The sequence below is a fragment of the Arthrobacter sp. P1_B11 genome (genome assembly GCF_056406715.1).
In genome coordinates this window covers 55,933-110,110 of record NZ_JBFTZQ010000012.1, presented here as the reverse complement: position 1 = coordinate 110,110, position 54,178 = coordinate 55,933, and the positions used below count along the sequence as shown (strand labels likewise).

At 65.9% G+C, this 54,178-nt stretch carries 46 protein-coding genes (1 of these 46 cut by a window edge); 29 read left to right on the top strand and 17 right to left on the bottom strand.

The window, feature by feature from the left end; genetic code table 11:
• Positions 1-205: 205 nt before the first annotated feature.
• Positions 206-3,016 (bottom strand): phosphoenolpyruvate carboxylase, encoded by a 2,811-nt coding sequence (gene ppc, locus AC1D14_RS12210; RefSeq protein ID WP_230118760.1) that lies wholly within the window; start codon positions 3,014-3,016, stop codon positions 206-208.
• 221 nt (positions 3,017-3,237) lie between these two features.
• Between ppc and AC1D14_RS12205 the strand changes: the two genes are divergently transcribed.
• Complete coding sequence (locus tag AC1D14_RS12205; protein ID WP_230120514.1) at positions 3,238-4,056, top strand: DUF1684 domain-containing protein; 819 nt, start codon at positions 3,238-3,240, stop codon at positions 4,054-4,056.
• 3 nt (positions 4,057-4,059) lie between these two features.
• Here AC1D14_RS12205 and AC1D14_RS12200 read toward each other — a convergent pair whose 3' ends face one another.
• Positions 4,060-5,259 (bottom strand): acyl-CoA dehydrogenase family protein, encoded by a 1,200-nt coding sequence (locus tag AC1D14_RS12200; protein ID WP_230120512.1) that lies wholly within the window; start codon positions 5,257-5,259, stop codon positions 4,060-4,062.
• The gene (locus tag AC1D14_RS12195; protein WP_230120510.1) at positions 5,256-6,065 is read right to left on the bottom strand and encodes an SDR family NAD(P)-dependent oxidoreductase; all 810 of its coding nucleotides are present in this window, start codon (positions 6,063-6,065) and stop codon (positions 5,256-5,258) included. The genes AC1D14_RS12200 and AC1D14_RS12195 overlap by 4 nt, the downstream gene beginning before the upstream one ends.
• A gap of 109 nt (positions 6,066-6,174) precedes the next feature.
• On the opposite strand from AC1D14_RS12195, the gene AC1D14_RS12190 reads away from it, so the two are divergent.
• The 4 genes from AC1D14_RS12190 (at position 6,175) to AC1D14_RS12175 (ending at position 11,452) form a co-directional block, all read left to right on the top strand.
• Positions 6,175-7,437 (top strand): glycoside hydrolase family 76 protein, encoded by a 1,263-nt coding sequence (locus tag AC1D14_RS12190; RefSeq protein ID WP_230120503.1) that lies wholly within the window; start codon positions 6,175-6,177, stop codon positions 7,435-7,437.
• Between the two features lie 205 nt (positions 7,438-7,642).
• Positions 7,643-8,689: an iron ABC transporter substrate-binding protein gene (locus AC1D14_RS12185; RefSeq protein ID WP_230120501.1), complete on the top strand. Its 1,047-nt coding sequence runs from the start codon at positions 7,643-7,645 to the stop codon at positions 8,687-8,689.
• Positions 8,690-8,693: 4 nt separating this feature from the next.
• Positions 8,694-10,286, top strand: a complete 1,593-nt coding sequence (locus tag AC1D14_RS12180) for an ABC transporter permease (protein ID WP_230120500.1) — start codon at positions 8,694-8,696, stop codon at positions 10,284-10,286.
• Positions 10,283-11,452 (top strand): ABC transporter ATP-binding protein, encoded by a 1,170-nt coding sequence (locus AC1D14_RS12175; protein ID WP_230120498.1) that lies wholly within the window; start codon positions 10,283-10,285, stop codon positions 11,450-11,452. Before AC1D14_RS12180 ends, AC1D14_RS12175 begins: the two co-directional genes overlap by 4 nt.
• 112 nt (positions 11,453-11,564) lie before the next feature.
• On the opposite strand, the gene AC1D14_RS12170 is transcribed toward AC1D14_RS12175, so the two are convergent.
• On the bottom strand, positions 11,565-13,193 hold the full coding sequence (locus AC1D14_RS12170; protein WP_230120496.1) for a glycoside hydrolase family 32 protein: 1,629 nt from the start codon (positions 13,191-13,193) through the stop codon (positions 11,565-11,567).
• 89 nt (positions 13,194-13,282) lie between these two features.
• The gene (locus tag AC1D14_RS12165; RefSeq protein WP_230120494.1) at positions 13,283-13,891 is read right to left on the bottom strand and encodes a YdeI/OmpD-associated family protein; all 609 of its coding nucleotides are present in this window, start codon (positions 13,889-13,891) and stop codon (positions 13,283-13,285) included.
• An 83-nt stretch (positions 13,892-13,974) separates the two neighbouring features.
• Between AC1D14_RS12165 and AC1D14_RS12160 the strand changes: the two genes are divergently transcribed.
• From AC1D14_RS12160 to tgt, 5 genes are all read left to right on the top strand, one after another.
• Positions 13,975-14,721, top strand: coding sequence for a VOC family protein (locus tag AC1D14_RS12160; RefSeq protein WP_230120492.1), 747 nt, complete (start codon positions 13,975-13,977; stop codon positions 14,719-14,721).
• Positions 14,722-14,849: 128 nt separating this feature from the next.
• Positions 14,850-15,389: an NUDIX hydrolase family protein gene (locus tag AC1D14_RS12155; protein ID WP_230120490.1), complete on the top strand. Its 540-nt coding sequence runs from the start codon at positions 14,850-14,852 to the stop codon at positions 15,387-15,389.
• A gap of 87 nt (positions 15,390-15,476) precedes the next feature.
• The gene (locus AC1D14_RS12150; RefSeq protein WP_230120488.1) at positions 15,477-16,595 is read left to right on the top strand and encodes a DUF6707 family protein; all 1,119 of its coding nucleotides are present in this window, start codon (positions 15,477-15,479) and stop codon (positions 16,593-16,595) included.
• Between the two features lie 82 nt (positions 16,596-16,677).
• Positions 16,678-17,403 (top strand): SRPBCC family protein, encoded by a 726-nt coding sequence (locus AC1D14_RS12145; RefSeq protein WP_230120487.1) that lies wholly within the window; start codon positions 16,678-16,680, stop codon positions 17,401-17,403.
• Between the two features lie 33 nt (positions 17,404-17,436).
• Positions 17,437-18,732, top strand: coding sequence for a tRNA guanosine(34) transglycosylase Tgt (gene tgt / locus AC1D14_RS12140; RefSeq protein WP_230120485.1), 1,296 nt, complete (start codon positions 17,437-17,439; stop codon positions 18,730-18,732).
• A 199-nt stretch (positions 18,733-18,931) separates the two neighbouring features.
• Here tgt and AC1D14_RS12135 read toward each other — a convergent pair whose 3' ends face one another.
• Together AC1D14_RS12135 and AC1D14_RS12130 are read right to left on the bottom strand one after the other, a co-directional pair.
• On the bottom strand, positions 18,932-19,642 hold the full coding sequence (locus AC1D14_RS12135; protein WP_230120483.1) for a queuosine precursor transporter: 711 nt from the start codon (positions 19,640-19,642) through the stop codon (positions 18,932-18,934).
• Positions 19,643-19,909: 267 nt separating this feature from the next.
• Positions 19,910-21,295 carry an MFS transporter gene (locus tag AC1D14_RS12130; RefSeq protein WP_230120481.1) on the bottom strand — a complete coding sequence of 462 codons (1,386 nt, stop codon included), beginning with the start codon at positions 21,293-21,295 and terminating at the stop codon, positions 19,910-19,912.
• 162 nt (positions 21,296-21,457) lie between these two features.
• Between AC1D14_RS12130 and AC1D14_RS12125 the strand changes: the two genes are divergently transcribed.
• Entirely contained in the window at positions 21,458-22,315 is an 858-nt protein-coding gene (locus AC1D14_RS12125) for a hydroxymethylpyrimidine/phosphomethylpyrimidine kinase (RefSeq protein ID WP_230120479.1), read from the top strand.
• 148 nt (positions 22,316-22,463) lie between these two features.
• Here AC1D14_RS12125 and AC1D14_RS12120 read toward each other — a convergent pair whose 3' ends face one another.
• Entirely contained in the window at positions 22,464-23,747 is a 1,284-nt protein-coding gene (locus AC1D14_RS12120; protein ID WP_476968562.1) for a serpin family protein, read from the bottom strand.
• Positions 23,748-24,015: 268 nt separating this feature from the next.
• Here AC1D14_RS12120 and AC1D14_RS12115 point away from each other — a divergent pair, with 268 nt between their 5' ends.
• Positions 24,016-24,372 carry an iron chaperone gene (locus AC1D14_RS12115; protein WP_476968561.1) on the top strand — a complete coding sequence of 119 codons (357 nt, stop codon included), beginning with the start codon at positions 24,016-24,018 and terminating at the stop codon, positions 24,370-24,372.
• Between the two features lie 70 nt (positions 24,373-24,442).
• On the opposite strand, the gene AC1D14_RS12110 is transcribed toward AC1D14_RS12115, so the two are convergent.
• Both AC1D14_RS12110 and AC1D14_RS12105 read right to left on the bottom strand, forming a co-directional pair.
• A complete protein-coding gene (locus AC1D14_RS12110; protein ID WP_230120467.1) occupies positions 24,443-26,191 on the bottom strand; it encodes a pyruvate dehydrogenase in 1,749 nt (582 codons plus the stop codon).
• A gap of 164 nt (positions 26,192-26,355) precedes the next feature.
• Complete coding sequence (locus AC1D14_RS12105) at positions 26,356-27,840, bottom strand: helix-turn-helix transcriptional regulator (RefSeq protein WP_230120465.1); 1,485 nt, start codon at positions 27,838-27,840, stop codon at positions 26,356-26,358.
• 172 nt (positions 27,841-28,012) lie between these two features.
• On the opposite strand from AC1D14_RS12105, the gene aceA reads away from it, so the two are divergent.
• Positions 28,013-29,344, top strand: a complete 1,332-nt coding sequence (aceA, locus tag AC1D14_RS12100; protein WP_476881484.1) for an isocitrate lyase — start codon at positions 28,013-28,015, stop codon at positions 29,342-29,344.
• A gap of 213 nt (positions 29,345-29,557) precedes the next feature.
• Positions 29,558-31,228, top strand: coding sequence for a malate synthase A (aceB, locus tag AC1D14_RS12095; RefSeq protein WP_230120461.1), 1,671 nt, complete (start codon positions 29,558-29,560; stop codon positions 31,226-31,228).
• A gap of 218 nt (positions 31,229-31,446) precedes the next feature.
• Here the strand turns inward: aceB and AC1D14_RS12090 are convergent, their stop codons facing one another.
• From AC1D14_RS12090 to AC1D14_RS12075, 4 genes are all read right to left on the bottom strand, one after another.
• Positions 31,447-32,565 (bottom strand): MFS transporter, encoded by a 1,119-nt coding sequence (locus tag AC1D14_RS12090; protein ID WP_476875082.1) that lies wholly within the window; start codon positions 32,563-32,565, stop codon positions 31,447-31,449.
• 224 nt (positions 32,566-32,789) lie between these two features.
• Positions 32,790-33,530: a ThuA domain-containing protein gene (locus AC1D14_RS12085; protein WP_476881485.1), complete on the bottom strand. Its 741-nt coding sequence runs from the start codon at positions 33,528-33,530 to the stop codon at positions 32,790-32,792.
• Between the two features lies 1 nt (position 33,531).
• A complete protein-coding gene (locus AC1D14_RS12080) occupies positions 33,532-34,626 on the bottom strand; it encodes a Gfo/Idh/MocA family protein (protein WP_230118752.1) in 1,095 nt (364 codons plus the stop codon).
• 51 nt (positions 34,627-34,677) lie between these two features.
• Positions 34,678-35,901, bottom strand: a complete 1,224-nt coding sequence (locus AC1D14_RS12075; RefSeq protein WP_230118751.1) for an ROK family transcriptional regulator — start codon at positions 35,899-35,901, stop codon at positions 34,678-34,680.
• A gap of 177 nt (positions 35,902-36,078) precedes the next feature.
• On the opposite strand from AC1D14_RS12075, the gene AC1D14_RS12070 reads away from it, so the two are divergent.
• The 13 genes from AC1D14_RS12070 (at position 36,079) to AC1D14_RS12010 (ending at position 49,005) form a co-directional block, all read left to right on the top strand.
• The gene (locus AC1D14_RS12070) at positions 36,079-37,188 is read left to right on the top strand and encodes a Gfo/Idh/MocA family protein (protein ID WP_230118750.1); all 1,110 of its coding nucleotides are present in this window, start codon (positions 36,079-36,081) and stop codon (positions 37,186-37,188) included.
• A complete protein-coding gene (locus tag AC1D14_RS12065) occupies positions 37,185-38,003 on the top strand; it encodes a hypothetical protein (RefSeq protein ID WP_476968560.1) in 819 nt (272 codons plus the stop codon). The genes AC1D14_RS12070 and AC1D14_RS12065 overlap by 4 nt, the downstream gene beginning before the upstream one ends.
• Before the next feature lie 96 nt (positions 38,004-38,099).
• On the top strand, positions 38,100-39,428 hold the full coding sequence (locus tag AC1D14_RS12060) for an ABC transporter substrate-binding protein (RefSeq protein ID WP_230118748.1): 1,329 nt from the start codon (positions 38,100-38,102) through the stop codon (positions 39,426-39,428).
• Positions 39,429-39,439: 11 nt separating this feature from the next.
• Complete coding sequence (locus AC1D14_RS12055) at positions 39,440-40,399, top strand: carbohydrate ABC transporter permease (RefSeq protein WP_230118747.1); 960 nt, start codon at positions 39,440-39,442, stop codon at positions 40,397-40,399.
• Positions 40,399-41,298, top strand: coding sequence for a carbohydrate ABC transporter permease (locus AC1D14_RS12050; protein ID WP_230118746.1), 900 nt, complete (start codon positions 40,399-40,401; stop codon positions 41,296-41,298). The genes AC1D14_RS12055 and AC1D14_RS12050 overlap by 1 nt, the downstream gene beginning before the upstream one ends.
• Positions 41,299-41,345: 47 nt before the next feature.
• Complete coding sequence (locus tag AC1D14_RS12045; RefSeq protein ID WP_230118745.1) at positions 41,346-42,095, top strand: sugar phosphate isomerase/epimerase family protein; 750 nt, start codon at positions 41,346-41,348, stop codon at positions 42,093-42,095.
• Positions 42,092-43,210 carry a Gfo/Idh/MocA family protein gene (locus AC1D14_RS12040; protein WP_230118744.1) on the top strand — a complete coding sequence of 373 codons (1,119 nt, stop codon included), beginning with the start codon at positions 42,092-42,094 and terminating at the stop codon, positions 43,208-43,210. Before AC1D14_RS12045 ends, AC1D14_RS12040 begins: the two co-directional genes overlap by 4 nt.
• Before the next feature lie 10 nt (positions 43,211-43,220).
• Positions 43,221-44,435, top strand: a complete 1,215-nt coding sequence (locus AC1D14_RS12035) for a Gfo/Idh/MocA family protein (protein ID WP_230118743.1) — start codon at positions 43,221-43,223, stop codon at positions 44,433-44,435.
• 1 nt (position 44,436) lies between these two features.
• Positions 44,437-45,438 (top strand): sugar phosphate isomerase/epimerase family protein, encoded by a 1,002-nt coding sequence (locus tag AC1D14_RS12030; protein ID WP_230118742.1) that lies wholly within the window; start codon positions 44,437-44,439, stop codon positions 45,436-45,438.
• A gap of 5 nt (positions 45,439-45,443) precedes the next feature.
• A complete protein-coding gene (locus AC1D14_RS12025) occupies positions 45,444-46,364 on the top strand; it encodes a 3-keto-disaccharide hydrolase (RefSeq protein ID WP_230118741.1) in 921 nt (306 codons plus the stop codon).
• The gene (locus AC1D14_RS12020) at positions 46,361-47,251 is read left to right on the top strand and encodes a TolB family protein (RefSeq protein ID WP_230118740.1); all 891 of its coding nucleotides are present in this window, start codon (positions 46,361-46,363) and stop codon (positions 47,249-47,251) included. Before AC1D14_RS12025 ends, AC1D14_RS12020 begins: the two co-directional genes overlap by 4 nt.
• A gap of 4 nt (positions 47,252-47,255) precedes the next feature.
• A complete protein-coding gene (locus AC1D14_RS12015) occupies positions 47,256-48,293 on the top strand; it encodes a Gfo/Idh/MocA family protein (RefSeq protein WP_230118739.1) in 1,038 nt (345 codons plus the stop codon).
• A 178-nt stretch (positions 48,294-48,471) separates the two neighbouring features.
• The gene (locus AC1D14_RS12010) at positions 48,472-49,005 is read left to right on the top strand and encodes a GNAT family N-acetyltransferase (RefSeq protein ID WP_230118759.1); all 534 of its coding nucleotides are present in this window, start codon (positions 48,472-48,474) and stop codon (positions 49,003-49,005) included.
• On the opposite strand, the gene AC1D14_RS12005 is transcribed toward AC1D14_RS12010, so the two are convergent.
• Both AC1D14_RS12005 and AC1D14_RS12000 read right to left on the bottom strand, forming a co-directional pair.
• On the bottom strand, positions 49,006-51,138 hold the full coding sequence (locus AC1D14_RS12005; RefSeq protein WP_230118738.1) for an amylo-alpha-1,6-glucosidase: 2,133 nt from the start codon (positions 51,136-51,138) through the stop codon (positions 49,006-49,008).
• A gap of 42 nt (positions 51,139-51,180) precedes the next feature.
• On the bottom strand, positions 51,181-52,293 hold the full coding sequence (locus tag AC1D14_RS12000) for a glycosyltransferase family 4 protein (protein ID WP_230118737.1): 1,113 nt from the start codon (positions 52,291-52,293) through the stop codon (positions 51,181-51,183).
• A 254-nt stretch (positions 52,294-52,547) separates the two neighbouring features.
• Here AC1D14_RS12000 and AC1D14_RS11995 point away from each other — a divergent pair, with 254 nt between their 5' ends.
• Both AC1D14_RS11995 and AC1D14_RS11990 read left to right on the top strand, forming a co-directional pair.
• Complete coding sequence (locus AC1D14_RS11995) at positions 52,548-53,273, top strand: DsbA family oxidoreductase (protein WP_230118736.1); 726 nt, start codon at positions 52,548-52,550, stop codon at positions 53,271-53,273.
• A gap of 62 nt (positions 53,274-53,335) precedes the next feature.
• A complete protein-coding gene (locus AC1D14_RS11990) occupies positions 53,336-53,986 on the top strand; it encodes a TetR/AcrR family transcriptional regulator (RefSeq protein ID WP_230118735.1) in 651 nt (216 codons plus the stop codon).
• Between the two features lie 11 nt (positions 53,987-53,997).
• Here the strand turns inward: AC1D14_RS11990 and AC1D14_RS11985 are convergent, their stop codons facing one another.
• Positions 53,998-54,178: the 3' end of a LytR C-terminal domain-containing protein gene (locus AC1D14_RS11985; RefSeq protein WP_230118734.1), read on the bottom strand. Its footprint extends 494 nt past the window's final position; 181 of the gene's 675 nt are visible here — the last part of the coding sequence; its start codon lies off the right edge, out of view — the gene reads right to left on this strand; its stop codon occupies positions 53,998-54,000.

Here is a 54,178-nt window from a genome sequence, read left to right as displayed (position 1 = left end):
CGCTCTCTCACCTACCGCACCAAAAACCCAAACGCTCTCTCACCTACCGCACCAAAAACCCAAACGCTCTCTCACCGGGTGAGAGAGCGTTTGGGAAAAGACGGCAGGAAGTGAGAGAGCGTTTGGGAAAAGACGGCAGGAAGTGAGAGAGCGTTGGGAAAAGACAGCAGGAAGTGAGAGAGCGTCGGTGGTTGAACGCCCGGCGCTACCCCGTGTTGCGCAGGCCGGCCGCGACTCCGTTGACGGTGATGAGCATGGCCCGCTGGAGGCGCTCGTCGATCTCGGCACCGGAAATGCTGGTCCCTTCGGCCCTCACACGGCGCAGTAGTTCCACCTGGAGGTAGCTAATGGGGTCGAGGTACTGGTCGCGGATTTCCAGTGACCGCTTGAGCGTGGGCTGGGCGTCCAGGAGCACGTTCTCGCCGGTGAGGTTCTGGATTTCCGTGACCGTGAGTTCGTACTCCTCGCGGATGGCGCGGAACAGGTGGTGCAGTTCCGGGGGAACCAGGGTGTCCACGTAGTAGCCGGCAATGTCCATGTCCGTCTTGGCAAGCGTCATCTCCACGTTGGAGAGCACCGAGCGGAAGAAGTGCCAGCCTTCCATCATCTCCACGAGCTGGCCTGAGTTGCCGGCCTCGCGGGCAGCCTTCAGGCCGGAGCCCACGCCGAACCAGCCGGGCACGATCTGCCGGGACTGGGTCCAGCCGAACACCCACGGGATGGCCCGCAGGCCGCCGAGGCCGGCGCCCGAGTCGGGGCGCTTGGACGGGCGGGAACCGATGTTGAGTGAGCCGAGCTGCTCCACGGGCGTGGAGGCCATGAAGTACGCCGGCAGGTCGGGGTGATCGATCAGGCTGCGGTAACGGGCAAAGGCGGCGTCGGAGATGGTCTCCATGACGTGCCCGAAGCGCTCACGCTGGTCATCGGACGTCCGCGGGGTGCGGTGCAGCGCGGAACCCTGCATGACGGCGGCCAGCGACAGCTCCAGGTTCTCGCGGGCCAGTTCCGGCAGCGAGTACTTGTCCGAGATGACTTCGCCCTGTTCGGTGAACTTGATTTCACCCTCGAGCACGCCGTTGGGCTGGGCCATGATTGCGTCGTACGTGGGCCCGCCGCCGCGGCCGACGGATCCGCCGCGGCCGTGGAAGAGGCGGACGCGGACGCCGTGCTTGGCAGCGATGTCGCGGAGCTTGCGCTGGGTCTTGTGGATCTCCCACTGGCTGGTCATCACACCGGACTCCTTGTTGGAGTCCGAGTAGCCCAGCATGACTTCCTGGACATCGCCGCGCAGGCGGACAAGTTCGCGGTAGGAGGGATCGGACAGCAGCTGGTCCACGATCTCCGCGGAGGCCCGCAGTTCCTCCACGGTTTCGAGCAGCGGGGCGAAGCCGATCTTTGCGTACGGGGCGTCGCCGAAGAGGCTGACCAGCCCGGCCTCACGTGCCAGGACGGCAGCGGCAAGGACGTCGTCCGCGCCGCGGGTCATGGAGATGATGTACGTCTCGATGACATCGGGGCCGTAGGTGCGCAGGGCGCGCCGGATCTCGCGGAAGACGTCGTACGTGCCGTCAGCAACGCCGTCGAGCTTAATCGGGTGGCCGGACAGCGGACGGCGGGACGCCAGTTCCGCGCTCAGCACCTCAAGACGCTCGCCGCGCGTCAGTTCGGCGTACCGGATGCCAGGGCCGCCCAGGCGGTCCATGAGCTGCCCGACGGCGTCATGGTGGTGGTCGGCGTGCTCGCGGATGTCCAGGGTGGCCAGGTGCAGGCCGAAGGAGGCGATGGCGCGCCGGACGCGGGCCAGGGCACCATCCGCGACGAGCGACGCCGAGTGGTTCCGCAGCGAGAGTTCCAGCAGCTCCAGCTCGGAGATGAGCTCCTCGGTGGAGGTGTAGTCGCGGCCGGACTGGTGCGCCGATCCTGCCGACACCCGCTTGCCCGTGTTAATGAGCTTGGCCTTAATGCAGGTCAGCTTGAGCCGGTAGGGCTCCTGGGCGTTGAGCTCGAGGATGCGCCGGTCCAGGCCGGGCAGCTTCGCGAGGTCCGCGTCGATCGAATCGAGCAGCGCCTGGTCCGCGCCGGCCAGGGCCGTGGAGTTGGACAGGATCGAGATGAGCTCGTCAAGCATGGCAATGCTGATCCGGACGGCGTTCTGGTTCTGCAGCTGGAGGATGTCGTGGGTCACGGCCGCGGTGACATTGGGGTTGCCGTCGCGGTCGCCGCCGATCCACGAACCGAACCTGATCGGGGCGTTCTGGGCAGGCAGGGTGACGCCGTGCTCGCCGAGGAGTGCGGACAGATCCGTGAGCATCTCGGGCAGGGCGTCGGTGAGGATGCTGTTGAGGTAGTAGATGGCGTTGCGGGCCTCGTCCACCGGGGTGGGCCGGACCTGGCGGAGCTCGTCCGTCTGCCACATCTGGTCGATCATCTCGGACAGCTGGCGGTCCTGCCGGCGGCGGGCAGTGGTGCCCTCCGCCGTGGGCTCGGCCAGCACATCGGAGAGCTTGCGGATCTTGTCCAGCACCGAACGGCGGGAGGCCTCGGTGGGGTGGGCAGTGAAGATGGGCCGCACGTCCAGTTCGTTGACCACTTCCTGCAGCACGGCCGGGCCGGCCTGGCCGGCGATGTCGGCGACGGCCTTGGCGAGCCAGCCGTCCTTCTCCTGCCGCGTGCGCAGGCCGCGGACCCGGTGGACCTGTTCAGCGGCGTTGGCCAGGTGGAAGTAAAAGGCAAAGGCGCGGACCAGGTCGGTCGCCTGCTCAAGCGGCAGGGAGGCGAGCAACTCGCGGACCTGGGCAACGACGTCGTGCGCGCTCCATGGACCGGTGGCATCCGCACCGCCACGGGCGGCCTCCTTGGATTCTTTGGTCAGCAGGCGCACCTGCTCCACGAGATCCAGGAGCTCGGGGCCGTGCTGGCGGACCAGCGATTCACCCAGCAGGGTGGAGACGCGGCGCACGTCCGCACGGAGTTCTGCGGCGAGATCTGTTTCGGAATTCATTGCAGTGTCAGCCATGGAAACTATCTTTCGAGGGTTCGGACTTGGCTCGTACACTGCGCTGGATACTGTGAGCCGGGTTACTTGTTCCTATGGAATGTTACCCGGAGCGTGCTGCAGCCGGGAATATGTCTCAGATGCCGTCGCGTCCTTGAAGTGGTCGGGGCGGGCGGGGTAAGGGCGGAATGACGTGCCTCCGCTTAAGGTTGTACAGGCAGCCACTCACCGTTGGAGGAACCATGAGCACCGCCCCAGATGCCCAGCTGGAACGCTGGCACCGCTTCCGGAACAGCCGCAACACCGCCCTCGCCTCCAGGCACGGCTGGCTCACGCTCACGTCGTTCCAGTGGCTGGAAAGCCAGCCCTCCGCCGTCGAACTCGCCCCGGGCCTGTGGTCAGCGGACGGCACGACGGCGACACTCACCGCAGTGGCGGCCGACGGGCTGACGTTCGTGGAGACCGGCGGGCCCGTCGACGGCACCGTCACCGCACGGCTCGCGGATGAGGAGTCGCTGATGTGGGTGCAGTTCGGTGGCGCGGACGGCACGCAGGTGGTGGTGGAACTGGCCATGCGTGCGGACAAATATGCCATCCGCACCCGGGATGCACAGTCGCCGGTTTTCACCGGGTTCGACGGCGTGCCGACCTTCGACTACCGCCCGGACCTGGTGGTCGAGGCCCGGTTCGAGGCGTTTCCCGAGCCGGAGGACGTTCCGATCGCCACGGCCAACCCGCTGGTGGACGGCGTGCACAGGAGTGTTGGCGAACTCGTCTTTCGGCTGCCCGGAAAGGACCACGAGTACCGGCTCCATGCAGAAGAGGAGAAGCTCGGCGCCCTGACCGTCACATTCCACGACGAGACCAACGGGGACACCACCGACGAGTGGCGCAAGGTGTCCACGGCCCGGCCCCGGCCTGACAGCTCGGTGATCCTTGATTTCAACCGCGCCATCAACTACCCCAGCGCCTTCACGCCCTACGGGACGTGCCCGATGCCGGTGAAGAACAACAGCCTCGACGTCCGGATCGAAGCGGGCGAAAAACAGCCCGACCCCTGAGCGTCAGGCGATCGCGGACACCCCTGTCAAGGCGCGGCCCACGATGAGCGTGTTGATCTCGTAGGAGCCCTCGTAGGTGTAGATCGCTTCGGCGTCGGCGAAGATCTTGGCCATCCGGTAGTCCGTGACGATCCCGTTGCCGCCAAGGACGGACCGCCCCATGGCCACCGTCTCGCGCATCCTGGCACTCGTGTAGGACTTGGCCAGGGCCACCTGTGCCATGTCCGCGGCACCCAGGTCCTGCAGCTGCGCGATCCGTACCATCATGCCCATGCTCGCCACGGCATTGCCCAGCATCGACACCAGCTGCTGCTGGATGAGCTGGAACTTCGCGAGCGGGCGCCCGAATTGCCGGCGTTCGACGGCGTACTGCCGGGCGACGTCGAACGCCGCCAGCTGCTGCCCTACCGCCTGCCATGCCACGCTGATCCGCGATCCGCGCAGCAGGGCGTTCGTATCCGCGAAGCTGTTGATGCCGGCAAAGCGGTCCGCCTCGAGAACACGGACGTCCTCGAACAGGATGTCGGCGTTCTGCACGGTCCGCAGTGCGATCTTGTTCTCGATCCTGCTCCGGCTCACACCGGGGAGGCCCGCGTCCACGATGAAGCCTCGGATTGCGCCGTCGGCCTCGTCGCGTGCCCAGACCAGCATGTAGTCACAGAACGTCCCGTTGCCGATCCAGCGTTTGGCGCCGTTAAGCACCCAGCAGTCGCCGCCGTGGTCCGCCCCTCCGACCACCCGGCGGGCCCTGGTCTCCATGCCGCCGGCGACGTCGGAGCCGTGCTCCGGCTCGGTCAGCGCGAACGCGCCGGTGGTGCGAAGGTTCGAAGCGTCGTCGAGAAGCCGGCTCCGCTGGTCCTCCGAGCCGAATTCGTAGAGCGATTCCACGAAGAGATCGTGGTGGACAAGGAAGAAAGTGGCGATTGAGGTGTCCACGCGGGTAATTTCAGCGATCACCAGCCCCGCGAACAGGTTGCTGTAGCCACGCTGGGCCGGGGTGCTGAGCTCCAGCGCGGCGAGCTTCGGCAGGAGGTGCGACGGAAATTCGGCCTTGTTCCACCACTCCGCCGCGTACGGGGCAATCTCGGCAGCGAGGAACTCCCGCAGCTCACTGAGCTTGCGCTGTTCCGGAGCGCTGAGCAGGGATTCGTAGTCGAAGAAGTCTGCCGTGGGCAGGGTTTCGAGGGCGGTCAGCGGCGTCATTTCGGGCCCATCCGGATGGCACCGTCGAGGCGGATGGTTTCGCCGTTCAGCATGGCGTTGTCAATGATGTGCGCGGCGAGGTTGGCGTACTCGGCGGGCCGGCCCAGCCGGGACGGATGCGGCACCTGCTTCCCGAGTGACTCCTGGGCCTCTGCCGGCAATCCGGCCATCATGGGCGTCTCAAAGATGCCTGGCGCAATGGTCACCACACGGATCAGCGATCGGGCCAGTTCCCGGGCCAGCGGCAGGGTCATGGCGGCCACGGCACCCTTCGATGCGGCATAGGCCGGCTGGCCGATCTGTCCGTCGAACGCGGCAACAGAGGCCGTGTTGATGATGACGCCGCGCTCTTCCCCGCCCAGCCCGGTGACCGCAGGCTCCGTGGCAGCCATCGCCGCGGCGGCCAGGCGCACCACATTGAAAGTGCCCACCAGGTTGATCTGGATGACGCGGTTGAAGGTCTCCAGCGGCAGGACGCCGTCGCGGCCCAGAACCTTGCCAGGGGTCGCGATACCGGCGCAGTTCACCACGATCCGCAGCGGACCCAGCGCCACGGCGGCGTCGACGGCGGCCTGCACCTGGGCCTCGTCGGTTACGTCGGTGGGGGCGAAGACGACAGTGTTCCCGCCGCCTGCGGCGCCCGCAGCGCGGCTGGCGTTCAGCTCACCGGCGTAAGACGCGCCGGCAGAGGAGCCGAGGTCCGCGAGCACCACTGATGCGCCGGCGTCGAACAGCCGACGGGCCGTGGCAGCGCCGAGTCCGGACGCCCCGCCCGTGATTAGCGCGACAGAACCCTTGATGTCCATACATCCTCCTTGATGCGGAAACCGGCGACCGGCGGCGAACATTAGTTAGTGAATGTTAACTGAAAGCAACCCCGGGCGCACCTTTCGCAGCATTCGCTAGGCTGGCGGGATGACCCAGTTCGACGCTTCCGCCGCCCCTGAGGACCGGCCCAGTCCCGGGAAGTCCGGCACGCCAACAGACTGGGCCGGCCGCGCCAATGAGGCCGCGCGGTCGGTCACCCACATATTCGGCCAGAGGCTGTTCTTCCTGCCCGGAACCCACATCGCCGCCATCACCCGCCCCTCGGGGCGCCTTCGGAACCTCGTCCGGCCGTGGCATTACTGGTGGCAGGCGCATTACGTGGACTGCCTTGTGGACACCGGCCGCCGCGAACTCGGCACCGCCGGCCAGCCTCCGGCCCGGTTCGACGGCGAACACCGCCCCGGCGCCGGCCAGCTCGCGTCCCGCCTGGTGACCGGCATCCGCCTGCGGAACTTCCTGACGTTCGTCAACAGCTATTACGACGACATGGCCTGGCTGGCCCTGTCCACCCTCCGGCTGGAGAAGCTGGCCGAGGAGAGCCGCAGGCCAACCCGCCGCCGCGACGCCCGGATCCGCAAGAGCCTGACGCTCCAGTTCGACTCGGCCTCCACCGACGACCTTGGCGGCGGCACGTTCTGGAGCAAGAAGCGGGACTTCAAGAACACCCCGGCCACGGCACCGGTGGCGCTCTACTATGCACGCACCGGCAACCCGGCCAGGGCCCAGGCGCTGCTGGACTGGCTCGACGCCAGGCTCTTCGATTCCGTACGCGGCCTCTACCTGGACGGCCTCCGGATCAGCAGGACCGGCGAGACAGTCCTTGAGAGTGCCATCTACACGTACAACCAGGGGCCCGTCCTCGGCGCCCTGCTGGAGCTCGGCGGCGCCAAAAACCTGGAGCGCGCCGCCGTGGTGGTGGATGCGGTGGCTCGCCATCTCACGGCGGAAGGGCCGCCGGGCACCGACGGCACCGGCGGCGCCAGTGCCGTCCTCCGCTGCGACGGAACGGGCGACGGCGGGCTGTTCACCGGGATCCTGACGCGCTACCTTGCGCTCGCCGCACGTGACGGACGGCTGCCGGAGGGCACCCGGGCCACCGCCGCCCGGCTGGTCACGGACACCGCCGAAGCCTTCTGGAACGGCCGCAGGACCGTATCCCCCGCCGAGCCGCTCGCATGGCACGGCGGGGAGGGGCGCCTGCTTTTCTCCTCGGAGCCGCGTCGGCGGGCCAGTGACACGTATCCGCCGGGGGCCGCCGTCGAACTTTCCACCCAGCTCCAGGCCTGGATGATCCTCGAAGCCGCGGCGGCAGTAGCCGCCGGCAAGCAATCCGGCACGGCCGCCCAGTAGGCCCGCCGAGCAGCCCCACCCAGCAACGAGACCGAGAATTACGTCACGCAACAGTTACGTAATTGATGTGATCCTTATCACTTTCAAGGCTTGCGGCTTGGTAGCTTAGGTATGGCTAACCTACAGTTTTTCGAGTGAGCTTCACCTAACTTCCCCAGCTCACAAGGACTGCGGTCCGACCAGACTTATGCAGAAAGAAGCCCCGATGAAGATCCGCAACAACGCGCTGGCCGGCATCGCAATCGCCGCCACAGCAGCCCTCGGCCTGTCGGCCTGCGGCTCCAGCGCCTCCCCGTCCGGCACGTCCTCCGCGGCAGGTACCAACGGCGAGATCACGGTCTACAACGCCCAGCACGAAAGCCTCACCCAGGAGTGGGTGGACGAGTTCACCAAGGAAACCGGCATCAAGGTGACCCTCCGTCAGGGTGACGACACGGAGATGTCCAACCAGATCGTCCAGGAGGGCCAGGCCTCCCCGGCGGATATCTTCCTCACCGAGAACTCCCCCGCGATGGCGCAGGTGGAGAACGCCGGCCTGTTCGCTGACGTGGACAAGGACACCGTCGCCCAGGTCCCCGAAGCGTTCCGTCCGAGCACCAACAAGTGGACGGGCATCGCTGCCCGCTCCACCGTCCTTGTGTACGACAAGACAAAGCTGACCGAGGACAAGCTGCCGAAGTCCATGCTGGATCTGGCCAAGCCGGAGTGGAAGGGCAAGTGGGCCGCTTCACCGTCCGGCGCCGACTTCCAGGCCATCGTTGCCGCCCTCGTCGAACTCAAGGGCGAGGCCGCGGCCGACGAGTGGCTCAAGGCCATGAAGGACAATGCCAAGGTCTACAAGGGCAACAGCACCGCCATGAAGGCCGTCAACGCCGGCGAGGTGGAATCCGCGCTGATCTACCACTACTACTACTACGGCGACCAGGCCAAGACGGCTGAGAACTCGAAGAACGTCTCGCCGTACTACTTCAAGAACCAGGACCCGGGCGCTTTCCTCTCGATCTCGGGCGGCGGCGTGCTGAAATCCTCGAAGAACGCCGACAAGGCCCAGGCCTTTCTGAAGTTCATCACTGGCAAGAAGGGCCAGGAGATCCTGCAGAAGGGCACGTCCTTCGAGTACGCCATCGCCTCGGACGTCCCGGCCAACGAGAAGCTGGTCCCGATCAAGGATCTTCAGGCCCCCACCGTGGACCCGGCCAAGCTTAACTCCCAGAAGGTCACCGATCTGATGACCAAGGCAGGACTGCTGTAATTCTGTGATCACCGATCCATCGGCRCCGGCTACGTCCGGAAGCACGACGACGGCGGGCCGGGGCAAGCGCCCCCGCCCGCCTTTCGGCGTATCCGCCGTCGTTGTCCTCGCAGTGCTGATCGCACTGTTTTCCCTTGTCCCGCTGGGCTATGTCGCCTTCATGACGGCAGCCACCGGCTGGGACACGGCAGCAGCGCTGATCTTCCGGCCGCGGGTCGGCGAGCTGTTGCTGAACACCGTGCTGCTGATCTCTATCACCGTGCCGCTGTGCCTGGTCCTGGGCGTGGGCGGCGCCTGGCTCGTGGAACGGACCAAGCTGCGCGGCCACAAAATCTGGGCTGTGCTCCTCGCGGCTCCGCTGGCCATTCCCGCGTTCGTGAACAGCTATGCGTGGGTGTCTGCCGTGCCGTCGCTCGAGGGCCTGTCCTCAGGCGTGCTGATCGCCACGCTGTCCTACTTCCCGCTCGTGTACATTCCGGCCGCAGCGACCCTCAGCCGGCTCGACCCCGCGGTGGAACAGTCCGCGGCGTCGCTGGGGCTCGGCGCCTGGCGGGCCTTCTTCCGGGTGGTCCTGCCGCAGCTGCGGATCGCCATGACCGGCGGCGCCCTCCTGGTCTCGCTGCACCTGCTCGCCGAATACGGCGCCTTCGCCATGATCCGGTTCGACACCTTCACGACGGCGATCATGGTGCAGTACAGGTCAACGTTCAACGGCACTGCCGGAAACATGCTCGCCAGTGTGCTCGTATTCTTCTGCCTGATCCTGCTGCTCCTTGAAGTCCGCAGCCGCGGCAATGCGCGGTACGCGCGGGTGGGCTCGGGCGCCCAGGCCAGGGCGCTGCGGCTCCCCCTGCGCACCTACCAGCTGCCCGCACAGCTGGCCCTCCTGGCGCTGACAGCCCTCGCGTTCGGGCTGCCGCTGCTGTTCGTGCTGCGCTGGATCGTCGCCGGGGGCGCCGACATCTGGACGGCCGGCGAGTTCATGCCGGCCCTTCTCCAGACGCTCGGCTATGGGCTGGCCGGCGCCGTGGCAACCACCGCCGTCGCGTTCCCCATGGCCTACCTGGCCGTGCGCCACGCCGGCTGGTTCAGCAAGGCCCTGGAACTGTCCAACTACGTGACGAGCTCCATGCCGGGAATCGTGGTGGGCCTGGCCTTCGTCACCGTCAGCATCCGGCTGATCCCCGATCTTTACCAGACGGCGGGCGTGCTGATTGCCGCGTATGTCCTACTGTTCCTGCCGCGCGCCCTGGTCAACATCCGCGCCGGGCTGGCTCAGGCACCCAAAGAGCTGGACGAGGCCGCACAGGCCCTCGGCAGCCCGCCGCTACTGTCCTTCCTCCGCGTGACTCTGCGCCTGACCGCACCGGCGGCCGCCGGCGGTGCGGCACTCGTCTTCCTGGCAATCGCCAACGAGCTGACCGCCACGCTCCTCCTCTCCCCCAACGGCACGCGTACGCTCGCCACGGAGTTCTGGAGCAAGAGCAGCGAAATCGACTACGCCGGCGCCGCGCCCTACGCCCTGCTGATGATCGTGATCTCGGCGCCCATGACCTATTTGCTCTTCCAGCAGTCCAAGAAAGTAGCGGGACAGTGACCGAACAATCGCCCTCCAGGCTTCCGGAACCCCGGATCTCGCCGTCAGTGGCGCCGAGCACCAACAGCCACCTGGTGATAGACGGCGTCACCAAGAACTTCGGCCCCCAGGCTGTGCTCAAGGGCGTCAACCTGTCCGTGGCCAAGGGCGGCACCACCGCCATCGTGGGACCCTCCGGATCCGGCAAGACCACGCTGCTCCGCCTGATCGCCGGCTTTGAGCATCCCGGCACCGGCACCATTTCACTGAACGGCACTCCGGTTGCGGGCGACGGCGTGTGGAAGCCCGCGCACAAGCGCCACGTCGGGTATGTGGCCCAGGACGGCGCCCTGTTCCCGCACTTGACCGTGGGCCAGAACATCGCCTTCGGGCTCAGCGCCTCAAAGCTCGACGGCGGGCGGCGCGCCGTGACCGCGCGGGTCAACGAACTGCTGGAGATGGTCTCACTGGACACGGGCATGGCCAAGCGCCGGCCGCACCAGCTCTCCGGGGGCCAGCAGCAACGGGTTGCCCTAGCACGGGCGCTGGCCCGCGAGCCTGAGCTCATGCTGCTGGACGAGCCTTTTTCCGCCCTGGATGCCGGTCTCCGGGTGGCCACACGCCGTGCGGTGGCCAAGGTGCTCAACGAGGCCGGCGTGACCACCATCCTGGTGACGCACGACCAGGCGGAGGCCCTGTCCTTCGCCGACCAGGTGGCCGTGATGCGCGGCGGCAAGCTGGCGCAGATCGGCAACCCGTTCGTCGTCTACACCCGCCCGGCGGACCGTGCCACCGCCGAATTCCTGGGCGACGCCGTCATCCTCGATGCCTGGATGGAAGGCTCCCTGGCCACCTGCTCGCTGGGCGGCATTCCTGTCCGGCGCCCGCCGGCCCAGGGCCGGGTACAGCTCATGCTCCGGCCGGAGCAGATCCGCATCGCCGAGGACGGCCCCATCCGGGGCGTGGTGGTGGACACCGACTATTTCGGCCCCGAGACCACCGTGCGGCTCAAACTGGCCGTACCGCCGAAGCTCGCCGGCGCCATGCCGGACCACCGCTACCCCGGCGGCGGCGAAGTGATCACCATCCGGCACTGGAACGCGTCCATCGCCCAGCCCGGCACCGAGCTGTGCCTGCGCGTGGTGGGCGAAGCGGTGGCATTTCCGCTCGACGGCGCCGGCGACTGAACGTCCAGCCGCTGATTGGGCCTGCCGAAATCCCACCAACCCTTGGGCCTGCCCAGAGGGGCCCCTGGCCAGCGTGCCTGACCTAGCGCGCCTGAGCCTAGCGCGCCTGAGCCTAGCGCGCCGCGGCCAGCGGCGTGTACCTGAACGACTTCAGCAGCACGCTTCCGCCGAAAGTGGTGGTGCTGAGCGTGTGCTGGCCGGACCGGGGGAAGACCAGCGAGGTCAGGGTCTGCTCGCCGCCGTTGACGAAGACTTCCACTGACGAATAGTCCACAAAAAGAGTCAGCTCCACCGTTCCCCGGCCGGGAGCGGTCCCGTTGCGCGGCGGGCTGGCGGCAGTCCTGCGGTCCGTGAACACCGGTCCGAGCGCCTCCACACCGGGGACCACGGCAGCCCTGGACAGCGAGGCCTTGCCCTCCTCGAAGTTGTAGCCGACCGTAGCGAAATCCGCGGAGCCGCTCGTCAGCTTCAGGAGGGCTTCCGATCCGTCGTCGTCCGGCCTCCGTTCGAGGGTCACATCCAGCCGGTACGCGCCGCTCTTCGGAGCCGGCAGCTCGCCCGCGCCGTTCGGCGTGACCTGCCGTTCGCCCACAGTCTCCGGCGTACCTTCCAGGACGGACATGGACGCGGTGGGCGCCGAGACCAGCGAGGGGCGGCCGTGCACCGTCTTCAGGCGGATGTCGCGCACTATTGAATCGGCGCCGCCCTGCCAGTCAGTGGTGGGCAGCTTGCGCGCGTAGTCCCAGTTGTTCATCCAGCCGGTGGCGTGGCGGGAGGCCATCCGTTCGCCTGCCGGAAGGCGGGGATCATCCCAGGTGACGGCCGCGTAGAAGTCCGATCCGGCGTCGAGCCATTGATGTGTTTCGTCGGCCGCGGTGAACGCGGCCCCGTCCCACTTTCCGGTCCAGTAGGCCACGCCGGTGGTCCGGCCCTCTTCGGAGCCGTTGGCGCTGGCTGCCAGGACCCACGTGCGTTTGGCGGGATCACCGTCGAGATCCAGCTGGAACAGATCCGGGCACTCGAGCACGCCCAGCCCCTTGCGTTCGAAGCTTGAGGCGTACCGCCAGTCCTTGAGGTCCTTCGAGGTGTAGAAGCCGATTTTTTCGCCCTCGGCCAGGGCCATGACCCACTGTCGGTTGGCGTCGTCGCGGATGATTTTCGGGTCCCGCCAGTTCTGCTGCCCGGGGTTGTCCATGACGGGGTTGCGGTCATAGGCCTTGAAAGTAAAGCCCTTGTCCGTGGAGTAGAACAGTGACTGCCGCTGGACGCCCTTGTCCTGCTGGGTCAGCACGGCGATGACGGCGTCCTTGCCGAAGCCCGCCGTATTGTCGTGGTCCACCACGGCACTGCCCGTTTCGACGTCGCCCAGGCCGTTCTTGAACTTCTCGATGGCCACGCCCTCGTCCTTCCAGTGCACCAGGTCGGTGCTGGTGACGTGATACCACTCGGTGCCGTTTCCCTCCGGATGGTCGGCGTTGTAAAGGTAGTAGTAGTGCCACACCCCGTCCAGCAGGAACGGCCGCTGGGGATCGTTCATCCACTCCTTCGCGGGGGTCAGGTGGTAGCCGGGGCGGAACTGGGAGGCTCCCTCGGGCCGGCTGATGCCGGGGGGAGCGGGTGCGGGCTCCGTTCCTTTCTGCCCGTCCTGCCGGGCGCCGGAGGCGAGGTTGACGGCGGCAGCGACGGCCAGCAGGAGGACCAAAACGCCGGCCACCGCGATCCAGAAGGCACGGGGGCCCATCGTCCGTAGGGAAATCCTCTGCATGTCCGCCGATCGTGTTGGGTGGCAACAATTTTACCGCGGCGGGCCCTTTGCCTTCCCGGACCGGGTCATGCCCCGGTCTGCCCTGCCGGGCGCCTCTTTTGCGGGTACGGGGTCTCGCCGCGGGCCAGCATCTCCACGAAACCCGCGATTTTCCGTTCCCGGGTGGAGGCCTGCTTGACCGAATTGGTGCGGTAGATGAGGGCGTAGCGGTTCACCGAGGTGAGGACGTCGAAGGTCGCCTGCGCGTCGGGGACGGCAGCAATGGCGGCAGCAAGATCGTCCGGGACTTCCGCCGTCGCCTGCCCCGAATACGCCGCTTCCCAGCGGCCGTCCGCTTTGGCAGAGTCGACGGCGGCCCGGCCGGCGGCGGTCACTTTCCCGTCCCTTTCCAGCCTGGCAACATGGCCCACGTTCCGCTCGGACCAGGGGCTCTTCGGGCCGCGGCGCGTCATGCGCTGAAAGTAGCTGCCGCCGTCGCGCTTCCTGACCTGGCCGTCGATCCAGCCGTAGCACAGCGCCTCATCGAGGGCAGCGTCGTAGTCCAGTTCCGTGGCGGTGCCGCCCTTTTTGTGCAGGACGAGCCACACGCCGGGGCTGTGTGAATGGTTCAATTCCAGCCACTCGCGCCACGCGGCGGCATCCGGGACCAGCAGTTCCTCGAGTTCAACGCCCATGCGCCTATTCTGCCCCGTGCCGGACTATTCAAGTCGTGGCATTATGGCCATGACAGCACCGTGTCCGAATCCGAGGAGAGCCCATGTTGCGTGTCCGCCCCGTTCACTTCACATCCCGAATGGAACCGTGGGAGCGGCTCCTCACGGACCTGGGCCTGATCAAGACACTGGACGACGACTCCTGGCGGGAGTTCGACGCCGGTTCCGGCCGGATTGCGCTCCAGCACGCCCCGGCCGGTGCCGGGAACGACGGCACCACGTCGTTCGGCGTCGAGGTGGGCGATCTTGAGGAGTTCGCCCGGCGCACCAATCTGGCGGGGGCGGAGACTGGAAACACTCCGGCCGAGCTGGTCCCGCCGGATGTCGGCGACTCCTGCAGGATCACGGGCGAGGACGGCTTCACTTTCATGGCAGACAAAGCCGCCCACTTCGCACAATGTGCCGACGCCGATACGGGGTTGTCCGTCGTCGCAGTCTGGTTCACCGAAGACACCGCCTCGGCGGCCGACACGCTCAGGGGCATCGGTGCCCGGTTCCGTCCCGTCCCGGATGACGATGAAACCGCCGATTTCACCGCCAAGAACGGCGGGGTGCTGATGGTGCGCCCCGGTTCGGGCCCAGCGCGGTCCGGCTTCGGATTTGAGTATGACGGCGATCTGGATGCTTTGCGTGTCCGGCTCACCGCGGCGGGGCACGAGGTCAGCGTGACCGAGGAAGCCTTCGGGCGTTCGCTGCATGTTGCCAACCCGGACGTGGCCGGCGACGCCGCTGCCGCCGCGCATATGCCGCCCACGCTCTGGATCTCGAAGCGGGCTCCCCGCGGTTCGTAGCCCGGGGTTTAGGGCTGCGGCCGCCAAGGGCGAGATCTCGGTGTTTAGATCTGCGTAAGCGCCTCCGCTGAGAGCTGAGATCCCACGCGTCGGCGGCCGGACGGGTGGTGATGCGGTAGAACTTAACCATGAACGTGCGCACCCCCGACCCCAATCCCGGCTGGCTCTCCGACGAGGACCTCTTTGAGGCCCGCGGACGGCTCCCCATGGTCTATGTGGAGGCCGTGCCGGTGCGGCTCGATCCGCTCGGATTCGTGAACGAGGTGGGGACGCTCCTGCAGGCGGACGCGGACGGGACCATGGTCCGTTCGCTTGTTTCCGGCCGCGTGCTCTACCGCGAAACCATCCGCGCCGCACTTCTGCGCCACATGGAGAAGGACCTCGGCCCGCTCGCGTTCCCGCAGCTGCCCATCAGCCCGGTGCCGTTCACTGTGGCCGAATATTTTCCCGCGCCGTCACACACGGGCTTCACCGACGACCGGCAGCACGCCGTCTCGCTTGCCTACGTCATCCCCGTCACCGGCGAGTGCGAGCCGCGCCAGGATGCCCTGGAGCTCACCTGGATGACTCCCCAGGAAGTGCTCAGCGACGGCGTCCAGCTTGAGTTCAGCGGCGGCCGCGGAGCGCTTGTGCGGCAGGCCCTGGCGTACGCCGGCGTCGGCGGCTGACAGCGCCCGGAGGGTCCCGCCTCCCCGACTTCGCACTCCCTCCTTTGTAGACTGTTGGGCGGACCGCAAGAGAACTTAAGGACTCCGATGAACCACCAACCAGCTGCCCAGACCTACCGCGCACAGCAGGCTGGGTCTTTGCAGACGGGCGACCACCTTCTCCTGCCGGACGGCCAGCGGTCAGCCGAAGTCCACTCAGTGGAAATCGAAAACGATGACTTCGGCACGCCGGCCATCGTCCTCGCGACCCTCACCGGCGGCGGCATGCTGCGGATTGCCGCCGGCTCGTCGGTCCGGATCGCCGGCGCAGAATCCGCTTCCGGGGGACCGGCAGGGTCCGCGGTCGGCGGCGTCCAGGACGGCGGGGTCCAGGACGGCGGCGTCGAGGACGGCGGCGTCGAGGACGGCGGGGACACTGGAGTCCAGGACGCCGAGGTCCAGCCCGGTGCCGCCCAGGAGTCCGATGTCGTCACCCCGCTTCAGGTCGTTGAGCACCCCAACGGCGGGGCGGCTCCGTCGCCGGCGCCTCCCGCCGTCGTCGTACCTCCCCTGCCGGTCACGACGCCGGCGGTGATCGGGCCAAGCGCCGAAGACCTGGCACTTATCCCGGAACCCGCCGGGACGCCTGAATCGGTGGTGGAGGCCGTGGCAGAGGCGCATCCGGATTCCGTTGGAGTGCTGCTGCTGGCGGACAAGCTGGTCAAGGGCATCAACACGAAGTCCGGCAGCTGCCTCAAGGACCTCAGCGACCTCGCCCACGAGCTTTTCATCATGCTCAAGGACACGGACGGCGCACTCGCCGTTGCCGACCTCCTGAACGTGCTGCCCTTCGACGGCAACCCCGGCCGTTGGTCGTCGGTGGAAGCGTCGCTCTCACTGTCCACCTACATCTGCCGCCAGACCGGCCAGAAAGACCGCGCGGCCGTGTACGAGAAGCTGCTCCGCGCGCCGGACAACCAGGAAAATGACCCATTTAAGGCCAGGATGCAGGCCCGGGTGCGCCAGCGGTCACTGAACGAGCCGAACCTGTACGACAAAGAAATCTTCCGCTCCATGGACAATTCCAACCATGAGGCCGAGCGCGAATGGCGGCTGCTGCGCCTTGAGTCACTGCTGTTCCTGCGCGCGCACGGCGGGTCGCAGACCATCAGCGCCGGTGAGCTGGAGCGGCGGATCGCGAACGAGCTGGAGTCAGTCCGGGCGTAGGCCCATGACTGCCCGGCGCGGGCTTCGGATGATTCCCTGTTTCCTCTAGCCCCGGGCTGTACCGAAGTTGTAAATTCAGGCCATGACGAACAATCTGAGCGTTGTGATCAATTCTGATGCCCCGCAGGTTTGGACGATGCTGCGTGAACCGGCCAAAGTAGCCCAGTGGCATGGCTGGGAGGCCGAGGACCTCAGCGCGGAAATCAATGAGATCTACTTCAACAGCACCGTGGTTGAGGGCTCGGACCACACTTCGCTGACCGTCGACGGCGGTGACGTCTTCAGTCTCAAACCGGTGCCTACGGGAACCGAGGTCAGTGTCACGCGCGCGGCATTGGACCACAACTCCGAGTGGGCGGCCTGGGACGAAGACATCACCCAGGGCTGGCTGACGTTCCTCCAGCAGCTGCGGTTTGCCTTGGAGCGGCATCCCCACGGCACCCGCCGGACCTGCTTCTTTTCCGTTCCGGGCACCGGGGGCTCGGCGATCGAAAAACTGGGGCTGAAGGAAATCCCGGCCGCCGGGGAGAACTATTCGCTGACCCTGGGCACGGGCGAGGAAGTCTCTGGCCGGGTCTGGTACAAAACCAACCACCAGGTGGGCCTGACCGTGCACAGCTACGCCGAACACGGCGATGGCCTCCTGATTGTTGCCGACCAGCCCGTGATTCCGGAAGTCAGGCCCGACGGCGGCTCCCTCGTGATCCTCTCGACCTACGGTCTGGGGGCCCACAGCCTCGAAACCATCCGCAGCCTGTGGGACGACTGGCGGGCTGAGAACTACCCCACATCAGAGCCCATCCACTGAGGTTTAGCCGGGGCAAGCTGGCACACTGGAACCGTGCCAGCCAATCCTGAACCAGTGCCGCCAGCCCGCCAGTCGGAGTTCTCGTTCCGCGTGGGAAAGCGCCTCGCTGAGACCTGCAGCCCGTCCGCCGAACAGGTGTCCGCCAACGGTGGCGAATTCCTCGGCAGGACCGGCACCATCGCCACCCCGCACGGGGAGATCCAGACCCCGGCGTTCATCGCCGTCGGGACCAAAGCGACCGTGAAGTCGGTGCTGCCCGAGTCAATGGCCGAGCTCGGGGCGCAGGCACTCCTGGCCAACGCCTATCACCTGTACCTGCAGCCGGGGCCGGAAATCCTGGATGAGGCCGGCGGACTCGGCGCATTCATGAACTGGCCCGGCCCCACCTTCACCGATTCCGGAGGCTTCCAGGTGATGAGCCTGGGCTCCGGGTTCAAGAAGGTCATCGACATGAAGACGGCGCCCCCCATGGACCAGACTGTGTCCGACGATGCCGTGGCCGCCGGCAAGGAGCGCCTGGCCCACGTGGACAACGACGGCGTGTGGTTCAAGAGCCACCTCAACGGGGACCGGCACCGGTTCTCCCCCGAGATCTCCATGCAGGTCCAGCACCAGATAGGTGCGGACATCATGTTCGCCTTCGACGAGCTCACCACGCTGCAGAACTCGCGCGGCTATCAGGAGGAATCACTGGAGCGCACGCGGTTGTGGGCCCTCCGCTGCCTCGATGAGCACTTCCGGCTGACGTCGGAGCGCGCGGGGAAGCCGTACCAGGCCCTGTTCGGCGTGATCCAGGGCGCGCAGTACGAGGACCTCCGCCGGAAAGCCTGCCGGGACCTGGGTGCCATGCCGTTTGACGGCTACGGGATCGGCGGTGCCCTGGAGAAGGAGAACCTCGGCACGATTGTGCGCTGGTGCAACGAGGAGCTTCCGGAGAACAGGCCCCGGCACCTGCTCGGCATTTCCGAGCCGGACGACATCTTCACGGCCATCGAAAACGGCGCGGACACCTTCGACTGCGTCTCCCCCACCCGCGTCGCACGGAATTCCGCGTTCTACACCCCGGACGGGCGGTTCAACCTCTCCGGCGCCAAGTACAAGCGCGACTTCGGCCCGCTGCAGGACGGCTGCGACTGCTACGCCTGCCTGAACTACTCACGGGCGTACATCCACCATCTGTTCAAGGCCAAGGAGATGCTCTCCGCCACGCTCATCTCCATCCACAACGAGCGCTTCGTGGTGAAGATGGTGGACGACGCCCGGCTGGCCATCGAATCCGGCGACTTCTTCGGGTTCAAGGCCGAGACGCTGGGTCGGTACTACTCCTAGGTCTCCTGCGCCTCTCGGCCGCCTGCGCCGGCGGGCGCGCCGCCGTCGAAGTCGCCGGAAACGGGCGGGGTCGCCGGAAACGGGCGGGGTCGCCGCAGGCTCCCTGTGTGTCAGGCTGTTGTGTGACACACAGGGAGCTTGCGGCGAACTCGCACTTTACCGGCTACCTCGGTGCAGCAGTACGACGGCGGCCGGTCGGCTAAGCTGCCTGGCGCACCGCGCCGTAGCTCGGCTCGCGCTTCTTGATCCAGCCGATCACGAGGGCCGTCACCGGGACGAAGAGGAACTCCACGAGGGTCTTGTACAGGAAGCCCACCAGCACATAGTTCACAAACGTGCCGAAGTCCGTGATGCCGATGACGGATGCCGCAATGCTGCAGAAGATGAGCGTGTCAACGAACTCCCCGGCTACCGAACTGCCCATGATGCGTGCCCAGAGCGACTTCTCTCCCGTGCGGGCCTTCATCTTCACTAGGATCCAGGAATTGATGGTCTGGCCTGCAAAGAATGCCAGCAGCGAGGCCAGCACGATCTGCGGAACGGGACCCAGCGCGCCCTCGAGCGCGGCCTGCTTGGATGCGCCGAACTCGTCGTCAAAGCCGGGCAGCGCGATGATGATCCAGTAGCAGAGGGAGGCAAAAACGGACAACGCGAAGGTGGTGACAATGGCCTTGCGCGCCACCTTGAAGCCGTACACTTCGCTGATGACGTCGCCCAGGATGTAGGCCAGCGGAAACAGGAAGAAGCCGCCGTCCGTGACGATTGGCCCCAGGGCCACTCCCTTTGATGCCCCGATGTTGGACAGGATGAGCACCACGGCCATCAAGGCCATCATGATGCCGAAGTAGGGCGAGCCGATCGAGGCAAACCTCGGCGGTGCTGCGGCCGGGAGGGTCTTGGCGGAGGTCATGGGTGTTCCATTCGTAGTGGTTCGCTCGGCCGCCCCGGTCCTTCTGAAAGGACAACGCAGGTCCTTCTGAAAGGACAACGCAGGTCGGCCGGCTGTATTAGCACTGGAAGCCCGGGCATCAGCGCCGGGCCGCCTCCAATTGTCGCACCCGAGTATCGGGCAAAGCCCGTCTGAAGCATGGGGTTACGACGACGGCGGGCCGCCGGGCCCCTGGAACCCGAAGGTCACCGCTGAGCCAGCCGCCCGCCGTCGTACTATTCCGGGAAGCTAGGCGTTGACGCGATCGTCGTCGTCATCCTTGCGTTCCGCCGGGGCCGACGGCCAGGCGTTGCCCTGTTCGCGGTCCAGGTGCGTGATCTTCCTGTTCTTCAGAGCCAAGATGTAGACCAGAAGTGAGATGCCGATCGCCACCGTGACGTAGGTGAAGAAGAGGTCAACCTGGTCGGACTTCTGCAGCGCCGCGCCAATCAGGGGCACCGTGCCGCCGAAGAGTGAGTTGGCGATCGCGTAGCCGAGTCCGACGCCGAGCGCGCGGATGGAGGCCGGGAAGAGCTCGGCCTTCACGAGGGCGTTGATGGACGTGTAGCCGCCGACGATCAGCAGCCCGCCCATCATCAGCAGGAAGGCGGTGAACGGGTCCTTTGTGTTGGACAGCGCGGACAGCAGCGGCCAGGTGAACAGGACGCCGGTGATGCCGAACCAGAGGAGCAGCGGCTTGCGGCCCACCTTGTCGGAGATGATCCCGTAGACCGGCTGAAGGAGCATGAAGATCAGCAGCGCCCAGAAGTTGATGACCGAGGTGTCCGTCTTGGCGATGCCGGACGTATCGTTCATGAACTTCAGGATGAAGTTGGTGTAGGTGTAGAACGCCACGGTGCCGCCGAGCGTGACGCCGATGCAGATCAGCAGCGGCTTCCAGTGCCGGGTGAACAGCAGCTTCATGCTGCCGGGCCGGGCCTCGCCGGCAACCGCCGGGGCCTTGGCAGCGAGCACCTGATCCTCGGACAGCGTTTCCTCCATGGAGCGCCGGAGCCACAGCACCACCAGAGCGGCAACGCCGCCGATTGCGAACGGGATCCGCCAGCCCCACTCGGTCAGGGTGCCCTTGTCCGTGGCGTTCTGCAGGATGACGAGGACCAACAGGGCAAGCATCTGGCCGCCGATGAGCGTGACGTACTGGAAGCTGGAGAAGAAGCCGCGGCGCTTGGACGTGGCGGCCTCGGACATGTAGGTGGCGCTCGTGCCGTATTCGCCGCCCACGGAGAAGCCCTGGACCAGGCGGACGAAGATCAGCAGGACCAGCGCCCAAACACCGATCTGCTGCGTGGTGGGCAGGACCGCGATGGCGAACGAGCCGGCCGACATCATGGTCACGCTGAGCGTCAGCGCGGCCTTGCGCCCCTTGCGGTCCGCGTACCGGCCGAAGAACCAGCTGCCGATGGGGCGCATCAGGAAGGACGTCGAGAAGACGGCCATGGCCTCGAGCCCGGCCTGCAGCTCGTCCTTGGAACTGAAGAAGTGCGACTGGAAATACGCCGCGAAGACTGTGTAAACGTAGAGGTCGTACCACTCCACGAGGTTGCCGGCGGAGCCTTTGAGGATGTTGCCGACCGCTCTTCGGGTCTGTGCTGTCTCGGTCAGTTGGGTGCTCATCAATGAACCTTCCTGGATTCAGCGCGGCAAGAAAGCAACGCCGTCCGCCACCCTATGACCCGTGACCGGCACCACTCGGCTTTTGGTCATATTGGTCTCGGGCCTTTATTTTTGGTCATGCGCACAATGCAGGCACTTTGTGGCCGGTGGCAGGATGGGGTCATGACCCTTGCTGAAGTTGCTGAGACCCCTGACCGGACCGCTCCCGCCGTCGTCCTGACCATCGCAGGCTCCGAGGCCACCGGCGGCGCCGGCGCACAGGCTGATCTGAAGACGTTCCAGGAACTGGGCGTCTTCGGCATAGCCAACCTAACCTGCATCGTCTCTTTTGATCCCGGGAACAGCTGGAACCACCGCTTCGTCCCCGTGGACCAGGAGGTCATCGCGCACCAGTTGGAGGCGACGACGGCCGCCTACGGTGCCGCTTCCGGCGCACCGTCCGTGTTGGACACCGTGAAGATCGGCATGCTGGGCAGCCCGGCCACCATCGGCACCGTTGCTTCCGCGCTGGTCCGCTCCGGGTTCAGCAATGTGGTGCTGGATCCGGTGCTGATCTGCAAAGGCCAGGAGCCGGGGCACGCCCTGGACACCGACCAGGCGCTGAAGTCCCAGATTCTGCCGCTGGCCACGTTCGTCACGCCCAACCAATTCGAGGCGGAATCGCTTTCCGGGGTTAAGATCACCGACGTCGAAACCCTCAAAGAGGCGGCCGTCCGCATCCACGAGCTCAGCGGGGCAGCCGTGTTGGCCAAGGGCGGAGTCCGGCTTTCGGGTCCGGACGCCGTCGACGTCTTTTATGACGGCGAAACGCTTGAAGTCCTGTCCGCGCCGAAAGTCGGCGAGGTGGCTGTCTCCGGCGCCGGCTGTTCGCTGGCCGCCGCCGTGACTGCCGAGCTCGCGAAGGGTGCGACTCCCCTCGAGGCAGCACGGACTGCCAAGTCGTTTGTCACTGCAGGTATCCGCAACCGTGTGGCCTCAGGCGCCCCGTTCGATGCGCTCTGGCAGGGCGGTCCGCGGTAACCCCAGCGGCCCTTCAGCCAGGACCCTCTCTCACCTTTCGCGCCAAAACCCGGACGCTCTCTCACCTTTCGCGCCAAAAACCCGGACGCTCTCTCACCTGCTGAGAGAGCGTTCAGGAGTTTGCTGCAGGATCTGAGAGAGGGTCGGGTTAGGAGCGCGGATCGGCCACGGTTCCCATGAACAGCGGCAGGCCGGTTTCAACGTGCACGATCTGATAATGGAACGGCCGGTCGAAGGCAATGGACCGCTCCGGCTGCGGCGGAGCACTGGTAACCATCCCGTTGACCTGGGTGACCGCCGCTGCGATGGTGCCCTTTTCGGCGACCGTGATGTTGGCAGCTTGTGCGGCCTGGGTGAGCATCATCTTGGGCTGGATGTTGTTGAAGTCTCCGGTGGTGCTGAGGGTCTTGTGCAGGCCCACGGTTTCGAGGACTTTGCGGAGGTCAAAGCTGCATTTGTGGTCCCAACGGGGCAGCTGGATCTGCACTGTCTCTAGCGGCGCGGCATCGAAGGCGTCCGCGATTTCCGTGAGCTGTGTAGCGGTGACGGCAGCGGAGGCGGGGCGGGAACCGGTCCCGGCGTTGGCTGCAGCATCCGGCAAAACGAGGCGCATGACGAAACCATCGGCGTAGGGAAGGTCCACCCCGCGCCAGCCTGGCCCTTCCGCGTACTTCATCTGAAGCATGCTGTGCATGGCGGGCGCCTCGATTTCCTCGCCGGATGCCGTTCTGAAGGGCAGGTCCGAGGTCTCGCCCGGGTCAAACGGCACGCTCCACGCGGACGCGAAGTACAGGGAATTGAGCAGACTGAACGTGTTCCGGCGATCGTATTCGGCGGGGGCTTCCTTGATCCGGCCGCCCGTGTTCCTGTTCACCCAGGAATCAATGGCGGGCTTCGTTGCACCCTCATCGCTGAAGTCCACGGGATACACACCGGTTCCGTAGTGCCGGGCAAGAGTGTCCAGGAAGGACTCCCCGGTGGGCACGTCCTTATCCACGAACAATCCGTTGGCGCTGTGCATGACGGGTTTCCGCGGCGGGTTGTCCTCGTCCACGGCCCCGGGGTCGCCGTCGAACTTCCCAAGCGCAGCGAGAACCGCGTTCATGGCCTCATCGCGGTTCGCCGCGGGGAGCTGCAGGACGCTGTCCATCTCGGCCGCCGTCTCGCCGGAAGCGCCAGCGCGAAGCATCGCGAGGGCAACCAGGAGGCTCGCGGGCGAGGACACCACGTTCCCGTTGGCACCGTCGCCGCCGTCAGCCATCAGGGCCTCGCCGAGCCCGAAAGCGGAAGCCCGGAAGGAGCGAAGCTCAGCGGGATAAGCGGCGCGGTCAACCGAAACCCGCTCCACGCCGTCGGCCTTCAGGAGCTCTGGAGACGAAGCCGCACACCCTGTCAGCGCCACAAGCGCCCCTGCAGCCGCGATGCTTGCCATGCGGAATGTCTTCATTGCTCCCCCTTTTACCTGCATTTGACGGGATCCCGCCCATCTCCCTTCAGTCAACCAGCCTGACCCCGCCAGTTCGATGCCTGCCGGGTCACGGTTCGCCGTCGGTTTGGTCTCGCCTGCTCCGACGCTCTCTCACTTTTCGCAACGATTTCGCCAACGCTCTCTCAGATCCCGCCGCGGCGTATCCTCGAGACATGCCGGAAGCGGAGTAGAGGCGGTTCCGTCGGGACCTGGAGGGATGGAGGAACGATGCATGGCAAACCATTTCAACAACGTTGACGAATACATTGCGTCGTTCCCCGTCGAGGTGCAGGGCACCCTCCAGGAGATCCGGCGCCGGTGTTCCGCTGCCGTGCCGGGTTCCGGCGAAGAGATCAGCTACGGCATCCCGACCATCACCCTGGACGGGAAGTATGTGGTGTATTTCGCGGGGTGGGCACACCATATTTCCGTGTATCCAGTGCCGGCCGGAGACGCTGACTTCGAAGCTGAAATCACCCCGTACCGGTCCGCCAAGGGAACGCTGAAATTCCCCTTGGGCAAGCCCATACCGTACGGACTCATCGAAAAGACGGCGGCGCTGCTGGCGGCCGAGCGCCGCGGGCGGTGACCACCGCCGCGCGGCAGCCGCCGTCGAAGGCGAACGACGGCGGCAGCACCGTCGTCGTCCGCTGCTGAACCTAACGCCGCGGGATGTTGCGCAGGTTGCTCCGCGCCATGCTCACGGCCTCGCCGGCGCCGCGGTTGAGGACGACTTTCGACATGGCGGTCGCGAAGCCAAGGACCTGCGAACCGGTGATCTTCGGCGGAATGGACAGCGCCTTGGGATCCGTGATGAGTTCAACCAGCGACGGTCCCGGATGCGCGAAGGCTTCGCGGTAGGCGTCCTCGATCCGCGCCGGATCGGTGACGCGGACGGAGTGGAAGCCGAGCGCCCGGGCGACGGCGGCGTAGTCAGCGTCGGGCACGTCCACGCCGAAATCGGGCAGCCCGTCCACGAGCATTTCAAGTTTGACCATGCCTAGGGTGGAGTTGTTAAAGACCACCACGTTCACCGGTAAACGATGCGCTGCAACGGTGATGAGCTCTCCAAGCAGCATGGACAGGCCGCCGTCGCCCGAGACCGAGATGACCTGCCGTCCGGGGTAGGCAAGTTGGGCGCCAATCGCGTGCGGGAGGGCGTTGGCCATCGAGCCGTGCAGGTACGAGCCGATCAACCGGCGCGTGCCCAGCGGATTGATGTAGCGGGCGGTCCAGACGTTGCACATCCCGGTGTCCGCGGTGAAAATGGCGTCCTCCGCCGCCACCTGGTCCAGGAGGGAAGCCGCGTACTCCGGGTGGATCGGCTGCTTCTTTTCCACCTTGCGGGTGTAGGCCCCCACTGCCTTGTTCATGAGCCGGTCATGCTTCTTGAGCATCTGGTTGAGGAAGCGGCGGCTCTTCTTCCGGGTGATCAAGGGCGTCAGTGCGGTGAGCGTGGGCAGCACGTCGCCATGGACGGCGACGTCGACGTCGGTCCGCCGGCCAAGCTTGTGGGCAGCGCGGTCCACTTGGGCGGTGCGGGTACCTGGAAGGAACTGGTCATAGGGAAAATCTGTGCCGAGCAGGATCAGCAGGTCCGCGTCCTCAATTCCCTCGGCCGCGGCGCCATAGCCCAGCAGCCCGGTCATCCCGATGTCGTACGGGTTGTCGTACTGCATGAAGTCCTTGCCYCGCAGCGAGTGGCCTATCGGGGCGCCCACTAACTCCGCGAGGGCGACGACTTCGTCGTGGGCGCCCTGCGTTCCTGCGCCCGCAAAGATGGCAACCTTGTCCGCCGCGTTGATGGCATCGGCGAGCTCCCGGACGCTTTGCGGGGCCGGGGTGAGGGTGGCGGGCCGGAAAACAGCGGGCAGCGGAGTTTCGCCCGTCGCTTCGAGCCCGGCGATATCGCCGGGAAGGGTCACGACGGCGACGCCCCCTAACGCGACAGCGTGCTGGATCGCGCTGTGCATCACCCGGGGCGCCTGTTCCGCTGTGCTCACCAGTTCCGAGTACACGGAGCATTCGTTGAAAATCCGGTCGGGATGGGTTTCCTGGAAGAAGCCGCTGCCGATCTGTTTGCTCGGGATATGCGAAGCGATGGCCAGAACGGGCGCTCCGGAGCGGTTCGCGTCGTACAGCCCGTTGATCAAGTGAAGATTGCCGGGACCGCAGGAGCCGGCGCAGACTGCAAGCCGGCCGGTCAGTTGGGCTTCCGCAGCGGCGGCGAACGCGGCGGCCTCTTCATGCCGGACATGGATCCAGTCGATTCCGCCATTGGTCGCGCCGCCGGTCTTCCGCACGGCATCGACAATCGGGTTGAGACTGTCCCCCACGATCCCGTAAATTCGCTGCACTCCGGCAGCCTGAAGTTGTTCGATGAGCTGGGTGGCGAGTTCCTTGGCCATGAGTGCACACTTCCGCGATCAGGTTGATGAGCTGACAGGGCCCAATATAGTCCGCCCAGCTTGGGGCGCCCCGCAGGAAGTGAGAGAGCGTCCGCCGACAACCCGCAGGACGTGAGAGAGCGTCACAGGGGCCGGGCGGGGCAGCGCCCAGGACCGTGCGCGCGCTAGCTCCCGGAGTGCGCCTGCAGGAACGAGTACACCTCGGTCTCGTCCACGCCCGGGAAAGCACCCGGGGGCATGGCCGCCAGCAGGTGCGAGTGTGCCCGGGCGGACGGCCAGGCGTTGCCCGCCCATTCCGACGCCAACGCGGCCGGCGGACGCTTGCAGCAGTTCTCGTCCGGGCATGTGGACTTGGATCGCTCGGTGGTGTCACGCCCGCGGAACCATTTCACGTGCGCGTACGGCACGCCCACGGAGAGGGAAAATTCACCATTGGCTGAGCGTTCCGTCCGGGCTGTGCACCAGTAGGTCCCGGCCGGAGTGTCAGTGTACTGGTTGTAGGCACTGAACTTGTCGGCCACATCGAAGACCACCCTGCTGGTCCAGTTCCTGCACGAGAACTGGCCCTCAATGGCGCCGGTATGGTCGTGCGGGAACGTCACGCCGTCGTTCTCGTACGCCTTGTAGATGATTCCGCTCTTGTGCGTCTTCTGGAAGTGCGTGCGGATGTCCAAGTGCTGGGTGGCCAGATTGGTGAACCGGTGGGCGGCTGTTTCATAGGACACCGCGAAAGCGTCCCGGATGTCCTCCACAGCTATTTCCTTGGCTAGCTTCGCCTTCTGCAGGAATTCCACGGTGGCCTGCTCGGGAAGGAGCAGGGCCGCCGCGAAATAGTTGGTGGCCACCCGCTGCATCAGGAAATCCCCGTAGTTGGTGGGGGTCTGGTGGCCCAGGACGTAGTGGCCCAACGCCTGCAGGAGCACGGAGCGGGGATCGTGGTCCGAGCGCTCATTCTGCGTCAGATAAATTCGGTGGTTCTTAAGATCCGTCACTGAACGCGTGGAATGCGGCAGGTCGCCAACGTGGTGCAGGGAGAAGCCGAGGTGCCCGGCGATGTCGGCGATCACGTGATGCGAAAGCGGGCCGCTGGTGTGCCCCACGGACGCCAGGACCTTTTGGGCCTCGGCCTCGTACTCGGGGAAATAGTTGTTCCGCTCGCGCATCATGGCCCGCAGTTCACCGTTGGCGCGGCGGGCTTCTTCGGGCGTCGCAATCTGCTCATTCAGCTTGCGCTCCAGCTCGTGCTGGAGTCCCACCATGGACTCCAGCACATCCATGGGAAGGCGCGAACTGATGCGGATTTTGGGCAGGTTCAGGGACTCGTAGATCGGGCTGCGCTGGTAGCGTTCCAGCTCGATCTCCAGCGCCGCCCGGCGGTTGGGCGGCTCTGCCCCCAGCAGCTGGTCGATGGTGACGCCCAGCGCCGCCGCAAGCTGCTGCAGCAGGCCCAGTTTGGGTTCCCGCTTGCCGTTTTCGATCAGGCTCAGCTGGCTGGGGGCCGTCCCGACGGCGGCACTGAGGTCATCGAGGGTCTTCCCTGCCGCTTTGCGCAAGTGCCGGACGCGGCGGCCCAGGCTGATGACGTCGACGTCCGGCGCGGCGGGGGACGGCGGCGATTCGGCTTGGCGGCTCCAGCTGGTTGTGTGCATTTCTTGAGCTTACGCGAAGAAGTGCATTTCTTTCCATGGTTTTCCTCTAGTAACCCCTTCGAAAGTGCAGAAAAGTGGGGAACACGGAAAGAAACACCGCACCGAGCCAGCCGGCCCCGACTGCAAAGACGCAGGACGGGCCGGCTTCCGGAGCACAAACTAGGAGACAAAGATGACTGCAGCATTTGAGCCCACCCAGCAGACGCCCGAAGAGCAGGCCGCCGCACTGGAGCTCGAGTGGGCCGCCAACCCCCGCTGGGAAGGTGTGACCCGTGACTACAAGGCTTCCGACGTCGTCCGCCTCCGCGGCCGCGTCTCTGAAGAGCACACGCTGGCCCGCCGCGGCTCCGAAAAGCTGTGGAAGCAGCTGACCGAGGAGCACAAGGAAGGCAGGTACACCAACGCTCTGGGCGCCCTGACCGGCAACCAGGCGGTGCAGCAGGTCAAGGCCGGCCTCCGCGCCATCTACCTCTCCGGCTGGCAGGTGGCCGCCGACGCCAACAACTCCGGCCACACCTACCCGGACCAGTCGCTCTACCCGGCCAACTCGGTCCCCACGGTTGTGCGCCGCATCAACAACGCCCTGCTCCGGGCCGACCAGATCGAGTTCTCCGAGGGCATCCAGACGGTCGAGGACTGGATGGTGCCGATCGTCGCCGACGCCGAGGCCGGCTTTGGCGGCCCGCTCAACGCCTACGAACTCATGAAGTCCATGATCCAGGCCGGCGCCTCGGGCGTTCACTGGGAGGACCAGCTCGCGTCGGAGAAGAAGTGCGGCCACCTCGGCGGAAAGGTGCTCATCCCCACCCAGCAGCACGTCCGCACGCTGAACGCGGCCCGCCTGGCCGCCGACGTCGCCGGCACCCCGTCCGTCGTCATCGCCCGCACCGACGCCGAGGCAGCAACCCTGATCACCTCCGACGTCGACGAGCGCGACCAGGAGTTCATCCTCCGCGAAGGGGGACAGCCGGTCCGCACCCCGGAAGGCTTCTACAAGGTCCGCAACGGCATCGAACCCTGCATCGCCCGCGCCAAGGCCTACGCCCCGTACTCTGACCTCATCTGGATGGAAACGGGCACCCCGGACCTGGAACTGGCGCGCAAGTTCGCCGAGGCCGTCAAGGCCGAGTTCCCGGACCAGATGCTTTCCTACAACTGCTCGCCGTCGTTCAACTGGCGCAAGCACCTGGACGACGCCACGATCGCCAAGTTCCAGCGTGAACTCGGCGCCATGGGCTTCACGTTCCAGTTCATCACCCTGGCCGGCTTCCACGCCCTGAACTACTCGATGTTCGACCTCGCCCACGGCTACGCTCGTGAAGGCATGAGCGCCTACGTCGAGCTGCAGGAGAAGGAATTCGCCTCCGAGACCCGCGGCTACACCGCGACCAAGCACCAGCGCGAAGTCGGCACCGGCTACTTCGACGACATCGCAACTGCGCTCAACCCGAACGCATCCACCTTGGCCTTGGTGGGATCCACCGAAGAAGGCCAGTTCCACTAGCACTCGTTCGACGGCGGGACTTGCCTGGGGCCTTCGGTCCGGCATTGCTCTGCCTGCTATTCCCCGTGCCCGGGTCCGACCTCGCTGAGCGAGGACGGACCCGGGCACAGGGCCCCTTTTACGCAGGCTGCCGCAACACCGACACCTTCGGCCTGGTGAGGACCGCACCTGAGTGCGTGTCGCCGTCGTTCTTCCTATTTAGGAGCAATTGAGATGAACAGCTTCACTGACAACTTCACTATCAACGGGATTACGTTGACCGCGCAGCCGATTTGCCGGCAGGGCGAGGTTCTTACTCCGGATGCTTTGGCGTTCGTCGCCAAGCTTCACAAGGCGACCACCGGGCGGCGTGAGGAGCTGCTGCGGGCCCGCAAGGCACGGCGGGAGGACATCGCAGGGGGCCAGGATCCGCGCTTCCTCCGCGAGACCGAGTCCATCCGCAACGATCCCCACTGGCGGGTTGCTCCCCCGGCGCCGGGCCTGGAGGACCGCCGCGTCGAAATCACCGGCCCGGTGGACAAGAAAATGACCATCAACGCGCTGAACTCGGGCGCCAAGGTCTGGCTCGCGGACATGGAAGATTCCTCCACGCCGTCGTGGCGCAACGTCATCCAGGGGCAGCTGAACCTCACGGATGCCCTGGAACGCCGCATCGACTTCACATCACCGGAAGGCAAGGAATACAAGCTCCGCGCCGCCGAGGATCTGCCCACCATCGTGGTGCGTCCCCGCGGCTGGCACCTGCCCGAGAAGCACATGCTCATCAACGGCACGCCAATTGCCGGCGGCATCGTGGACTTCGGCCTGTACTTCTTCCACAACGCCCGCCGCCTCCTGGCCCAGGGCAAGGGTCCCTACTTCTACCTGCCCAAGATCGAGAACCACCTCGAAGCCCGGCTGTGGAACGACATCTTCATCCTGGCCCAGGACCTGCTCGGTATTCCGCAGGGCACCATCCGCGCCACGGTGCTGATCGAAACCATCACGGCATCCTTTGAGATGGAGGAGATCCTCTACGAACTGCGGGACCACGCCTCGGGCCTGAACGCCGGCCGCTGGGACTACATCTTCTCGCTCATCAAGAACTTCCGCACACGTGGCCCCCGCTTCGTCCTGCCGGATCGTGGCCAGGTGACCATGACCGCACCGTTCATGCGGGCCTACACCGAACAGCTGGTGCGCGCCTGCCACAAGCGCGGCGCCATGGCGATCGGCGGAATGGCCGCAGCCGTTCCCAACCGCAAGGACGAGGCCGCCAACGCCAACGCCTTCGAAAAGGTCCGCGCGGACAAGACTCGCGAGGCCGCCGACGGCTTCGACGGATCCTGGGTGGCACACCCGGACCTGGTTCCGGTGTGCCGCGAGGTGTTCGACGGCGTCCTCGGCGACCGCCCCAACCAGCTGGACCGCCTGCGCGAGGACGTCATCCCCGACGACCGCGCCCTGATCAACGTGGCCGCGACCCAGGGCACGATCACGGAGCAGGGCATCCGGAACAACATCGAAGTCGGGATCCGCTACATCGAATCCTGGCTGCGCGGCAACGGCGCCGTGGCCATCCACAACCTGATGGAGGACGCCGCCACCGCGGAAATCTCCCGCTCGCAGCTGTGGCAGTGGATCTACTCCCGCGCCATCACTGACCACGGCGAGATCATCACGAAGCAGTGGGTTGAGGACATGCTGGACGAGGAGTTCGCCGCACTGGAACGCTTCGACGGAGACCGCTTTGCTGACGCCCGCGACATCTTTGAGGAAGTCACGCTCAGCGACAAGTTCCCCAGCTTCCTCACCGTTCCGGCGTACGCCCGGTACCTGCATGAGGCCCGCCAGGGCGTGGACGCCACGGCCGAAGCGATCGAGGACGAACTCGTAGCCGCCTAGAGATCTCCGTCCGCCGGGCTGCCACGCCTCCGCAACAGCACCCCCGAAATCCGGGGAGGCAGCCCGGCAACGGAACCACCTTCCAGCGCGAACGAACACTTGAGGCCCCATTTCCACGGGGGGTTAAGTGTTCGTTCGCGCTTTTGCGTGGAGGGCTTAGGTGTTCGTTCGCGCTGAGGGGTTTTAGAGCGGGGCAGGGGCGCGACGGCGGGTGGTGCCTAGCGCTGTTTCGGCACCTTGCGCACTGACAGCGTTGTTCCCAGGATGAACGCCAGCACCGAACCCAGGATCAGCAGCAGCGGGAGGGACCACGTGCCGGAGATGCTGTGGACGTAGCCCACGACAGTCGGGGCCGCCGCGGCGAAGCAGTAGCCCACACCCTGGACGACCGCTGACATCCGGCCGGCCGAGACCTGGTCGCGGGCCAGCTTGATGATGGCGATGAAGATGACCGTGATGCCGCCGCCCTGGGCCGCGCCGCCGAGGGAAGACCATAGCCACCACAGCTGGGGCGCCGCCAGCAGTCCCAACGGCACGCTCAGCCACATGGCACCCAGGGTGAGGGCAACCGCCGTCGTGCTGGCAAAGCGCGCCACCATCGGAACCCCCAGGCCGCCCGCGATCGCAAGAATCTGGAAGAGCGACGACCCCGCGCCGGCGGCAGCCGGCGCCATCCCCAGTTCGTCAGCGAGCAACGTGGGCAGCCAGGCCGTGACGCCGTAGTAGGAGATGGCCTGGCCGGCGAAACCGACGGTCAGGCCCACGGTAATCCAGCGTGAAGGGGGGCGGCCGCTGGCTGGCGGCCCACCGGAGCCGTCGTCGGCGGCGGGTACCAATGACCCGCGGCCGGCGGCGGGCACCCAGAAAGCTATTGCGGCGACAGCGAACAACGCGCTGGCGGCCAGTGCCGGGCGCCAGCCCCACAGTTCGGCGAGGGGCGCCGTGACCACCGAGGTGAGGAAGGACCCGATGTTGAGGGCCGCGGTATAGATGCCCATTGCGGTGCCCTGCCGGCGGGAGGAAAAGTCACGCCGGATGATCAGCGGCACCGCGATATTGCCCACCGTGATGGCCACGCCCAGGATCACCGTCCCGAGCATCACCAGCACGCCGCCGCCGGCGGACCGGACGATGACCCCTGCCAGGACTCCAAGAAGGGTCAGCGTGATGGCCACCTCTGCGCCCAGCCTGCGCGCCGCCAGCGACGCCAGGGGCGCAGCGAGCGAAAAGCACAGCACCGGGATTCCGGTGAGCAGACCCAGTTCCACGGGCGAAAAGCCGAGATCCTGCTGCATCGGACCCACCACGGGTGCGACCGCCACGAACGGTCCCCGCATGTTAAGGGCGATGAGTCCTATGCAGGCGAGGAGAACCCAGCTGCCGGGGACCCTGGAGCCCAGGGGGGCCCTCACAGTGCGGCCCGGGCTGGCGGCAGGAAAAAGGCAAGCGGTTTCATCACTTCATTGCTATCACGGCGGGCTTATGTCGAAAGAATAAAAGTCGGCGGGCCGGGTCACATCGCTGCGCTCCGGCCCGCCAGGACATGGTCGTCAGTGCTCAGTTACAGGTACCAGTCCCGCGGCGCGTTGCTCACTCCCGGCGCTTCCCGGAACTGCTTCGGCTGCGCCACCCAGCCCACCGCGTTGGCGATCACCTGCCGGATCTGGGGCTGGTGATAGACGGGGTACTCCTGGTCCCCCGGGCTGAAGTAGAAGATCCGGCCCTTGCCCCGGGAGAAGGTCACCCCCGAGCGGAAGACTTCGCCGCCTTCAAAGGAGCTGATGAAGATGAGGTCATCCGGATCCGGGATGTCGAAGAGCTCGCCGTACATCTCCTGCTTCGGAATCACCATGGGGCTTTCCACACCGGCGGCAATCGGATGCGAAGGCTTGACGGTCCACACGAGTTCGCGTTCGCCGTCGTTGCGCCACTTAAGCGAGCAGGTAGTGCCCAGCAGCGCGGTGAAGATCTTCGAGAAGTGGCCGGAATGGAGGACGATGAGCCCCATGCCGCCCAGTACGTGGCGCTGCACGCGCTCGACCACCTCGTCGCTGACGTCATCGTGGGCCACGTGGCCCCACCACAGCAGCACGTCGGTCGCGGCCAGGGTCTCCTCCGAGAGTCCGTGCTCCGGGTCTGCCAGCGTGGCCGTGGTGATGCCGGAGTCCGGGTAGAAACCCTTCAGCCCGTCCGCGATGGCGCCGTGGATGCCGCTGGGGTACATCTCGGCCATAGTTTCAGGCTGGTTGCGGGATTCGTGGACGCCTTCGTTCCAGACCAGGATGTTGAGTTTGTCAGTCATGTCAGAGCCTCACTTCGCGCTGTTCGAGGGCGGACTTGTAGCAGGCATCGAGCACCAGCGCGCGGCTCAGCGCGAGTGAGCCGTCGTGGGCGCCCCACTCGGTCTCGCCTCCGCGGACGGCGGTGACAAAGTCCTCCACCACTGCGTCGTGCGCGCGGCCCTGCTCCGCCACCACCTCGTAGTCCGCGTTCTCGCCGTCCTTCTCCTTGAAGATCCGCAGGCCTGCGACGGGGGCATTGGAGGCCCCGACGGCGCGCAGTTCCGCTCCGCCGTCGGTACCGTAAACCGTGAAGTCCAGCAGGTCATCCTCCTCCCGGTACGCCGCCCAGCCGGCCTCGAGGATCAGCGTGCCGCCGCCCTCCAGTCGGATGAACGCCGACGCGAAGTCTTCAACTTCGAACTTGTGGGCGGACTGCATGGCGGTGTACCGGGCGTTTCCGCCGAGGCCGCGGGGGCCCAGCTCGGAGTGCGTGGAGGCCGAGACAGACAGCACTTTCGGTTCACCCAGCAGGTGCAGCGAGTAGTCCAGGACGTGCACGCCGATGTCCGCGAGGGGGCCGCCGCCCGCCAGCGCAGGGTTCGTGAACCAGCTGCCCAGCATCGGGATCCCCTGGCGGCGGAGCCAGGATGCCTTGGCGTAGTACGGCCGGCCGAGTTCGCCGTCGTCGATGATGCCTTTCAGCTTCTGGATATCGCCCCGGCGGCGGTGGTTGAAGGCGACGTCCAGGACGCGGCCGGCCTTGCGAGCAGCCTCGACCATACTCCGGCCCTCTTCGCCGTTGCGGGCCAGCGGCTTTTCGCTCAGGACGTGCAGTCCGCGCTCAAGCGCCGCAATGGCAATCGGTGCGTGCAGGAACGTGGGCACGGCGACGCTGACGGCGTCGAGTCCTTCGAACCCGATCAGGTCCTCCCAGCGGGCGAACGTGTGGGGAATGCCGTACTCGTCCTTGAGGCTGCCCAGGAGGTCCGCCTCCTGGGCGGCAACGGCCACGAGCTCCACGCCGTCAATATTCTTGTAGGCCTTGATGTGCTGTTGACCGGCCCATCCGATCCCCACAACGCCGACCTTCAGGGGTGCGGGCTGCTGATTGCTCACGTTTCATGCCTCCGTTTCACTTCAGTCTGAATGTCGGTCTGGCTGTTCCGACTACCCCGTAGCCTGCAGCGTGGCCTCGATGACCGCCGGGGACAGCACATGCTGGGTAACCATCTGGCTCGCACCCAGTACCGCAGCCTGGTCTCCAGCCATGGACAGGCCGATGCGCAGGTGCGTGGTGGCAAGGGGCAGGGATCTCCGGTAAACAACTTCGCGCACGCCTGCCATGAGATGCTCGCCGGCCTGGCCAAGGCTGCCTCCGATCACAATGACGGAAGGGTTGAGCAGGTTCACCACCGTGGCTAGCACGTCGCCGACGTCCCGGCCTGCCTGGCGCAGCGCCTGGATGGCCGGCAGGTTGCCCGCGGCCACCAGGCGAAGCACGTCCCCTCCGTTTTCAGCCTTGAGCCCCTGCGCCGCCAGCGAAAGGGCCACCGCCGGGCCGGATGCCAGCGCCTCAAGGCAGCCGTAATTGCCGCACCGGCACAGCACCTCGTCGCCCCTGGGAACCCGCACATGGCCAAGGTCCCCGGCCGTGCCGTTGGCGCCGCGCTGCAATTCACCGCTGCTGATGATGCCGGCGCCGATGCCCGTGGCCACCTTGATGAACAGGAAATTGTCGTGCTCAGGCCAGTGGGCGGTGCGTTCGCCCAGCGCCATGATGTTGACGTCGTTGTCCACCAGTACCGGAACAGGCAGCGAGCGCTGGACATAGCGGACCACGTCAAACCCGTCCCAGCCCGGCATGATGGGGGGCTTCACCGGCATCCCGGTGGCGTGTTCCACGGGGCCTGGCAGCCCGATGCCAATGCCGGCAAGGTCCCCCGGCGCCCGTCCCGTCTCCGTGAGCAGCGACGTGGCCTCGGCGATAATCCGCCCCAGCACGGCCTCCGGCCCCTCGGCCACATCCTGGGCCAGCCGCCGCTCCGTAAGAATGTTCCCGCCGAGGTCGGTGACCGCAATGATCACGTGCGTCGCCCCGACGTCGACAGCCAGCACTGCCCGCGCGGCCGGCTTGAAGGCAAACCGCGACGGCGGCCGGCCGCCGCTCGACGTCGCCTCACCCGCCGGGCCCACGAGCCCGGAGGAGATCAGGGCGTCAATGCGGGAAGCCACGGTTGAACGGGCAAGCCCGGTGGTCAGGGCCAGTTCCGCCCGCGTTCGCGCCTTGCCGTCGCGGAGGAGCTGAAACAGGTCGCCGGCGCGGGACAGACTGCCGACGCCGTCGGCAGTAGTCAGCTCCGCTGTGTTGCCTGTACCCGTTCGTGGACTCATGGATCCTTGATAGCACGATTGCTTCTGGGTGTCACACACCAGAAAGATTGTCGGAGACTTTCCGACTTTTGCTTGACGATCGACAAAAGTAGTTCTAGCTTTGGCTGTGAGCCCCGTCACCAAGCATTCGCGGACAGGGGCATGCAGTGTTCCAGCGATTACAAAGAGGTAATAATCTTGTCGAGCGAACAACAGGCATCACGGGCGCCGCTTGGTGTCGGAATTCTGGGCGCAGGGCCTGTCACCCAGGCAATTCACCTCCCGTCGCTGGCCAGGCTCCGCGACATTCTTGAGGTGCGCCACATCATGGATGTCGATCTGGCCGTGGCCGAATCAGTTGCCGGCAGGGTGGGGGCACACTTCAGCACCAGCATGGAAGAACTCCTCGCCGATCCCGATGTGGACATCGTTGCCATCTGCAGCCCGCACCAGTTCCACGCGGCGCAGGTGATCGCCAGCTGCCGGGCCGGCAAGAAGGCGGTGCTGTGCGAAAAGCCCTTCGCCATGAGTGGCGAGGAAGCAGCCGGCATTTCCGCCGTTTCAGCCGAAACCGGCGTTCCCATCATCGTCGGCGCCATGCACACCTTCGATCCGGGCTGGCTGGCGGCCGAGGAGGCCTGGGAGGATCTCCCTGAGAAGGTCCACACGATCCGGTCCTCCATCGTCCTGCCGCCCAATCCGCGCTTTGAGGACTTCGCCACGGAGATCGTCGGCCGGGTTCCAATGCCGGATCGCGACTCAACTGACCCCGAAGTCATCAAGGCCATGCTCAAGGGCGGAGTGATGGGCCTGGCCATCCACGATCTTCCCCTGGTCCGCCGTTTCACCCGCGACTTTGCCTCCGTGGAAGTCCTGCACGCGGAGATCGCCCGACCCTTCGGCTATGTCATCTCCCTGCGGGCCGGGGATGTCACCATCGAACTGCGTGCCGCCATGAACGCCACCTGGGAACCGTCCTGGGTATTCGAGGCCATCGGCAATGACGCGGCACTGAAGATCGACTTCACCCCGTCCTATGTTCACGCAGGCTCCGCTACAGCCCAGATCCGGAAAGCCGGGCAGACCACGGTCCTGGGCCCCTTCGGCCACAACGGCTACGAGGGCGAATGGCGCAAGCTGGCTGAGCTGGCGCGGGGAACGGGCCGGCCGCCATCTGCCGAGACGCTCATCCATGACCTTGAGTTCGCGCTGGCAATCGCCGAGTCGGCCGCAAGCCGGTTTGATACAGCCCGGGTTGATGCCGGCACAGCCAGCGGGACCACCGCAGATGAGGAGATCAACGCATGACCACGCAGCTGTCCGTATCCGCGGATCCGCAGGCCGAAGCGTCAGGTGCGGTCTCCGCCGTCGTTGCTTCCCTCCCCCTGTCTTTTGCCACGGCGGCAGGAACGCCCGATGCCGGCACACCGGATGTCGTCGCCGTTGCCGGTCATGCAGGGTGGGCCGAACGCGCCGCCGAAGCGATCCGCAGCGGCGCCAAGGGCGTTGTGGTCTCCGCGCCGGTGGCTGAGGACCTTGCCGGGCTGACCGCTACGGCACCCGCCGCGGGGTCCGTCGTTGTGCTTGACCAGCAGTGGGCCGGAAACGTAGCGCTGGTCGGCACGAACGTCCGCGGCGCGATTGCCGGCGCAATCAATGAGGCCGTACTGCTGGACTCGGTTGCCGTGGCGCCGCCCGGAACGGATCCCCTGCACCTGCTGACCGAACACCTCGCCGTCATCCTGCAATGCGGGATTGACCTGCAGGACGTGAGGCTGATCCAGCGCAGCGGGAACGGCTACACCGTGGCTGGAGTCCTTGCCGGTGGAGTGCCTGCAGCGCTCCAGGGCATCATCACGTCGGCGCTGCCTTCCACGGCCAGCGTTTCGATTCTCACGTCAGCGGGACGCGCCGACGTCGTGCTGCCGGACCCGGCAGCAGCCTGGCCGGCCGAAGTCCGCATGGTAACGGCAGAAGGGGCGACGACGCTTCCCACACTGTACGAGTCATCCCACCGGACCACCTGGTCGAGGGTCCACTCGCATCTGTCTTCCGGGACCCCCGCCAACGATCTGTCGCGGTTCATGGCAGTTACTTCGCTCCTTAGCCAACTCAACAGCTAGTCAGCACCACCAGCATTCCAATTCCAGAGTCACTATCCGCTCATTGTCGAGAAGGGGCCGGGCATTCACTTAGCCCGGACCTGAAAGGAAACCATCGTGTCTACCAAATCCTCCATTGCATCCTCCGCCTTTTCGCGCCGGGGATTCCTTGGCTTCGCCGCCGCCGCGGCCTCCGTTCCGCTCCTGGCCGCCTGTGGCGGCGGCTCGGCCTCCCAGGGCGGCGGCGGGGGCAACGGCGTCATCAAGTTCTGGGACATGCCGTGGGCCACCCCGGCCTACAACGACGCCGCCAAGAAGCTCGTTGACGGATATTCACCGGCCTCGGGCAATCTGAAGGCCAGCTACCAGACCATCCAGTGGAACAACTTTTACCAGACCTTCTCTTCGGCCATCGCGTCCAAGACCGGGCCTGCAGTGTCCACCGGCGGCGGTTTCCAGGCCTTCCAGTTCGAGAAGCAGGGCCAGATCGCCTACGCCGACAAGGTGGTCGATGAGCTCAAGAAAAACGGCCAGTTCGATGATTTCCTGCCGGGCGTGCTCGAACCGTTCAAGTCCGACAAGGGTTACGTGGCCGTCCCGTGGCAGCTGGACATGCGCGTGTTCTGGTACCGCAAGTCGCTGTTCGAGAAGGCTGGCGTGGAGGTGCCCAAGGACTGGGCTTCCCTGCTTGAGGCCGGCAAGGCGCTCAAGAATATCGGCGCCTTTGGCTTCGCCACCGGCTCCGGCGCAGGCAACAACATCGGCAACCACTCGATGATCATGATGATGGTCAACAACGGCGGAGGGGTGTTCACCAAGGACGGCGAGCTCGACGTCATGAACGACCGCAACGTCGAAGCCATCGAGTTCCTCCTCGAACTGGTCTCCAACGGGATTATTGACCCGGCCTCAGTGAGCTACACCACCGATAACCTCAACGCCATGTGGAAGAACAAGAAGGCCGCCTTCGGTCCATACGTCCTGGGCGTCCCAGAGCGCGTTGGCGACACATCCGGTGACATTGTGGTGGCCAGCCCCATCGCCGGCCCGCACGGCGACAAGCACGGCCTGGTCTTCCCGAACAACATCATGATGTACACGAACACCCCCTCGCAGGCTTCCTCGGAGGCGTTCCTGGTCCACTACATGGGCCAGCTCAAGGAACTGTGGCGGCAGAAGCTGATGAACGCGCTTCCTGTCTTCAAGTCCATCACCGAACTCCCCGAGTTCGCCAGCGACCCGAACAACGTCAAGATCGTGAAGGAATGGCAGCCCATCGCCAAGACCTTTGCCTCCCAGGGGACCGTGCTGAACGACAACCTCGCCGTCCTCGACGGCGGCCAGGCGCTCAACCAGTTCACCCAGACCATCCTTACCGGCAAGACTGACGCCAAGTCCGCGCTGCAGGCCTTCGAGTCCGGCCTTAAATCAGTCATAAAGAAGTAAGCGGTCCTCCCATGTCAGTGACTACAGCACAGAACGGCCTGAGCCGGGCCCGCCGGGGAGTTGCCCCCGGCGGGCCCGGAGGACCGGCCAACCGCAAGAGCAGACTCAGCGCGCAGACCAGCCGGACATTCTTCTGGCTCCTGCTGCCCTCGGTGATCCTTCTCGTCCTCATCCACGGCTACCCGCTCGTGTACGCGGGCATCCAGGCCACGCACGACGGCTCCCTGATCTCCACCGGCAACTTCGTCGGCGCCGACAACTTCGCCAATGTCCTGGGCTCCGATGCCTTCTGGAAAGCCGCCCGATTCACCCTGATGTTCACGATCGTCGGAGTGTTCGGCTCCTGGCTCGTCGGCCTGGGACTGGCCCTCCTGCTGCGCACCAAGATCCCCGCCGGCGGAACGTTCAAGGTCCTCCTGCTCCTGCCCTGGGTGGTCCCGATCGTAGTGTCCTCCACCGCCTGGAACTGGCTCGTCGCCACGCCGGACAGCCTGATCCCGTCACTGTTCAGGAACCTGGGACTGGGCACCCCGCTCTTCCTCGCGGACCCGACCCTCGCCGCCGTCACCGTCATGGTTTTCAAAGTCTGGGTCAGCTTCCCGTTCATGATGATGATGATTTCAGCGGCCCTGGCCTCCGTTGACACCACCGTCTACGAAGCCGCCAGCATGGACGGCGCCACCCGCTGGCAGCAGTTCAGCCAGATCACCCTGCCGCTGATCGCGAGGTCCACCTACATCAGCTGGATCCTGATGACCATCTTCTGCGTCAATGACTTCCCCACCATCTACCTGCTCACCGGCGGCGGTCCCGTGGACGCCACCACCTCCCTCGTGGTCCTTGCCTACCGAAGCGTCTTCCAGGACTTCCAGACCGGACCCGGCGTGGCCATCGCCTTCCTCATGACCATGACGCTGGTGGTCATCTCCGTTCTCCTGTACCGCCAGATCCGAAAGTCGAGCGTCGAATAATGAGCGCAGTAGTCCACGCCCATCCCGAAACCGGCCCGGTCCTCGGCGTCGCCGACACCGGCCCCGTCAAAAACCGAAGTGTCCTTTCCGAAGCAGGGCACCGCAACCAATGGTGGCGGTTCGTCCTGATCCTGGCCATCACCGCGATCGTTCTCGTCCCCATCATGGTCACGGTCGTGCTCGCCTTCACACCGGGTCCGAACAGCACCTCAACCGGATTCACGCTGGAGAACTTCGGCTCCGTGTTCTCCGAAACCCTCGCGGCCACCTGGCTGCAGAACAGCCTCATCACCACGCTCAGCACCGTGATCGTCTCGGTAGCCGTCGCCGCACCCGCCGGCTACGTCCTGTCCCGGGGCCGCAGCAAAGCCGTCTCCGGCTACTCCCTGCTCCTGTTCGTCATGCAGTCGCTGCCGATCATCACCTCGGTGGTGCCGCTGTTCATCCTGTTCGCCGGGATGGGCCTGGTGGACAACCTCATGGGCCTGACCATCATCTACGTCGGCTCCACCATGACCGTGGCCACGTGGATGATGGCCGCCTACTTCGACTCCATCCCCATCAGCCTCGAAGAAGCGTCCTGGATCGACGGCTGCTCCGTCTTCGGCTCCTTCACCAAGGTGGTGCTCCGCAACTCCCTGCCGGGCATCCTCTCCACCGCGATCTTCGCCTTCCTGCTGGCCTGGAACGACTACCTCGTAGCCATCGTGTTCCTGCGCTCCACGGAGATCTTCACCCTCCCCATGGGCGTGCAGTCCTTCTTCCAGCAGAACCAGACAGACTGGACCTCCGTCATGGCCCTCGCCGTGATCATGATGCTCCCGCCAGTGATCGTCTTCGCCACCCTGAACAAGTACTTCAGCGTCGGCGGCATCGGCGGATCCCTCGCCGGCCGCTAGGCCCTGACCCATTTTCGAGAACAATCCAACTCCCGCAAAGGAACGACATGTCTTATTCACTCCAGCTGTACACCCTGCGCAATGCCATGCAGGAGGACCTGCCCGGCACCATCAGAAAGGTAGCCGAGATCGGCTTTACCCAGGTTGAGCCCTACAACTTCGTGGCCACGGCCAAGGAACTTGGTGCAGCGCTGAAGGAAAACGGCCTGACCGCCCCGTCCGGCCACGCTCCCCTGCTCAGCCAGGACCAGGACGAAATCTTTGCCGCCGCCAAGGAGCTGGGCATCAGCACCGTCATTGACCCCTACCTGCCGGCAGAACACTGGCAGTCGGCCGAGGACATCCAGGGCACCGCAGCCAAGCTCAACGCCGCAGCCAAGAAGGGCGCCGAATACGGCATCCGCGTGGGCTACCACAACCACGCCTGGGAACTGGAGTCCACCATCGAAGGCCAGACCGCCCTGGAGTACTTCGCAGGGCTGCTCGACCCCGAGCTGGTCCTGGAAGTAGACACCTACTGGGTCGCCGTGGGCGGCCAGGACCCCGTGGCCGTGCTTGAGCGCCTCGGTGACAGAGTGAAGTTCATCCACATCAAGGACGGGCCCCTCAGCACCGACACCAAGGCCCAGCAGCCGGCCGGCCAGGGGAAGATCGCCGTGTGGGACGTTATCGGCGCGGCCAAATCCCTGGAAGTGGGTGTCGTGGAATTTGACGACTATTCCGGTGACATCTTCGACGGCATCGCCCAGAGCCTCGCCTTCCTGAACACCGCGGCAAGCGAAGGCGCGCGCGCATGAGCGGCGCAGCTTCGCGCCGGGGGCCGGTCGGCGTCGCCGTCATCGGCGCCGGTGTCATCAGCAAGCAGTACCTGGACAACCTCACGGTCTTCCCGGACCTGAAGGTCCACATCATTGCCGACCTCTTCGAGGAGGCCGCCGAGGCGCGGGCGAAGGAATACGGCATCCCCGAATGGGGCGGGGTGGATGCGGCACTGAACCACCCCGACGTCGAGATCATCGTCAACCTCACGATCCCCGCAGCCCATGTTGAAGTGGCCACGGCCGCCGTCAACGCGGGCAAGCACGTCTGGACGGAAAAGCCGTTCTCGCTGGACCGCGAATCCGGGCTGGGACTGCTCAAGGCAGCAGACGCGGCCGGGCTGCGGCTTGGCTGCGCCCCGGACACCTTCCTCGGCGCCGGCCTCCAGACGGCACGGCGGCTGATCGAGCGCGGCGACATCGGCACTCCGCTGACAGCCATGACCACCTTCCAGACCCCGGGACCGGAATCCTGGCACCCGAATCCGGCGTTCCTCTTCCAGTACGGTGCCGGACCGCTGTTCGACATGGGCCCGTACTACCTCACGGCCCTGGTACAGACCTTCGGCGCCATCCGGAAGGTGGCCGCCGTCGGCTCCAAGGCCAAGGAAGTCCGCGTCATCGGCTCCGGCCCGAAGGCCGGCGAGGAATTCACCGTCGAGGTCCCCACCCACGTCAGCGCCATGGCCCAGTTCGAGGGCGGCCAGTCCTCGCACAGCGTCTTCAGCTTCGAGTCCCCGCGCCTGCGGATGGGATTCGTGGAGATCACCGGCACAGAGGCCACCATCTCGCTCCCGGACCCCAACTTCTTCGACGGCGCCGTGCGGCTCTGGCGTGCGGGAGACGAGGACTGGACCACCATCCCGGCCACCGGTCCGGCCAACGGCCGCGGCATGGGCGTGCTGGACATGGCCCGGTCCATCCGAGCGGGAGTCCCGCACCGCGCCACCGGCAACCTCGCCTACCACGTTCTGGACACCATGGTCTCAATCTCAGAGTCGATGGAATCGGGAACCTTCGTGGATGTCGAAAGCTCAGCGCCCGCGTCCGCAGCCCTCCCCGAGGACTGGAACCCCACCGCACCCACACTTTAGGAACAGTGCAATGACTTCCCAAGAATCCCAAGGAACGCGACCGGGAACCAGGACTCTGGGCGTGGCGATGATCGGGTACGCGTTCATGGGCAAGGCCCACTCCAATGCCTGGCGGAACGTGGCCAGCTTCTTCGATGTCCCGGCCTTCGAGCAGAAAGTCCTCGTGGGCCGGGACGCCGGCCAGGTGGCGGCGGCCGCGGCCAAGTATGGGTGGGCGGAGTCCGCCACAGACTGGCGCACGGTCTTGGAGCGGGACGACATCCACATCGTCGATATCTGCGCGCCCGGCTGGATGCACGCCGAGATCGCCATCGCTGCGCTCGAGGCCGGCAAGCACGTGCTCGTGGAGAAGCCGCTGGCCAACACCCTGGCCGAGGCAGAGGCCATGACCCACGCCGCCCGGGCCGCGAGGGAACGCGGCGTGCAATCGATGATCGGCTTCAACTACCGCCGTGTCCCCGCCCTGGCACTGGCCCGTGAGCTTATCGCCGAGGGCCGGCTTGGACGGGTCCGGCACGTCCGGGCAGCCTATCTGCAGGACTGGCTCGTGGATCCGGAGTCGCCGATGACCTGGCGCCTGAACAAGGAAACGGCAGGATCCGGCGCCCTGGGCGACATCGCCTCCCACGCGATCGACCAGGTGCTCTTCCTCCTCGGCGACGCCGTGACCGAGGTATCCGGCCGCATGCACACGTTCACCACCCAGCGGCCGGGTGCCCACGGCATGGAAGAGGTGACGGTCGACGACGCCGCCTGGGCCACGCTGTCCCTCGCCTCGGGGGCCATCGCCTCGGTTGAAGTCTCGAGGGTGGCGACAGGCAGGAAGAACTCCCTGACGCTGGAGATCTACGGCGACAGTGGGACCATTCTGTTTGATCTTGAGTCTCTGAATGAACTCGGATATTTGGATGCCAGCGCTCCGATCCGGGAACAGGGCTTCCGCCGCATCCTCGTCAATGAACCAGAGCACCCCTATCTGGCCGCGTGGTGGCCCCAGGGGCACACCATCGGCTGGGAGCACACGTTCACCCACGAAATCCGGGACTTCCTCGCCGCGATAGCAACAGGGACCGCGCCGTCCCCGTCGTTTGAAGACGGCCTCACCGTCCAGCGTGTCCTGAACGCCGTCGAAGAGTCCTCGGCCGCGAAAAGTGCCATCATCCAACTCATCCCGCCCACCGGCGCGACGGCATCCGCTGCCGCCCCGGTCACCGAAGGAGCCTGACATGCCCCGCCCGTATACCCTGTTCACCGGCCAGTGGGCCGACCTGCCCTTCGAGGAAGTTGCCCGGCTCGCGTCCGGATGGGGCTATGACGGCCTGGAAATCGCCGTGTCCGGGGACCACCTGGATGCCTGGCGCTGGGACGAGCCCGGCTATGTCGAGTCCAAGCTCGCGCTCCTGGAGAAATACAACCTGAAGGTCTGGGCCATCTCCAACCATCTCAAGGGCCAGGCTGTGTGCGATGACCCCATCGACTTCCGCCATGAAGCCATCGTCGGCTCGAAGGTGTGGGGCGACGGCGACCCCGAAGGCGTCCGCCAGCGCGCCGCGGAGGAAATGAAGCACACCGCCCGGCTCGCCAAGGCCCTCGGTGTGGACACCGTCGTCGGGTTCACCGGCTCCTCCATCTGGCAGTACGTCGCGATGTTCCCGCCGGTTCCGGAAAAGGTCATCGAGGCCGGCTACCAGGACTTCGCCGACCGCTGGAACCCCATCCTGGACGTCTTCGACGACTGCGGAGTCCGCTTCGCCCACGAAGTCCATCCTTCCGAGATCGCCTACGACTACTGGACCACCGTCCGGACCCTCGAAGCGATCGGGCACCGCGAGGCGTTCGGCCTGAACTGGGATCCGTCCCACTTCATGTGGCAGGGCATCGACCCCGTCTCCTTCATCTGGGACTTCAAGGACCGGATCTACCACGTGGACTGCAAGGACACCAAGCTCCGCCCCACCGGCCGGAACACCGTCATGGGCTCGCACCTTCCCTGGGGCGACCCCCGCCGCGGCTGGGACTTCGTCTCCGCCGGACGCGGCGACGTCCCCTGGGAATCCTCCTTCCGCGCCCTCACCGCGATCGGCTACACCGGCCCCATTTCCGTCGAGTGGGAAGACGCCGGCATGGACCGCCTCCACGGCGCCCCCGAAGCCCTCGCCGCGCTCAAGAAGTTCGATTTCCCCGCCTCCCAAACATCCTTCGACGCCGCCTTCAGCAGCAAGGACTAGCGGAGGTGGGTTTTCCCAACACGGCTCCGGCAGGCCCGCCGGACACTGCCTCTGAGGCTGAAGCGCCCGACGGCGGTGGGTACTTTCCGCTGTTCGACGGCGTCAGCCTGTCCGGCTGGCGCACTGTGCCCCGCGTCTACGGCACGGAATACCCGGGTGGTCCGAGCATCCTGGAGCTGTTCGACCGCCGCGGCCTGGCGCGGCCGGCGGAACCCGAGAAGCACGCGGCTCACTGGTTCGTGGAGGACGGAGTCCTGGTGGGCGAGCAAGACTCCCCCGGCAGCGGGTACGGCGGCTACCTGGTCAGCGAGCAGGCGTTCGGCGACTTCGAGCTCGTACTGGAAATGCGCCCCGACTGGCCGGCCGACACGGGCGTCATGATCCGGCGCCGGCCAGACACGTGGGAGGGTTTCCAGGTCTTGGTGGACCACAGGCCGTCCGGCGGCATCCGCGGATTCTTCGGCAACGGACTCGCAAGCTTTTCCGCCGTGCCGTTCGCGATCGATGCCGCGCGGGATGCCGACGGCCGCCCGGTCGGCTTGATTGCCGACGATCCCGCCACCTCGGTGGAACCCGTCACCGAAGACAAACGTGCCCGGCTGAAATACGCGGCCGACGTCGAGGATTTCCTCAAAGTGTGGCGCTGGGACGACTGGAACGAGCTAAGGATCCGCTGCGTAGGAACACTGCCGGTCATCACCACCTGGGTCAACGGCCTCAAGGTCGCCGAACTGGACACCGCCAGCCTTGACTCGCCCAACTACGATCCCGACGCTGTCCTTGGAGTGCTCAGCGAGCGCGGCCACATCGCGCTCGAAGTGCACGACAATGACGCCATGTTCGGCGAAGCCCGCTGGGGCAAGGGCGCACAGTGCCGGTGGCGGAACATCAGGATCAAGGATCTTACGAAAGAAGAAGCAAGGTGATCCGCACGCTCCAACCCGGCCAGCGCTGCGAGGTATGGGCCGCCTCGGTCTCCGGAGAATCCGCGCTGGTGTACTCAACGGAGGACGTTCTCCTGGAGGCACCGAACTGGACCCTCGACGGCGGTTCACTCGTCCTCAATGGCGACGGGAAGCTCTGGAAGCTGGACGTCGCCGGCGCGTCGCTGACAGGAGTGCCTCTCACCGGCGTCCCGGACCTCAACAATGACCACGTCCTGGACCCGGACGGCACCGGCATCTACCTCTCGGCGAATGATGGCCACATCTACCGTGCCGAGCTCAGTGGCGGCCAGGCCGAGCGCATCACCAAGGACGACGGATCCTTCCACTTCCTCCACGGGGTGAGCCCGGACGGCCAAGAGCTTGCCTACGTCGGTATCGAGGCGGGCGACTTCACCCAACCTGGCAGGCTGATGACCATCCCGGCCGACGGCGGCGCCACCGCCAGCGTCAATGTCGGCAGCGGCCACTGTGACGGACCGGAGTATTCCCCGGACGGAAAGTGGCTCTATCTGAACACGGAGTCCTTTACCTCTCTCCCGGGCCACGCCCAGCTTGCCCGTGTGCAGGTTGACGGGAGCGGGTTCGAGCGCCTCCTGGAGTCTGACACCGTCGACTGGTTTCCGCACGTCTCTCCCGACGGGCGCTTTGCCAGCTACATCCGGTTCCCCCGCGGAACCGAAGGCCACCCCGCCGACTTGCCTGTCGCCGTCGTACTTGTCTCCACCGGTGACTGGGCAACGCCGCTGCACACGTGGCCCCTTTTCGGTGGCCAGGGTACCCTCAACGTCACGAGCTGGTCGCCGGACTCTGAGCGCTTTGCGTTCGTGGCGTACCCGCTCTCTAGCTCAGATTCAACAAAGGACTAATCACGTGGCCAACTACAGCAACGGCACCTCTGACGGACAAATCCGTTGGGGAATCCTCGGCACCGGATTCATCGCCGGTCTGCAAACGCAGGACCTGATCGACAACGGTTTTACTGTCCAGGCTGTCGGCTCCCGCACGGTGGAATCGAGCAAGTCATTCAGCGACAAGTTCCACATTCCCACTGCCCACGAAGGCTACGAAGCGCTGGTTGAGGATCCGGACGTTGACGTGGTTTACGTTGCCACCCCGCACACTTTCCACCATGCCCACGCTCTCCTCGCCCTGAACGCCGGCAAACACGTGCTGGTCGAGAAGCCGTTCACCATGAACGCCCGCGAAGCGCAGGAGATCGTGGCGCTGGCCGAGGCCAAGGGCCTTGTGGTCCTGGAGGCCATGTGGAGCCGATTCCTCCCCCACATGGCCCGAATCCGCGAGATCATTGCCGAGGGCACGCTCGGCGAAGTCCGCAAGCTGGTGGCCAGCCACAATCAAAACCTGCCGAAGGATCCTGCGCACAGGCTGAACGACCCCGCGCTGGGCGGCGGAGCGCTGCTGGACCTGGGCATCTACCCGGTTTCGTTCGCTTTCGACGTGTTCGGCACTCCGTCCGCCGTTCGGGCAAGTGCCTCGATGACAACCACGGGCGTGGACCGCCAGACTGCGGCAATCTTTGAGTACGCACAAGGACAGCAGGCCCTCGTGGACTGTGAGCTGGATGCCGCCGGAGCGAACCGGGCAGTGGTTATCGGGACGGAGGGTTGGATCGACATCGAGTCCACTTGGTACAACCCCACGCCTTTCACTGTGTATGACACGCGCGGAAATGTTGTGGAGAGGTTCGACCAGCCCGTCAAGAGCCGGGGGATGCAGTACCAGGCGGTTGAGCTGGAACGCCTGGTCCGGGAAGGCTCCACTGCCGGTACCACTCTCCCGCCGAACGAGAGCGTGGCGGTGATGGCCGCGATGGACGAGATCCGCCGCCAGATCGGGCTTAGCTACGACGCCGATGCCGTGCCGGAAGGGACAGTCTCGAATGACTGACACCGTCTCGCCGCGGATCGCTGAACTGCGGCAGCACGAGGAAGAACTCGTTTTCGCGAGTTTTGACCACCACGATGCGTGGCGCCTCGGCTCTCTCATCGCCGACCATGCGATTGCCGAGGGCCATGGCGTGGCGATCGAGCATACCTGTACAAGACACTCTCGTCGGAGGACCTGCATGACGCACACTATCCGCAAGGCGGCCGCGGACGACGCCGGGCGGCTGGCCGAGCTGGCTGCCGTCACCTTTCCGCTGGCATGCCCGCCCGGATCATCGCGTGAGGACATCGCTGCCCACCTCGCCAACACACTCAGCGAGCGCCACTTCCGTGCGTACCTCGCCGATCCCGCGGTGACGGTCCTGGTCATTGATGCCGGCGAAGACCTCCGCGGCTACAGCCTGCTCGTGGACCGGCCAACCTCCGATCCGGGCGTGGCCTCCGCGCTCAATGCCCTCCCGTCGGTCGAGCTCAGCAAATGCTATGTGCACCCGGACCATCACGGTCTCGGCGCCGCGGCCGAACTCATGCACGCGAGCCTCGAGTCCGCCGCAGGTACTGGGGCCGCCGGGATGTGGCTCGGCGTCAACAGCGAGAACGCCAAGGCGATCCGGTTCTACGAAAAGTCCGGTTTCCGGAAGGTGGGAACCAAGTCATTTCAGCTGGGCAGCACCGTGGAACATGACTTCGTGATGGAGCGCAGGCTGGGATAGCTAACCGCCAAGGTCACTGTTAAGGGGCGGACGCGGCTCCTTCCGGAGCTTCAGTTCGGGAGGCAACCCCTCCACGCTCCCCTCCCCCCTATGGGCCCGGATGGTGATCCTGGAGCGGCCCAAGAGGACGTTTTCTGCCCGGACATCGCCGAGCTCGGCCGGCAGTATGGGCGCCAGGTGCAGGACATTCCGCGTGAAGTCTGGGTCAAAGCGCAAAAGAATCCGGGCCAACTGCACCGGAGCGGCTGCTGCCCACGCCTGCGGGGAGCAGGCTGTGGGGTACGGCACCGGCTCCGGGAAGTCACTCCGGTCAAAACCGCAGAACAGCTCCGGCAGCTGTCCGTCGAAATGCGCGGCGGCGGCAAAAAGCCCGCCCGCGACCCGGCGGGCCTCGTCCACGAAGCCGTAGCGCATGAGCCCGGTGGCCACCAGTGCCGTATCGTGCGGCCAGACGGAGCCGTTGTGGTAGCTGACAGGGTTGTAGGCGCCCATATCCGAGGCCAGTGTCCTGATGCCCCACCCCGTAAACATCTCCGGCGACATGAGTCGCTCGGCGACCATGGGCGCCTTGTCCTCATCGACTATTCCTACCCAGAGGCAGTGGCCCATGTTTGATGCGCACGAGTCCACCGCCTGCTTGTCCTTGTCCAGCGCGATGGCGAAATACCCCTTGTCGGGCAGCCAAAACCGCTCGTTGAACGACGCCTTCACGGTGGCAGCACGCTCGGCCCAGTGGTGTTCCAATGACGAGTCCCCGGCCCAGCGGGCCAGCAGCGACCGGCCCACGTAGGCGGAGTAGACGTAACCCTGGACCTCGCACAGTGCGATGGGTGGCTCAGCCATCCTGCCGTCGGCGAAATTAATCCCGTCCCACGAGTCCTTCCACCCCTGGTTCAACAATCCGTGGGGGTTGGGCCTCAGGTACTCCACGAAGCCGTCGCCGTCGCGGTCCCCGAAGTGCTCGATCCAGTCCAAGGCACGGTCCGCATGCGGCAGCAGCGAACCGATGATGTCCTCGCCCAGTCCCCAACGGCTGAGCTCACTCAGCACGGCCACAAACAGCGGGGTGGCGTCGGCCGTGCCGTAGTAGGAGGTACCCCCCAGCGCCAGGCCGGCATTGACGCCAAACCGCACTTCATGGGGGATCCGGCCGGGTTCCTCCTCCGAATCGGGGTCCACCTTCGTGCCTTGAATTTCGGCCAGGGTTTGCAGCGTCCCGGCGGCCAGGCCGGGGTCCACGAGCAGGGCCATGTAGGAGGAAAGCAGTGAATCCCGGCCGAAGAGCGCCATGAACCATGGGGCACCGGCGGCGACCGCCACCCTCCCCGAGTGTGCGGCATCAAAAATCCGCAGGGACCCCAGATCGCTCTGGCTGCGGCTCAGCACGTGCTGAACATTCCAGTCGGTGACGGTAATGCGCGGTACGTGTTCCGCCCACGCGATATGCCGCTGCACACCCGTCCGTTGGTGGGGCGAGGCCGTTTCGCTGAACGGTTCATCGGGCCCCTTTCCGTTGATCAGCGGCACCACGATGACGCTCGTGGACCACTGCCCCCGGGGCGGGATCTCCACCCGGAATGTCAGTGCATCCTCCCGCACGTGCGCGGCGGCTGCTCGGAGAACCGTGCCCCGGCGCTGGCCGTTGCGCTCGGCCTCGATAAGGAGCTCCCCGTCATGGACGCTCCTGCGAACGACAGCCCCGGTCGTCACCCTGGCGCCTTTGACGTCGAAGAGATCGGCCATGTCGGAATCGAGGCTAAGTTCGATGTCACACACGGCTGCCTCGCCAGAGTAATTGCGGATCGTGATGTCGTCCCGCAGCCCGGGGCCCACGTGCCGTTGCTGCTGAACCACCAACGGGCTGTCAAACCTCCCGTCCGCCCACCGGGCCCGCCCTACGAACGTCGCCTGGAAAGCGGTGGGCGTCCTGGCTACCAGCGGTTCCCGGAGTGCTCCGTTGACGCGGAGCATCCAGCGGGAAACGATCCTGGTGTCCTGGTAGAAAACGCCTTGCGTTCCACCCGTCACAATGTCTCCGCTGTCGGACGAGATGCAAAACGACGATCCTTCTACGACTGTCACCGCGCCTGCTTCCGAGGGACCTGCCTCCGTATCGGAGTTCCACGCATTCACGGGCTGCTTCCTTTCCTACGGGCAGTTGCGGCAATGCAAGACTCAGATTCCAGCAGGCCCTCGATTTTCTACTCCGCGCCCCAGGGGATCCCGCATCTGATTCTCGTGCACCGCCCCCGGATCCGGAACCCCGAAAGACTGCCCCTGCTCCAGAACGCTGGCGAACAGCTCCAAATGATCAGCAACCATGCGGGCAGAACTGAAGCGCTCCGCTACAGAGGCCCGGCAAGCTTCCCGGCTGAGTGAGGCCACGCCCAGCAGAAGCGCCGGCAGTTCCGCCAAGGAAGCCAGAAACCCGGTGACACCGTGGTCCACGACCTCCGGAGCCGAGCCAACCGGAGTGCCCACTACCGGTGTCCCCGTGGCCAGGGATTCGATCATGACCAGGCCGAACGGTTCCGGCCACTGGATGGGATTTAGGAATGCGACGGCGTTGCCCATGAGCGCGTACTTTTCGTCGTCCGTGATCTCCCCCATGAAGTCCTCGTTGGGGCCCAAGAGGGGCTTCACGACTTCCCGGTAAAACCGCAACTCATCGGGTTCGCGCATCTTTGCCGCGATGCGCAGGGGAATTTCTGCCTTCCGGGCAATAGCGATTGCTTCAACCAAGCCCTTGTCCGGGCACACCCGCCCCACAAAGCACGCGTAGCCCCCCTTGCCGGTGCCCGTGGGGACCGTGGACAGGTCCAGCCCGTGGTGGATTACCCGTGCGATCGGCACGTCCGGCGCATGCGTGACCTGATCGCGGGAAATGGCGATGATGCTGGCGGTCCTCCCAACGGCCCGGTAGATGTCCGCCGCTGCGGGCGTCAGCCGGCCGTGGATCGTCGTCACGACCGGGACAGAGGAGGGGCGATGGGCGTACAGCGGACCGGCCATCGTGTGGTCGTGGATCAGGTCCACACCCCGCATGCCCTGGTACGCCCGTATCACGTGGCTGAGCTCCGAAAGGGTGGACCCCAGCTCGGCAGGTTCCGAAACCCTCATCCCCGAAACACGCGGGACCGGGCATTCGCTGTCGGAGGGAACAGCCAGCAACACCTCGTGCCCCGCAGCCGCAAAACCACGGGCAAGGCTGTCCACCACCCTCTCGGTGCCGCCGTAAGAGGGCGGAGGAACGGGAATCCAGGGTCCCGCAATAAGTCCTATCCGCATTCCCCGGCCTCCCAGGTGACAGAGCAGACGGCCCCGCACAATGGCTGCGGCGCCGTCCTCGGCGCATCGGGGCAGAACTAACGATGGCGTTCGGATGAAGAGCATCCGACGGCTGACTTCATAACCTACGTCAAACGATATTGTCCGCAGTGACGCCGGGCAAGGCTGGTAACTGAAGCTGTGCGCTGTGCGCTGTGGCCAAGCCAACAGTGCACGGCAGGAATGCCAGCGCGTGGGTTCAGGTTGTGGCAAGCATGAAGATTGAAATCTGGTCAGACGTCGCGTGTCCGTGGTGCTACATCGGCAAGCGCCGTTTCGAGGCCGCCCTGGCCGAGTTCCCGCACCGCGATGCCGTGGAGGTGCAGTGGCGGAGCTACCAGCTTGACCCTTCCCTGCCCGAGCACTACGACGGCACCGAGCTCGACTACCTCAGTACTCGCAAGGGCATGGCCCCGGCGCAGGTCTCACAGATGTTTGACCATGTGGCAGCTGAGGCCCGAGGCGAGGGGCTCAACTACCGGTTCGACGCCGTCGTGGTTGCCAACAGCTTCACTGCCCACCGGCTCATCCACCTGGCCGCCGCTCACGGGAAGCAGGATGCCGCCAAGGAGCGGCTCCTCAGCGACCACTTCGAACACGGCAAGGACATCGGCAGCCGCGAATACCTCACCGTCCTCGGCCGGGAGCTGGGCCTGGACGCCGTCGACGTCGCGGAGCTGTTCACTTCCGACAAGTACGCCGACGACGTGCGGCACGACTTTGCCGAAGCGCGCGCCCTGGGCATCAGCGGCGTCCCGTTCTTCGTCATCGACCGCAAGTTCGGGCTCTCCGGCGCCCAGCCGTCCGCAACGTTCAGCATGGCGCTGGAGCAGGCGTGGCAGGAATCGCATCCGCTGGTGATGGTCGCGGCCGACGCCGGGACCAAGGACGCCGGCGCAAACGGCGGCGAGGCATGCGGTCCAGACGGCTGCGCCGTCTGATTCTCGGATTGTTCGGGTGTCGGCGCCCGGGGTTTACTGACAGATCGCGGTAAAGTGTCCGTATGCCCCGGATTTCGGCCCCCAGCAATGCTGCGCAGCGCGCCGAGACCCAGCGCCGCATCCTGAATGCCTTCGGCGAGCTGCTCTTCACCCACGGACTGCCCGGGCTGACCATGACGGACGTTGCGCGCCATGCCGGAATCGGGCGGACGGCCGTGTACAACTACTACGCCGACATTGAAGAGCTGCTCATCTCGTACGCGCTCGTCGAAACGGAGCGCTTTCTGGCGGAACTGCGCGAGTCGCTCAGCCGCCTGGAGAATCCAGTGGACCGGCTCGCCCTGTATGTTCGCGCCCAGGTGGAGGACCTCAGCCGCCGCCACATGCCGCCCGGACCGGCCATGGGCGCCGTTCTTTCGCCGGCGTCCTTCGCCAAGCTCGCCGATCACGTCGGCGGCCTGAGTGACCTCCTGCAGGACATCCTGCGCAGCGGCATGGACCAGGGCTACCTGCCCGTGGCAGACGTCCGGCAGCAGGCCCAGCTGATCCACGGAACACTGTCCTCCAGCGCGGCCCGCGGAAGCGAGGAGCCGGACGACCTGGAGGAAAGAATTTCAAGGACAGTGCGCTTCATCCAGTTGGGTTCCGGTGCAAGGTTCGACGACGGCGGCCGCCCTGTCCCGCTCGGCGGGCGGCCCGCCGTGGCCGGCTAGGCTCCCGCCGTTCAGGGCTTGACGCTTGGCGTGGGTACGACCGGCAACGGGGCATCATCCGCGATGCGCCTGCTTTCCCGCGGGCAGCTCAGCTTGCCAGGGGTCTGGTCCACCAACTCGGGCTTGGCCAATCCCCGGTAGTCGCCGGCCAGGATCACGTCAACGCTGGCATCCGTGCGCCCGTCCTTGAAA

Excerpts from the sequence above, each read along its gene's own strand:
- AC1D14_RS12160 (WP_230120492.1), top strand. The coding sequence starts at position 13,975 with ATGTTGCGTGTCCGCCCCGTTCACTTCACATCCCGAATGGAACCGTGG.
- AC1D14_RS12010 (WP_230118759.1), top strand. The coding sequence starts at position 48,472 with ATGACGCACACTATCCGCAAGGCGGCCGCGGACGACGCCGGGCGGCTG.
- AC1D14_RS12190 (WP_230120503.1), top strand. The coding sequence starts at position 6,175 with ATGACCCAGTTCGACGCTTCCGCCGCCCCTGAGGACCGGCCCAGTCCC.
- AC1D14_RS12155 (WP_230120490.1), top strand. The coding sequence starts at position 14,850 with ATGAACGTGCGCACCCCCGACCCCAATCCCGGCTGGCTCTCCGACGAG.
- AC1D14_RS11990 (WP_230118735.1), top strand. The coding sequence starts at position 53,336 with ATGCCCCGGATTTCGGCCCCCAGCAATGCTGCGCAGCGCGCCGAGACC.
- AC1D14_RS12075 (WP_230118751.1), bottom strand. The coding sequence starts at position 35,901 with ATGAGTCCACGAACGGGTACAGGCAACACAGCGGAGCTGACTACTGCC.
- AC1D14_RS12030 (WP_230118742.1), top strand. The coding sequence starts at position 44,437 with ATGCCCCGCCCGTATACCCTGTTCACCGGCCAGTGGGCCGACCTGCCC.
- AC1D14_RS12065 (WP_476968560.1), top strand. The coding sequence starts at position 37,185 with ATGACCACGCAGCTGTCCGTATCCGCGGATCCGCAGGCCGAAGCGTCA.
- AC1D14_RS12205 (WP_230120514.1), top strand. The coding sequence starts at position 3,238 with ATGAGCACCGCCCCAGATGCCCAGCTGGAACGCTGGCACCGCTTCCGG.
- AC1D14_RS12050 (WP_230118746.1), top strand. The coding sequence starts at position 40,399 with ATGAGCGCAGTAGTCCACGCCCATCCCGAAACCGGCCCGGTCCTCGGC.
- AC1D14_RS12170 (WP_230120496.1), bottom strand. The coding sequence starts at position 13,193 with ATGGGCCCCCGTGCCTTCTGGATCGCGGTGGCCGGCGTTTTGGTCCTC.
- AC1D14_RS12085 (WP_476881485.1), bottom strand. The coding sequence starts at position 33,530 with ATGACTGACAAACTCAACATCCTGGTCTGGAACGAAGGCGTCCACGAA.
- AC1D14_RS12045 (WP_230118745.1), top strand. The coding sequence starts at position 41,346 with ATGTCTTATTCACTCCAGCTGTACACCCTGCGCAATGCCATGCAGGAG.
- AC1D14_RS12040 (WP_230118744.1), top strand. The coding sequence starts at position 42,092 with ATGAGCGGCGCAGCTTCGCGCCGGGGGCCGGTCGGCGTCGCCGTCATC.
- AC1D14_RS12055 (WP_230118747.1), top strand. The coding sequence starts at position 39,440 with ATGTCAGTGACTACAGCACAGAACGGCCTGAGCCGGGCCCGCCGGGGA.
- AC1D14_RS12150 (WP_230120488.1), top strand. The coding sequence starts at position 15,477 with ATGAACCACCAACCAGCTGCCCAGACCTACCGCGCACAGCAGGCTGGG.
- AC1D14_RS12145 (WP_230120487.1), top strand. The coding sequence starts at position 16,678 with ATGACGAACAATCTGAGCGTTGTGATCAATTCTGATGCCCCGCAGGTT.
- AC1D14_RS12165 (WP_230120494.1), bottom strand. The coding sequence starts at position 13,891 with ATGGGCGTTGAACTCGAGGAACTGCTGGTCCCGGATGCCGCCGCGTGG.
- AC1D14_RS12105 (WP_230120465.1), bottom strand. The coding sequence starts at position 27,840 with ATGCACACAACCAGCTGGAGCCGCCAAGCCGAATCGCCGCCGTCCCCC.
- ppc (WP_230118760.1), bottom strand. The coding sequence starts at position 3,016 with ATGGCTGACACTGCAATGAATTCCGAAACAGATCTCGCCGCAGAACTC.
- AC1D14_RS12195 (WP_230120510.1), bottom strand. The coding sequence starts at position 6,065 with ATGGACATCAAGGGTTCTGTCGCGCTAATCACGGGCGGGGCGTCCGGA.
- AC1D14_RS12185 (WP_230120501.1), top strand. The coding sequence starts at position 7,643 with ATGAAGATCCGCAACAACGCGCTGGCCGGCATCGCAATCGCCGCCACA.
- aceA (WP_476881484.1), top strand. The coding sequence starts at position 28,013 with ATGACTGCAGCATTTGAGCCCACCCAGCAGACGCCCGAAGAGCAGGCC.
- AC1D14_RS12120 (WP_476968562.1), bottom strand. The coding sequence starts at position 23,747 with ATGGCAAGCATCGCGGCTGCAGGGGCGCTTGTGGCGCTGACAGGGTGT.
- AC1D14_RS12135 (WP_230120483.1), bottom strand. The coding sequence starts at position 19,642 with ATGACCTCCGCCAAGACCCTCCCGGCCGCAGCACCGCCGAGGTTTGCC.
- AC1D14_RS12115 (WP_476968561.1), top strand. The coding sequence starts at position 24,016 with ATGGCAAACCATTTCAACAACGTTGACGAATACATTGCGTCGTTCCCC.
- aceB (WP_230120461.1), top strand. The coding sequence starts at position 29,558 with ATGAACAGCTTCACTGACAACTTCACTATCAACGGGATTACGTTGACC.
- AC1D14_RS12035 (WP_230118743.1), top strand. The coding sequence starts at position 43,221 with ATGACTTCCCAAGAATCCCAAGGAACGCGACCGGGAACCAGGACTCTG.
- AC1D14_RS12200 (WP_230120512.1), bottom strand. The coding sequence starts at position 5,259 with ATGACGCCGCTGACCGCCCTCGAAACCCTGCCCACGGCAGACTTCTTC.
- AC1D14_RS11995 (WP_230118736.1), top strand. The coding sequence starts at position 52,548 with ATGAAGATTGAAATCTGGTCAGACGTCGCGTGTCCGTGGTGCTACATC.
- AC1D14_RS12000 (WP_230118737.1), bottom strand. The coding sequence starts at position 52,293 with ATGCGGATAGGACTTATTGCGGGACCCTGGATTCCCGTTCCTCCGCCC.
- AC1D14_RS12125 (WP_230120479.1), top strand. The coding sequence starts at position 21,458 with ATGACCCTTGCTGAAGTTGCTGAGACCCCTGACCGGACCGCTCCCGCC.
- AC1D14_RS12090 (WP_476875082.1), bottom strand. The coding sequence starts at position 32,565 with ATGCGGGGACCGTTCGTGGCGGTCGCACCCGTGGTGGGTCCGATGCAG.
- AC1D14_RS12130 (WP_230120481.1), bottom strand. The coding sequence starts at position 21,295 with ATGAGCACCCAACTGACCGAGACAGCACAGACCCGAAGAGCGGTCGGC.